This is a genomic window from Paenibacillus mangrovi (assembly GCF_022898935.1).
GTDB lineage: Bacteria > Bacillota > Bacilli > Paenibacillales > Paenibacillaceae > Paenibacillus_AQ > Paenibacillus_AQ mangrovi.
In genome coordinates, this window is record NZ_JALIRP010000007.1 from 288,358 (window position 1) to 346,028 (window position 57,671).

A 57,671-nucleotide genomic window follows, 5' to 3' on the forward strand; every position below is an offset into this window, starting at 1 on the left:
CCCCCGTTTTGTAATAGGCTTGCAGCCGGGGCATTCTGGTTTGCCGTTTCTCATCGCTGCTCAACAGCATTTCCGTAGCCACAATGTTGGCATTCATGCCGCTGTACACGCCCGTGTTGGTTTCAGTTACATTGGCATTTTTCCCTTGGCCGGAAATGACATAGCTTTCGCCTTGTTTGATCGGCTCGATCTCGGTTATCGCGCCCTGAGTACTCAAGGATAGGAACGCCTTTTTTTCATCCTTTTCAAGCGTATATAGATCAATCTTTAACTTACGGAATTCCTGAGTATAAGGAATATGAGCGAGCACGTTTATTCGGGTGCTTTCACCCGGTCTCAAGACGGCGGCCTCATGATCCACTAACACTTGTGTTGTTTCGGACAAATCTTGCAAATCTGCCTTTAGCGATCCTTTTAATTCCGGGAGGGACAGGTTGGTTGATTGCGTATTCGTAATCTTCAATTTGGCCGATACGATGTCTTCCTCTTTCCAAGGCAGGCGCTGCAGCGATTCCAGACTGTACGAAAACGATCCGAAAGAGTTGGTTGCAAGGTAAGGCATCCCCATTTGCGCGTCAGTGTACGGGATATACGGGATGACAAAATATGCAACGGGAAGTTTTATATTCACACCGGAATCCGTTATTCCTACAGATCCTTTAACGTCCGCGTCTTTATCTTTTTCCTTCTGTTCGGCAGCCTCGATCATTTCGAGCTTCAGCGTGTTCTGCTCGACTTCAAGCGGAATTTGTACGCTGAGAGGAATGACCTTCTCTTCCAGCGGTTTTAAGGTTATACCGCTTAATCCGTTCGATTCTACCGGAAAAGATTTGCCTTTGATTGATTTGACGGCAAGACTATATGCAGGGAATGTGACGGTCTTATTCCCGGTATTTTTCACCCGAAGCTGGAAGGACCACTTACCCTTGCCGTTCTCTCCCAAAACGCTGGCATTCTGGAGCGATGTCTCTATGCTGTTGTGGTTGATCATGATTTTTTGGACTTGACCATAGCCCACGACCTGATTCGGTACAACGGCTTTCGGAAGCTTGTATGCAGATGTGGCGTACTCCAGATTCAACGTTTCGTCTTTCTGCGTGAATTGGAGCTTCATATTCGCCGTATTTAAATTTGCGGGTAATTCGCATACATAATAAAGGGTCTTCTTCTCTCCTGGTTGTACTTGATATGCGGTCTGAGTGCTTAATGCCAGTTTGAATATGCTTCCTCCGCCGGATACCAGATACGCCATGTAACCCGGGTCTTCCAGAACCTTTTTGCCACGGTTGGTCAAGCTGAAACCAACTTTCGCATACACTTTCCCATTGAATGGATACAGTTCAAGTGATTCACTGCTGGCCGTAACCGGAATATTGTTTAGCGTTGTATTCAAGCTCTTGCCGTTTGCAGTTACGGTTGAATCGTTAGCTGGCAGTGTAAACGTACCCGCATGCTTCAAATAACCCTTGGCATTGGCGTCCCAAACGTACACGGGGATTTTCAAGCCCTTAAGCGAACTGACCTGTTTTAGATTGACATAATACGTCACACGAATGTTATCCTTGGGCTGCACGCTCTTCTTGAGGTCGTCCCCGGAAATGGGATGTCCCATGATAAGAGATCCTCCGGGAGTGGCTACCTTTGAAAAATAGTTCATCAGACTTGAACTGCTGCTTCCGGAGTTTGAGAAGTTCAGCGTGTATGTGAGAATATTGCCTGCGGCCTGCGGCCAAATGTTCACGTCCTCAAGGGAAACTTGAACTTTGGAGCTTAAGAGTATCGATCCTAGGCTATTTGTGACAGCATTGTCCGCTGCACCGGAAGTAGCATGAGTCATAGATAGCGGATATTGGCTGACGATACAAACGCTTAATAGAGCTACCCATACGTTTCTGATGTTTTTCATTTCCATTCAACTCCCCCAATTATTCATGGACACGTGTGCCGTCCGTGATCAGATCGTTGCTGTCCACGATGATCTCCTGATCTTCGAACAGCCCCACACTTACAGCCGTTGTCGTGTCGTTCGCATCGGTAATCTGCACATTCGTGCGAACAGCATAATATGCGTTTCCGAGCGGGCCTTGCGATTCGCGCAGAGCGAATACATAAGCACCTTCCTGATCCTTGTGAATGGCTTGATTCGGAACCAGGATCGCGTCGCCGCTGTTGGACTGCGCTATTTTGACATCTACCTGTTCCCCGCCATGAAGTGCACGGTCTTTAAGCGCGATCTCCACTTGATTCATTGAACCGGGCACTTTCTCATCCGAAGTGCTTAAAGGATTATCCGAAGAACCGGGTGACGCATCAATCTTGCTGATCGTGCCGGACAAAGGGATTGGATCCCCTTCTTTTCCTGGAAGGGATACATCCTTCAACGTATCCCCAACGCTCAACTTCGAAGCGATCGGCGACGGGATCAGCAGCGTAAACTTATATCCCTTGGCGGTATTGGAAATCGTGATATCCGGTTTACCGGTCGAACTATAACCTTCGATCGCGCCGACATCCATAACGATGCCCTGAAACGGCGCTTTGAGCTGCCTGTTGGCTGCAAGATTGCCATTCAGATTCTGAATATGCTGCTGCTGGATAGACACGTCCACTTTTGCCAATTCCAGCGCCGCGGTAGCGCTGATTTTTGCAGCCTCATCTTCTCCCTGCATCGCTAGGATCACATTGTAATTCAACTGCTCCATCGACAATTGGAGCTTCTTCAAGGCGGACTGCTCGTCAGCAATCTGCTGTTTGATATCGCTGCCGTCATATTCGATCAGCACTTGACCTTGCTGAACGACATCTCCTTTTTTAACGAGCACATTTGCGACTTTCCATCCGGCCGGATTGGTCAGTTCGCTCACCTCGCTTGGAGTGACGACCGCGCGGCTCTCGTAAGTATGAACGAGCGAACCCTTGCTGGTCTTCGCCGTCATTACCTTGGGTAATGTGAGGGTCTGCAGGTTATTCCCTGCAAACGTGAATAGGAGAAGAAGGGCTATAAACAGGCCTGCAATCAGCCGGACTTTGCGTTTTCTGGATTGGGAAATCTCGACTTCCAATGTCATTCACTCCTAAGCTAGCCTTTAATGCCCGATAATTGTATTCCCTCGATAAAGTAGGACTCCGCATACAGGAATAAAAAAACCATGGGAGCCATGTACAAGGCCGAAGCGGCAAAGCCGATGCCTCTTGCTTCTTTGTTGATCTGCGCAAGGTACAAGGACAGCGGCTGTTTATAGGAATCCTGCAAAAAAATGAGCGGCTGCTCGATCATGTTCCAATAATCGACGAATAACAGAACGATCAGCGCAGCCAGACCCGGTTTCGCCAGCGGAAGAATGATCCGCCAGAAGATTACCCATTGTCCCCCTCCGTCCATCATCACGGCTTCGGAATACGCACCGGGAATATGGGCCATAAATTGCCGCATCATAAAGACGCCAAATGCTCCAAAGATGCCCGGCAGAATGATCGCCGACGCATGATTCATCAGCCCAAGTTTGTCTATGACCATATAGTTTGGAACCAGCGTGACTTGGAACGGCATGAGCATCGTCATTAAATAAACCATGAACAGCTGATTTCTTCCTGGAAATCGGAGCTTGGCGAAGGCGTAAGCCGCTAAGGATGCGACGACGGCCTGCCCTGCCACGATAGGGATGACCATCATCGCTGAGTTCCAGAACATCTGCAGGAATTTGGTGGAAAACACCATCACCTCGGCATACTGCTCAAATGATATCCAATCCGGGATCAGCTTCAGATTGATGAACGAATCCTTGCCGCCTTTTGTAACGTCAATCATCTGTCCGATCAGGTCGTAGTTCCTCCCGATTTCCTGCTCGGTCATGACCGAGTTACTTATCGTCAGAAAGATAGGTGCAAGCATCACAATGGCTGCCATGCCTAGCAGCAGCGTCAGCACCAGCTTGGTAAAAGGTATCTTTCTCATGTAGTTCATGTAGTTCATGTAGTTCATGTAGTTCATAGTTGTTCCTCCCTCCCTGGTTACTCCAAATGTTCCCGGAATCTGCGCTCGATGCTTAGCAGCCCGGTGACCAGAATGACGATGCAGCCAACCATCAGTGTGGCGGCAGTCGTGAGCTTCTGAATATCCAGGGAAAAGAACATGTTGTTCATGTAATGCTGCATCATGTAGATACGGTCGTAGGGATATTCGCCTGCCAACAGGTAAGTCTCCCGAAACACTTTGAAAGAGTTGATGATCGAAATGAGAATGACAAAGAACATCGTCGGCGTCAAATAAATCAATGTAATGTGTAATAACTGACGCATTTTCCCCGCCCCTTCGATCTGTGCCGTTTCATAGTAATCTTTCGGAATGGACTGAAGTCCGGCTAAAAATAAAATGATGTTGTAGCCGAGATTTTTCCAAATGTACATGATTATCATGATGCCCATGGACCAATCCGATTGCATCCAGTCGATCCGCTCCTTGTGAAAATGATGCAGCCACGCATTGAGCGTCCCGTTCCAGTCAAAGAGAATTTGCCAAAACATCACGATGGACGCTACCGGCACGACGAGCGGCAGGATGAACGACGTTCGTAGCCAATTACGCATATAGAGGGATCGATTCAGCAGCATCGCCATGAGCAGGGATAGCACAATAAGCAGCGGAACGCTCATACCGGTAAACAACAACGTATTGACCGATGCCTTATGGAACGAGCCGCTCCTAAGAACCTCCCTGTAGTTATCGAAGCCGACGAACTTCCCGCCAAGCGAGCCATCCGTGAACGATTCATAGATACCCATGATGAACGGGATGATATAAAATATCGCAAAGCCGATCAAGCTTGGAGCCAGGAACCATAGAGCTTTGATCCCGTCTTTGCGTAACCATCCTCTTATCCGTCTTCTATTGTTCATTTAGATACGTCGTTACTTTATTCTGGATGAGCCTTGCGACGTCATCTGCGGATTTCTGTCCGGCAAAGAAAGCCTTGGACTCTTTAACGATCATCTCCTGCACCTTGGCGGATTTGTACTCGACTTGATGTATCGCTCCCTCCACCAAGCTCTCGAGCTGATCCAGCTTGGCCTGATCGACTTTGATCGCCATTCCGTGCAACGGCCCTTCCTCATAGGCTTTCACCGTACCTTCATCCTTTAATTGCTGAATTTTCTTGGCGAATGCCTTTTTATTGATTGGAAATCCGGCCTTGGTGGGAGGCGTCTCTATTTCCCCGGACATCATGAATTTTATGAAATCCCACGCTTCCGCCTTCACCTTGGAGTTTGAGTTCATGGAGATGCTTTTGTAAGGTCTGAAATAGCCGCCGGCTGTCGTATCCTGAGCATGGGGCTTCATGTAAAACTTCATGTTCTCGCCATATTCCTTTGAAGATACGAGATAGTCCCACGGAGAGTTGATATGGATTGTTCTGAAATAAGCCTTGTTCCTAAAATCCATGGTGACGATATGATCGTCATACATGGACTTTACCTGGTTCATCAGACCGGTGAAGGAGGCAGAATCGAAATTGGCTTTATGGCCCGCTGTATCCACAAATAAGGAATAGTTGTCCATTGCGATTTCTGCCAATAGATTTTCGGGTTCGCCAAACATCAGCGCTGAAGGGTACCCCCCCCTTGGAAGCCGCCAGTTGATTTGCGGTATTTATAAAATCGTTCCAGGACCAGGTTTTGTCGTTAACCTGAATCCCGGTTTTATCGATTGCATCCACATCTCCGACAAATCCCTCCAAAAAGAAAGCGAGCGGCAAGCTGTAAAGTCCCTTACCGATTCGAGAGTTATCCAGGATATTACCGAAATAATCTTCCTTTTGGAAAATCGAATCCTTGTCCATCCATTCACCGAGATCAACTAGCAAATGATGCTTTACGTAGTTGTCAGTAGGCAGAATATTCATATATTCTGCCGATTGGAGCAGATCGGGGCCTTTGCCTGCCAGCATGGCCGTATTCATATTCTTAACGTACTTTTCCTGATCCGCCTCGGCATGCGCATCGTCGGTGTAGGCCGTCTCCAGTTTGATTTCAATGTTTGGATGAAGCTTTTCGTACTTCATCTTAGCTTCCTGAAACAGTTGATCTGGGGAAAACATGGAGAAGACGATCGTCTTCTTGCCACCGGAGGTCGGTTCATTATTCTGGGGCGTGTCCTTCACGCCGTTTGTTTCTGTGGACGCCTCATTGCTGCCTTTCCCCACGGATGATGCTTCCCCTTTTGGGCTGCCACTGCCGCAAGCGGTTAAAGAGAAGGCTATAAAACAGCTAACCAATAATCCTAACCCGATATTCTTCATATGACGATTCTCCTCATCGTTTCATTCGTTGAGATATAGATTGATCTTGTTCCGAACTTGTTTCGCGAAATTGTCCGCTGATTTCTGTCCACTGAAGAAAGACTTTGATTCATTGGAAATGATCTCATCAATCTTGGACTGTTTCTCGGTGGAATGAACGGCTCCCGTAATATAGTCGTCCAGTTGATCCAGCGATGCATTGTCAACCTTGACCGCGGGAAGATCAGCCTCGCGAATCGTTCCTTCGTCTTTAAGCTGCTTCAGCTGTTTTTCGTAGGCAATTCTATTAATTGGAAAACCAGGGCTTTGATCATACACATCGGTATAAGACTGCGCCTCATCCTCTATGAGAAATTTGATAAAATCCCAGTCTTCTTGCTTATGAGGCGAGCTTGTGTTAATCCCGATCATTCCGAAGTTTTTAAAATAACCTCCAGCCCCCACATCTTGCGGATGCGGTTTGGTATACAGCTTGGTATGCTCGGCGAAATTGTTCAACAGATACCCTCGGAGAGAACTGATGGTTTCTTCGGTGAAATAAGCTTTCACATACCTGGCAGCTTCGCTGCCTCTGCCACCGCCATCCGTAACCATGTCGTAAATCAGACCATCATCGAACATCGTTTTGATCTGCTGCATTAACCCGGCAAAGCGCACCGAATCGAAATTGGCTTTCCCGATTCCTTCTGTGACGAGCTGGCGGTAGTTGTCAGCGACCATCTCGCTCAGCATATAATGCGGTTCGCTAATGAGCACATTCTTGTACTCGCCTTTCTCTGTCAATTGCTTGGCAATATCCGTAAAATCGCTCCATGTCCAACTGCTGTCATCGATCTTGACTCCGCTCTTTCCAAGGGCATCCTCATCGCCGATCAAACCGACAAGGGAGAAATAAAGCGGCATCCCGTAAAGTCCCCTATCAATCTTCGAGTTGTCCAAGATGTTGGTGAAATAATCTTTCGTCTGAAGCGATGAATCCTTCGCCATCATGTCGCTTAGATTGACAAGCAGATGACGGCTTACATATTTATCTGCCGGGAGCATATCAAGCTCAATCAGGTCGGGAACTTTGCCGGCCAAGATGGATGTGTTCGAGGAGGTAACGAATTTTTCAATATTTGCGGTTACCTCGTCGAGATCCTTACCTTCAGAGGGTGTAGCCTGCAGCTCAATTTCGATATTGGGATGCCGTTTCTCATACTTCTTCACAGCCGTCTGCATGTGATTGCTCAGATAAAAAGTCGAGAACACGAGCTTCACATGTCCTTTTGAATCCACACTTTCTTTCGTATTTCCGTCTTGCGCCGCTGTCGCTCCTTTCATTGCCATTTCGCCTTTGTTTCCCTGAGCTCCACTGCAGGCGGAGAGACAGAGAATTAGACAAATCCATATCCAGCCTATTTTCTTCATCATGATCCACCTTTCTTAACCGATATCTTCCATATTTTCAAGACGGTACTTTCCTAAAGAATTGAAACTATCATCCCTGACTTTTCCAAATATAAAGTAAAGATGTCTCCAAAATTTCAACTACATGTGAACAAATTGTCTCCAAAATAACCCCACAAAGTGGAGACTATGCTTAGGTGCTTATTCCAAATACTTTGCGGGGACCTCCAAAAACATATAAATATAAATATCTAAAAAAAAGACGGCAGACCGAACGATATTTCGTTCAGTCTGCCGCAAATGTGGGGTTAGGTTATCATTTCAAACTTAATGATAAACGGCTGATTATATGATACCGGGCCGGGCTCTCTACTCGCTTGCACTCTTGGCGTGGAATATATTTTCTGCCCATTGATCAATAGACTGTCATTGTCCAGGCTCCAAAACATCAGCCATTGAAAATGTTTATTCATTTAAATAAGTCACTACACGGTTCTGGATAAGCTTAACGATGGCTTCAGTAGTTTTGTGGCCACTGAAGAATGCTTTAGTTTCCTCGGTAATAATCTTTTGGACCGTCGATTCATACCCCATATTCCTGACGCTAGGTGCTGACAGCAACTCTCGGATAGATTCGAGATCTTCAGCTTTAATTTTAATGCTCCCGCTCTTTGGATCCTGCAAGACCTCTTTCGATTCTAGGTTTTCGATGTCTTTATCATTAATCGCTTTATTCATCGAGAAGCCCGTTTGACGAGGGTAGGATTGCATTTCCTCGGACAATAAAAATTTCATAAACTCCCACGCATCTCTTTGCACCTTAGAATTCGCGTTCATTGCGATTTGATTGGTTGGGACGAACGAAACACCGGATTTCTGATCGGAGGAATGCGGCTTTTGATAAACTTTACCGTTTGGATAATACAAACCAAGCCTCACAAGGTAATCGCTTGGCGATGTAATTAACGAATACGTAAAACTACTGTTTTTATTGTCTACATAATCCGATTTCAGTACGTTATCATCATACAAGGCTTTGACTTGTTTGAGCATATCCATGAATATCTGGGAGTCAAAAGATGCCTTTCCGCCCGCGCCATCGATCAGTCGGGAATAATTATCCGAAACAAGATTGTTGATCATCGTCTCAGGAGCGATGTTCCCCATCGCGTAGCGCCTGCTGCCCTTCCCTTTCATTTGCTTGCTGATATCGGCAAAGTCGCTCCATGTCCAAGACCTATCATCGATTGCGATACCAGCATTATTGAAGGCTTCCGCATCTCCGTAAAGCGCTTCCAGGTAAAATTCAATCGGTAGAATGTAAGAACCGCCATTCATTTTGGAGCCTTCGAGGATATTCATTTGATACTGTTTAGGATCGAACGAGGAATCTTTTTGAATCCATTCGTCCATGTTAACGAAGGCTTTCTTGTTAATGTATTGGTCGATAGGCAATTCGACTGTCGTAAACGCGAACAGATCCGCTCCCTTTCCTGATAATACTTCTGTCGTCGTTTGTTTGACGAATTTTTCCACCTCGGCTTTACTCATGACGCCATCGCTGCTGCTTTCAAACTCTTTGAGTTGAATCGTCGTATTCGGATGGAGTTTTTCGTATTTTTCTTTGGCGAGTTTATAAAAATCGTTCGCGGCAAGAACGGAAATAACGATTGTCTTCGGTTTATTATCCAGCGGCTCGAGCCCAGATTTGCCTGTGTTTTCGTTAGAGGTTGGTTTAGATGCCGCAGTAGTCTGAGATTGCCCTCGTTCGGGTTCGGAGCATGCGGCTAAACCTACAGCCATGATGCAAAGTATAATAATAACAATAAGCTTTTTCATATTCATTCCCACTTTCAAAAATTGTATGTTACATCCTTATAAAAAGAATCGAATCTATCAACGCTGACTTTCCCAAATATAATGTAAAGATATCTCCAAAACTTCATCTACTTGTAAACAAAATGTCTCCAAAATAACCCCGCAAAAACATATAAATTCTAATATCTAAAAAAAGACGGCAGACCGAACGATATTTCGTTCAGTCTGCCGCAAAGAAAGCATAAACTTCCGAGGCTTCATATCCTTTTCTCGCAAGAAAAGTATTTTTACCGATTTGTCATTGAAACTTAATGATAAACGGCTGATTATACGATACGGGACCGGGCTCTTTACTCGCTTGCACTCTTGGCGCAGAATATATTTTCTGCCCATTGATCAATAGACTGTCATTGTCCAGGCTCCAAAACATTTCAGAAGGCAAAAAGCCTTGATAGACCGATGTTTTGTATAGGACGTTGTTCCCTTGAAGCTTGCCCGCATATATCGAGATTGAATCGTTGTCTTGCTGGGAGTATGCAATATACTTCCGGTCTTGCGACAATTGAAAGCTAAGAACCTTCTCCAGCAGGACAGAAAGAGCCTTGTTTCGTCGATCGTACTCATACAACGTGCCTTCCGTTCCAAGGAAAACAAACTGATCTTTGTTAAGCCATGCCATCTGATCGCCGCCCGTCTGATGCTCGTATTCAATATTTACGCTGCTTCCATCTACTGTCCCCATGCAGATACTATTGGTCCGTTTATTCCTCACCACAATCAGTACGCTTTGTCCATCGTCAGACATTTTCGCCTCGGAGATGCTGCTAGAGTTTTGCAGGCACTTCAGGGGATACAGATTAACTTGTCCAGCGGTAGTGTCATACACTGCCATTTTGACTTCAGATCCTGCGTTGACGTCTGTAATGAGATAAGAGATGTATCTGCTGTTATCCGACCAAGTGAGCTTTGTCTTGAGCAGCCCTTCACTGGGTTTGAAGATGCCTATGGTGGTTTCCCGCCCATCGGAAAGTGAAATCAACTTCATGCCATCTTGTGTCTTGTTAAACCCAACGATATATTTACCGTTTGGCGACATCTCGATGTTCCGAGGATCAACATTCATGCTTTGCATTTTCTCTAGTTGTTCATAAGGTGGCTTGAGCCGCTGCAAACTTTGCGTCAAATGCCTGGTTGCCCCGGGGTCGTCCTGAAAAAGACCGACAACGGATTCGGGATCCGTCCAACCGAGCAATTGACTGTCATTGGTTTCTGATATTGGGAGACGATAGATTGTTTTCACTTGGAATGGCTTGCTGCCAGAATCGACAATATGCTCATCTTCCGTGCTTGGAATCACTATGGTTTCCGACTGCAGTCCCCTTGCACATCCGGACAAGAGGATAATCAGAACCGTAAACAACACAGGCAATGCCACAAACCGTTTGTTTACCATTATGCCCCCTCCTCCCCGATGTAAGGTAAATCCACGTAAACAATGGTCTTCCCGTTCTGGCTGAACAGTCGGATGGTCCCTCCATGGTCGTCGACGATCGATTTGGCGATGCTGAGGCCCAAACCGACACTGCCTTCTTCCTTGAACTTATGGCCCGCCGAATAGAACGGCTGAAATAGGCTCTCAAGCTGGTCTGGCGGGATCGGTTCGGCCGGATTGTCGAACATAAAGCGAACAAGTCCGTAGTCCAGCTCGGCCCTGGCTGAGATCTCCGATTGGGGAGAACTGTATTTGATCGCATTATCGAGCAGATTGATAAAGATCTGGCGCAGCCTGTCCGCTTGGCCATATACGAACATTTTCTCTTGCGTCTCGCAAACGATGCTTTTTTTGTAGCGCTTGGCCCGAAACGACATGGAGTCGCAGACGTCCCGCAGAATGATGCCGGTGTCTACGATTTCAAAATCATCGCCGGTGTCTCGATGCGAAACCTCCAGCAGCTTCACCACCATACCGTGCAGACGTCTGCTCTCTTCCACGATGTGATTCATTCCTTTATCGAAAAAATGCCGGTCGGCTTCCCCCTTCTCCCCGATCATTTCGGCATAACCAAGGATGGATGTCAGCGGCGTCTTCAGCTCATGGGTGACATTGTCGAAAAAACGTTTTTCCTGTTGATTGAGCTCCCGCAGGCGATCCCGATCCCTTTCGATGGTCGAAATCTGACTGCTGATCGTATCGATCATATCATTGAAATTAACGGCCAACCGCCCGATTTCATCCTTACGCCGAAACCGGATACGCACGTTCAGATTGCCGTTTTTTACCTCTGTTGAGGCCCGCGTCAATTTGACGAGCGGAATCGTGATATGCCGAGACAGGATGTATGAGAACAGGAACGCTGCCGCAAATATCGCAAGAGCGATGTAAAAAATGATGTCCGTAATCCTTCCGCTTTGTTCATACAGCAAGGTGAAATCCTTGGCAAAACGCAAGATGCCGACCTTCGTTCCGTCGATGATAACCGGGTATGAGAAAAGGATCTTCCCTTCGTTCCGTCCATAAGTGACATGATAAGCCGTCTTTCCCTTAATCGCTTGTTTGAGATCGTCATCGCTTCGCCCGGTGAATTCCGACTTGTCGGATGAAAACAGCAAAACGCCATCCACCGTATAGGCGCTGACGCTGCTTCCGGTGGCATGATTTAGATCATTCACCATTTCCTCGGCCATTTGGCCGAAATAGAGCTTGTTATTCGTAAAATGGTTGATCAGAAAAGCTTGGCGCACGTACACATTACTATTGTTTTTGAGACCAACTAAATCCGACGTAACAATCTTCTGATTGCTTGTCCGAATGATTTCCTTGACGGTCTGATTGAGCACAAGGAAAGATAGAGCGAATATCAGAAAGAAACCGACAATGAATTTGGCTCTGATCGTCCGGAACATCACTATTCCGCCTGCTTCTCGAATTTATAACCGATCCCGAACACGGTCGTAATGAGGTCCCCAGCATCCAGCTTTTTACGGAGCCTTTGAATATGCGTGTCCACCGTCCGGGTATCGCCGGCAAAATCATATCCCCAAACGAAGTCGAGCAGCTCTGTACGCGTGAAAATTTTACCTTTGTGGCCTATTAATTTCATGAGCAGGTCAAATTCCTTGGGTGTTAGGTCGACAAGCTGTCCGTTTTTTTTGACTAGCCTTTCCTCCGCTACAATCTCAATGTCTTTAAACCGGACCACCACAACTTCTTCCGCTGCCCGTTCTGCTACATTGGCTTGATCCACCCGACGGAGTATCGTGCGGATCCGGGCGACGACTTCGCGCAGATCAAAGGGCTTCGTAATATAGTCATCCGCACCGAATTCAAGCCCAAGCACTTTATCGGTAATGTCCGACTTAGCCGTGATCATCAAGATGGGGATGTTATAGTTCGCTGTCACCTTTTTGCAGATATCCAGTCCGCTTTGGTCCGGCAACATCCAGTCAAGCAGGAGAAGATCGGGCTTGAAGGATTCCAGCTCGCTCAACCCCGCGGCACCGCTTGCTGCAGTTCCCGTATGAAAACCATCCATCGTAAGTCCATATGAGAGCAAATCGGCAATCGGCTCTTCATCTTCAATGATGAGAATTTTGGTTTTATTCATGAAGATCTCCATTCCTTATTCTTTATCAAGCAATCAAATCGCTGCACTTATCAACGTACCAAGCACTTTACCTTTACGATATCGATTTTAGCACATATCTGTTATCATAAGCGGGAATCACCGTCTGAAAATCATTATCTACGGCGAGTCCGACAGATGCAGCAGCTGAGGCACCGTTACGAAGGAGTATCCTTCAGCAGTCAATTCGGGAATCATCTGCTGCAACGCCTCGATGGTATTGGCCAAATGGTTTTTCCCGTTGGCTGTATGCTGTAACACGATGCCTCCGGGCTTTAACTCATTGCGAACCAGCCTCATGATCTCTTTTGAAGATACGCCTGACCAGTCCATCGTGTCTACCGTCCAGTTAACGACCGCCAAATTCTTTTGGTGAATGGCATCCATTTTATCGGTTCCGAGTGCACCGTATGGCGGCCGAAACAGGATGGGGCGAGACCCTACCGCTTCTTCGAGTACATCCTGGGTATCATCCACTTCTTTCATCGCCTCAGCCATCGATATTTGTTCGAAATTCGGATGTGACCAAGAGTGGTTACCGATCGCATGTCCTTCCTGGACGATCCGGCGCACTATATCTGGATGGGCTTTAGCTCGGTTGCCCAGTATAAAAAACGTGGCTTTGATGTTGTTTTCCTTCAAAATATCTAGGATCTTGGGTGTAATGTTGCTGTCGGGTCCATCATCGAACGTTAACGCAACTTGTTTTCCATCCTTTGCCGATCCGTTGAAATACACTTTGTTTTGGAATGATTGCTCTTTCTGCGAATGACCCTGATGCTGATCCTCAATAATGGAAACAGGTGGCGGTACTTCTGTTAATTCATTGTCGATGGACTGCTTATGGGGAATATTTTGGCTAAAATATTGTTTCAATCCCTCAACAATGGCATGTGCAGCCAAGTCTTGACCTTTACTGCTGAGCAGAAAGGATTCCTCTTCCGGGTTGGTAAGATATCCGGTTTCAACAAGGACGGCTGGCATCTGCGATAAGGAGAGCACCTTGAGATGTTCTTCCTTAACTCCGCGATCGGGAAATCCCAACGCCTTTACGACCTGCTCTTGGATGGATTGAGCCAAAGGAATACTGTCGTCATGCCGGTACAGTGTCTCTGTTCCGGTAATCGTTTGGTCCTTGTAGGTGTTTCCGTGGATCGAAACCAAAGCATCCGCGTTCCAATCGTTTGCAATTGCCGCGCGGTCCTCCAATGCAACAAATTCATCATCCGTCCGCGTTAGACGGGGTTCAAACATCGGTTCCTGCTCCAAAAGCTGATATACACGCTGTGCCAAAGAAAGGTTAAAGCCCTTTTCGAATTGACCACTTGCCCCCGTTGCACCAGGGTCTTTGCCGCCATGTCCGGCATCGATTACGATTCGGTACTTTGCATTGCCCAGAGATATATTCGGTACGGACACCGAAGCCGTCGAATCTCCACGTGTCAGAGCGGGCATTAATTTCTCCACCATAGATCCGGTATGCCAGACTGTTTTGATTCCTAGTACTATAACGAAGAAAAATAGCAGAAAAAATATTGCTTTAATAGGCCGTTTACGCTTGCTGCGGTTAATCATAGTTCCTCCTCGTGAATGATAGTTTCGTATATTGATGTGTGGGAACTATGGCTTTATGCAGTTCCTTGATGAAAAATATAATCTATGAATGTGGCAGCCGTTTCATCGAGATGTCAACAAGATGTGTCCATGTCTCGTATTTTCAATTGAAAAAAGCCACCGATGAATACGATAAGAGAAATGACGATTGAGGATTACGATAAGAGAAATGACGATTGAGGATTACGATCAGATGTATGCTATAGCGGGGCATGACGGCGGAAGAGGATTTATCTATAGAAAAATGGCGGTACAGGAATAACTTCCTGCACCGCCATTTTTTCAATTTAGCATCATTTTTTTCTCAATGCGAGCTATGTTTCCAGCGAGCTTACCTCTTTTGGGACAGCCTCTTCATTTTCATCTGAAATGCGGTTAGTTCCGAATCAGTTTAACGGTACGATCACCTAAATTTCAATGATTATAGGTAAAATCATCGGTCTTCGTTTGGTCTGCTGGTAAATAAATTTGCCTACATGATCCTTTAAAGTCTGTTTGATCAGACTCCATTGAGTAGTCTGCGATTCCGATAACTCAGTCATGGTAGAATTTACAATATCTTGGATTTGCCCCATAAGCTCTTCGGAATCTTTTACAAAAACAAAACCTCTAGAAATGACTTCAGGTGAGGCAACCATGTGCCCTTCCGACTTGCTAAGCGTTGTCACGATAATTAGCATCCCGTCCGAAGAAAGATGCCGTCGATCCCGCAGCACGATATTGCCAATATCTCCGATCATCAATCCATCAACCAGGCTGTTGCCCGCAGGAATCTTTGATCCAATAGAAACTCCTCCGCTTTCAACTTGAACTGTATCGCCATTATTTATAATTAAGACATTTTCAGGTGGTATTCCGACCGACTCTGCCAGCTGCTTATGCTGATACAGCATTCGAGCTTCTCCATGAACTGGAATCAAATACTCGGGTTTCATCAAGGTCAGCATAAGCTTTAATTCCTCTTGGCTGCCATGGCCTGATACATGCATACCTGCAGCACTTCCGGATTTATAAATGACTCGCGCCCCCAGCACGCATAGGTTATTGATGACCTGCCCGAGATTTCTTTCATTACCCGGTATGGCTCCGGCGGCAATGATCACAGTATCACCAGGCAAAATTTCAATGTAAGGATGCTTGGAACTAGCCAACCTGGAAAGTGCAGCCATGGGTTCGCCTTGGCTTCCTGTACATAGCACCGCTATTTTTTCGGAAGGGTACCTCTCCGTTTCATCTGGCGAAATCAGCAAATCGTCGGGAAAATCCAAATAGCCAAGTTCCTTAGAAATGGTTACGACATTGACCATACTCCGGCCAAGCAGAACAAGCTTACGGCCTGTCTCCATCGCCGCATCGATGATTTGTTGAACTCGATTGACATTCGATGCAAATGTAGAAATAAAAACCTGCTTCTCAGCCTTGACAAACGCTTCAAGTATTTGCTCGCCTACATTACGCTCCGTAGGAGTAAATCCAGGCCGTTCGGCATTTGTGCTCTCAGATAAAAGGATTTTAACTCCCTTCATTCCGATTTCCGCCATCCGATGCAGATCTGGAAAAGGACCTTTAACGGGCGACATGTCGAATTTAAAGTCACCTGTATGTACCACATTTCCTTCCGGCGTCTGAAAGCACACACCCAAGCAGTCAGGAATGCTGTGAATGGTTGTAAAAAAGGTTGCCTGAATTGCCCCGGTGCTTACCGTGGAATTGACATCTATAATATGCAGCTGAGCATCGCGAAGAAGCCCATGCTCCTTCAACTTCATCTTTATTAGCTCGATGGTGAGCCGGGCTCCATAAACGGGAATATTTAATTGTTTTAAAAAATAAGGGATTCCTCCAATATGATCTTCATGACCATGCGTTACGATCAGAGCTTTTACATGTTCCTGATTTTCAAGCAGGTAGCTGATATCAGGTACAATCAAATCAATCCCGGGCAAGCTTTCATCCGGAAATTTGGAACCACAATCAATGACCACAATATCCTCGCCGTACTGAATCATATACATATTTTTACCGATTTCGTTCACGCCGCCTAAAGCCGCAATAAGTAATTTATTCTTTGCAGGATTCAACTGTATGTACCTCCTTCGAATTCATGACAGACATCGCTTTGGCAATTAGTATTTATTATCATGAGAAACTTATACACCAAAGCGTTCTGTACGATTCAATCTGCGGCTTGCGGCTATTAGGAATCCGGATATTATTAAAAAAACGGGTAATCCAGAATGGGTTACCCGTTTATCTTTTTACTTAGAAGCTGCAGACGTGGAAATCATGTCTCCCACCCGCTTCAGGATATCCTTCATGGATTCCGGATCATGGACGTCATATTCTTCAATATTTAAGCGCAGCACGGGGCAAGCGTCGAATTCGTTGATCCACTTGGAATACCGTTCATACATATGCTCCCAATAAGTAACATCCGTTTGGATCTCCATCTCACGTCCGCGTTCCTTGATTCGATTCAGGATGGACGGCAGGCTGCCTTCAATATAGATCAGAACATCCGGGTGCGGAAAATACGGTGTCATGACCATGGCATCAAACAGGCTGGTATATGTTTCATAATCTGTCTTGGACATCGTGCCTTGATCCGCATGCATTTTGGCAAAAATCCCCGTATCCTCATAAATGGAGCGGTCCTGCACAAAGCCTCCTCCCATTTCGAAGATCTTTTTCTGTTCCTTAAAACGCTCGGCAAGAAAGTAGATTTGCAAATGAAAGCTCCACCGCTCAAAGTCATGATAGAACTTCTCCAGATAAGGATTATGATCCACCTGTTCCAATGAAGTTTTAAAGCCCAACTGCTCGGCTAAAGCGGCGGTCAAGGTCGATTTACCCACTCCAACGGTGCCTGCGACTGTGATTATTGCATTTTCCGGAATAAGATATTGGTTCATTCCATAAACTCCTTTATTTGAGTGGCGATCTCTTCAAAATGCTCTTTATTCTCAACGAAATCAACCACATCTCCATTAATGGTTATGATATGGGTAGAAGGTTCATGTGCAGCCAGCGCGGTCATCGCAGCATCATAGTCTTCGATTAACTGCTGCAGATAGTTGTGATCGATGCCTTCCTCAAAAGTCCGCCCACGTTTAGCAATTCTTTTCAAAAGGGTATGAAGCTCTGCTCTAATGTAAATAATGATATTCGGTTTGGGCAAATCATCCGTAAGGACATGGTATATCTGCCGGTATTTTTCTCTCTCATTCCCTTTCAAGGTCCGATCGCTGAAAATGAGATTTTTGTAAATATGATAATCCGAAATGACAGGTTTCCCTTTATCGATATACTCGCTGACGATGTCCTTCAGCTGCTTGTAACGATTGCAGAGGAAAAACATCTCAAGTTGAAAGCTCCAATCATCCATGTTCTGATAAAATTTATCGATGAACGGATTCTCTTCAACAATTTCCTTCATAATCGGAAGCTGTAATTCTTCCGCAAGCATCGAAGCCAGCGTGGTTTTGCCCGCTCCGATGGGCCCTTCTACTGCAATAAATGGCGCTAGTTTCATTGATGCTGATTTCCTCCTCTAAGCTATAAGAAAAACGTCTATCGACGTACTTTCACTGATGACAGACCGCGTTTTAGATGTAGTTTTTCTTGCGATATCAGGATGCCTCTCTTGAAGTTTATACTTTCTGATATCTTAAGAAAAACGTCTATCGACGTACTTTCACTGATGACAGACCGCGTTTTAGATGTAGTTTTTCTTGCGATATCAGGATGCCTCTCTTGAAGTTTATACTTTCTGATATCTTAAGAAAAACGTCTATCGACGTACTTTCACTGATGACAGACCGCGTTTTAGATGTAGTTTTTCTTGCGATATCAGGATGCCTCTCTTGAAGTTTATACTTTCTGATATCTTAAGAAAAACGTCTATCGACGTACTTTCACTGATGACAGACCGCGTTTTAGATGTAGTTTTTCTTGCGATATCAGGATGCCTCTCTTGAAGTTTATACTTTCTGATATCTTAAGAAAAACGTCTATCGACGTACTTTCACTGATGACAGACCGCGTTTTAGATGTAGTTTTTCTTGCGATATCAGGATGCTTCTCTTGAAGTTTATACTTTCTGATATCTTAAGAAAAACGTCTATCGACGTACTTTCACTGATGACAGACCGCGTTTTAGATGTAGTTTTTCTTGCGATATCAGGATGCTTCTCTTGAAGTTTATACTTTCTGATATCTTAAGAAAAACGTCTATCGACGTACTTTCACTGATGACAGACCGCGTTTTAGATGTAGTTTTTCTTGCGATATCAGGATGCTTCTCTTGAAGTTTATACTTTCTGATATCTTAAGAAAAACGTCTATCGACGTACTTTCACTGATGACAGACCGCGTTTTAGATGTAGTTTTTCTTGCGATATCAGGATGCTTCTCTTGAAGTTTATACTTTCTGATATCTTAAGAAAAACGTCTATCGACGTACTTTCACATAATCTAAAAAACAGACTTACCTATTGTATCACTAGAGTTTATTTTCTCATAGTCACTTTACGCACCAATATATCGCGAATTCCTCTTCTGCCCAATCCCTGTTCTGAGGTCATTTCTGAATCAAAAAAAGGACCCTCAGGGGCCCCTTCTACATCATTTCTCTTTTCATGAATACGCCTTTTTTATAAACGGATTTGATGACAAAGTGACGGCCCAGCTTCTTGTTCGTGCGGTAAATCAGTGAATTCACTTCATCGATTCCGACAAGCTCGGTGTTCTCCATGCAACGCTCCGGCCATACATGCTGCATGATTTCTTCTTTGGTCACGAAGTGATCCAAACGGCTGTGAAGGAGCTTAAACAGCTGGTATTCCTTTTTGGATAACGTAATATTGTCTGTTCCCACCAGCACACTTTGCAAATGGTCGTTCAACCTCACTTCGTGCTCAAGCAGTTCGGAAATCAGGTATTCCCGCGTCTCTTCCATGTCACTGCTAATCTCCAGCTGCAGCTCTACAAGACCGTTAACCAGCGTCAAGGAGTCTTCGTAAGTCCAAAGGGTCCTCTGATGGGGAATCAGGCGCTGACCGTTCAGCTCGGTGCCGTTTTTGCTGCCCAGATCCTCAACATATATTTCATTATATACACGGTAAATGCGGCAGTGCTGTTTGGATACCAGCTGGTTAAAAATAGCCAGAACTGCATGATTCATACCGGTATGTCTGCCGATGGTAATGCTCTTCCCTTGTTCCAGATAATGAAATGAACCATGACCTTTTTGGCCGGCTGTATCTACCACGATTTTGATGATATCCGGCATTCGAATCTCTCGCTTTCTTTTTCAATGATAATTCTGATGAATCTTTTCAGAAAATGATAATTTCATCAGATTCATACCATTGTTTGCCGTGTTGGCAAAATTTATAGTATACATAGAGCAAGTTTCAGCTACTCCATCATATTATCAGTTCGTGAAATATTTTTCAAAAGCGAGGTTATAAACTTGAAGTCAAAACAGCTCTTAATGTACGCGATGCTCTCTATTATGGCGGCCAGCGTCCTGGCTCTGTATGTGTATTTTTTTGGGAAGCTGGATGAGCAGTCACCGAATGAGACCGTACATTCATATATAATCAGTTTGCAGGATCAGGATTTCAACCAGTTATATGACTTGATGACTAAGGAATCTCTAGAGAAATCCGGTCTAACGCGCGAACAGTTCGTACAGAAATACCAATCGGTATACAGCGGTATGAAAGTATCAAACATCGAGATCAGTGCAGGAACCCCAATTAAATCAGAGGAAAACTCCAACTATACGGTGGACTATTCCGCCCAGATCACAACCTTTATGGGTGAAATTCAGGAAAATTACAAACTAATCCTCGTTCAGGACAAAAGCGATAGATCCAATACCTGGAAAATACAGTGGCAGCCTACCCTCATACTCCCAGACAAGGTGGATGGGAATAAAGTAAAGATACAGATATCAAAGCCGGAGCTGGGAGACAAAATGGATCGTGTGGTATTTACTAACTGATTGGGGCATCATTACAATGAAAGTCTCCAAAAAAAACAACCAGTTCGTCGATTTTCTGGTATAATCAACTCGGTTTGTTACATATTTCATTGCAGGAAAAGAGGAATTGAACCGTGACCAAGATTATTAAAGCTCTTACCATTGCCGGCAGCGACTCCAGTGGAGGCGCAGGCATTCAGGCCGATCTCAAAACCTTTGAGGAGTACGGAACATACGGCTTCAGCGCACTGACAACCATTGTGACGATGGATCCGGATAACGGATGGCATCATAATGTTTACCCTATTGACGCCGCTTTAGTTGCGGAACAGCTCAAGACGATTTTCGCAGGCGGGCCCGTTGATGCGATGAAAACAGGGATGCTCGGCAGCGTTGATATCGTCCGTGTCGCTGAAAAAGCGATTAAGGATAACAAACAGAGCAATGTAGTTATAGATCCTGTGATGGTCTGCAAAGGCGAGGATGAGGTTTTGAATCCGGAGAGCGCCGATGCTATTCGGGATCTGCTCCTTCCGCTCGCAACCGTAGTGACACCTAACTTGTTTGAAGCCGGCGTATTGTCCGGTCTCGGAAAGCTTTCCACCATTGAAGATATGAAAGAAGCTGCACGCAAGATTCATAAGATCGGAGCTCAAAACGTCGTCGTTAAAGGCGGAAAAGCCCTTGATGGCGAAAAAGCGATTGACGTGTTCTTCGACGGTACCGAGTTTACCGTTCTGGAATCTGACAAAATCGAGCCGGCATACAACCACGGTGCAGGCTGCACATTCGCCGCCGCGATCGCAGGTGGATTAGCAAACGGTTTATCTGTGAAGGATGCCGTATCCAAAGCAAAAGATTTTGTATCCGCAGCAATCCGCAGCGGCTATCAGTTTAATGAATACGTCGGCCCTGTCTTCCATGGCGGATACCGTCTGGAGCGTTAATCCCCAGGCTATTAGGCCAGACGATTAGGTTTGAAAATGCAAAAGCCTCCTTCTACACACGAAGGAGGCTTTTCTATGTATACATCACAAGCTATAAGAATTTTCGATCCTTCAGTTTTCAAACGATCTCGCTCCCGGCAGCGAACGTCTGTAACGCTCGGACAGGAATGCAAGGTATTTCTTCAAACCCACCCAGCTGAAGTAGGCGATTCCGCCAACAATTGCGCTCACGACCGCAGCAAATACCATGCTGTATTCCGATGGAATTTCCACACCGGGCGCAATGGTCATATTGACCCAAGACGCGCCGAAAGTGCGCAGAATGCCTGCAATGAAAATCATTACGGCACAAAACCCGAAACCATAGGCTACCGTTGCCAGCACCGGAATTACCATAACGCTCAGGAGGCCGGTAGTACAGTAGAATCCGACCATCGTCAGCACATCCTTAATCGATCTTACACTCATATGCCCAGCCATATGTTCACTCCGGTAAGCTCTCGCCAGCTTGCGTGGATCGCCTAGACGTGAGAGGATTACGGCTTCAGGCTGTCCATTCGCAATTCCCTCTGCAATATGGCTTTCGATTTCCATAACTGCATCCATTCTTTCTGCATCAGGCAGCTTCTCCAGATAGTGGTTCAATTTCTCTAAATACGACCTTCCATACGCACTAATCATGATTCTCTCCTCCGAATAATTGAATATGTCCGACAGCACTGCTGATTTTGTTCCATTCCACCGACATCTTTTCCATCAAGCGGCGTCCGGAGTCCGTAAGACTGTAGTACTTCCGGGGCGGTCCGGATTCGGATTCCTTCCAGAAGGATTCAATGTATTTATCTTTAAGCAGCCTGCGCAGCAGCGGATACAGTGTTCCTTCCGTTATGGCAAGAGGCTCCCATTGATCAAGCAGCGTTACAAGCTCATATCCGTACCTGGGCTCTCTGCTGATCAGCTGCAAAATGCAATACTCTAGGATTCCTCTTCGAACCTGAGATGTCCATTCTGACATTTCCATACAACTGTCCGCTCCTTTCGTTACTATAATATCACCCAGTACTGTGCTTTGCAAGGTACTAGGTTGAGTACACTAACATATTTTTTTTAGCACATGGTCAGTGAGAATAAAGTATTAGACTGATCACAGAAATTGAAACAGCGACAGCCATGGACTAGAAAATAAAGTCCTAGACTATCGCTGTTTCATTGAACTAACGTGTTGCTAAGCGCCAATTAAGACCATACTAAAGTTCCTGATTGGCTTTCGTTTGCCCAGCTTGCTGCTTAGTGTGATCAGACCACCGGTCGCTAAACACCGCGCGCCGCAGTGAGGGCACCGCTCCGCAAAGCCTCAGGAAACCCTTGCCCGTAATCCGTGAAATGCGGCCGGCCAAAGCCTGCTTTGTGTTGCGCATCGAATCCTTAACGGCAGCGAAGCCATACTCCAACATCAATGCTTCATAACTGTGTATAGCCGGAATAAGGGATTGCTTTCCTAGCTTGACGTCTATCAGCATGCTGCAGAGCAGACTTGCGTCTCTCAGCGCGGTATTGGCACCAATCCCCCCCGCTGGAGTCATGCTGTGAATTGCGTCTCCAAGCAGAGTAACATTCGTACTCTCCCATGGTCTAATCGGAACGGAAGTTCTAAACTCGAATGCCTGGATCGTATCGGCGCTCGTCTCAACAATCATCCGGTGTAGGTCCGGGTGCCAGCCTTCGATCATCTGGCTGACTAGCTTTTGTAAGGCTTCACCCTGCCCGTCGGTGGCTTTAATGGTACGGTCATCGCGGCGAGTGATGAACGCCCAAAGAATGTAGTCTTTGTTTTCAAGGCTGTGGAAGAGCTGATCAGGGTTCAAACCTGCGGCTCTAACCTTGTCGCCGAGCAACTTCAGCGCTTCATCGGGAGTGCGTCTCCGGTTAAAGATGGCGGTGAACAGGAAGTGCTGCGGGCCCAGGATTACATTCATCCCGTTTGTAACCCGGTTCGGTAGCCAGACCCGAGTACCCTTGGTCAGCTCGAGCTTGCCGCCTATGCCGACCGCACCCGTGTCGACCCGCTCGGCCTTTGGCAGATACTGGCGGCGTACCCGGGAGTTGGCGCCGTCAACACCGACAAGCAGATCGCCGGTCGCCGTGGTACCGTCAGTGAAGACGGCGGTGACACGTCCGTTGGGTAAATGCTCATAACGAACAAACTCCTTATCGAAGTGTACATCATCGTCCAGTCCAGCGAGAAGAATTTGACGGAGGGTAAGCCGACTAACCGCGTGGTGGCCCTTTGACGGATCAGTCACCCCTCCGGTGACGATATCGTCTTCGACAAGCACCAGCGTCCGCAGCTTCTCGTCGAGGAATCCGAAGCCTGCGCCGGGGTCACCAGCAGTGGCGACGAACGCATCCCATAGAACGGTGGGAAGACAGCTGTTTAGAGCCCGGCTGCCGGTCGGGTCAATATGAATGCGATAGCCCTGTTCGCGGGCGGTGGGAGTACGGTCCCTCTCGTACACCGCAATGCTGATGCCAGCCTGCTTCAACCCATGGGCCAGGCAGAGTCCGCCGATCCCGCCGCCGATGATGAGGACATGAAGCGGTACGGCTGAGTCGAAATTTTCTTTGTTGGTTGTGGAGTTTAACTTAGGTTGTCCTTGTGAGCTGAAGGTGGTCACATTTGACATACTCCATTTCTCCTTACTGATTTCGCATATTTTGAACATATTCAAGATCGGATTTCCACAAGTTAATATTACGGTTCATCACAGAAATTACCGAGTGCAGCTGACCTTCACTTTCCTGAAGTCTTTGTTGCAGATCTTCTAGCTCACTTTGAATATAGAAAACATGAGTTTGACAGTAGTTGATATAGTGGTCCAACAAATAATCACGCTGACCTTGCGTCAGCAAATCCAAAAAAATCATTTTGTACCAGAATATTTTTTGGTATTCACCCAGACTGGAAGTAGTATCCATGATCAAATTATAAAAGTGATTCTGACCGGAATCTGTAATTTGATACACTCGCTGACGGTTTTCATTTGGTGTGCCGGCATCCGTAATGAGAGCTTGCTTTTCTAGCTTTACAAGCAATGGATAAAGTCGGCCGCTGCTGAACTTGGCATAAGGTCCGACAATATCGTTAACAATCTTTGATATCCGGTAACCATGCATGGGGTAACGCATAAAGAAGCCCAGAACGATCATTTCGTACATAGATGTCTTGATTCCCTCCATTTCCTCTCGACTCACTCATGTTATGTCATCATGATATATCATGGTAATATATTATTATCACCTCAGAAAAGAGTCAAGGGATTGCCGTACCGAACTAAAAAAATATTTTGCGAACCTGTATCATCATATCACTCCAACTTAAGCAAATCTGCCCGTTAGCTCAACGCCGCCGCGTGAGTCTTTATTTTCGACAACACAACTCTTCACAAAAAAAAGCCCAATCTGCCCGAAGCAGACTGAGCTTATATATGTTTGAGGCTTACTTCCACCACTCATCAAAAGGTGTTACTGGCATCTCGCGTTTATGCTGCGAGTTATTGTAGCGTTTTTCGATCTTCTCTTGCTCTTCCGGATCCACTTTATTCCCAACCAGATATTCATCGATGACGTTATATTTCATTCCCAGCTCCGTTTCATCGGCCTGTTGAGGTTTGTTATCCAGGAGATCCGCAGTCGGCGTTTTCAGGTACAACCGTTCTGCCGCTTGCAGCTCCTTCAAGAGCTCACGCCCTTGTCCTTTGGTAAGTCCTGTCAACGGAAGGATATCCACTCCTCCATCTCCGAATTTGGTGTAGAAGCCCGTAATCGCTTCTGCCGCATGGTCAGTTCCAACGACTAAGCATTGACGTTCTCCGGCAATCGCATATTGCGCGATCATGCGCATTCTCGCCTTCACGTTCCCTTTATGGTAATCAGGAAGTGCGCTGCCGGTGGTTTCGACATATGTTTCAGCCAAAGCATTCACAGCATTTGCGATATTGAAGTCAAAGGACTGATCCGGCTTGATAAATGCCAGCGCTTCCTGGGCATCGTCTTCATCCTTTTGAATGCCAAAAGGCAATCGGACGGCAAAAAAAGTTGCCTCATAACCTTCCGCACGAAGTTCTTCAGCAGCAAGTTGGGACAACCGGCCGGCAAGCGTGGAATCCTGCCCCCCGCTAATGCCCAGTACAAATCCTTTTGCTCCTGCCTTTTTGCAATAGGCTTTAAGAAAATCGATCCGGCTGCGGATTTCTTCTTTCGCGTCAATGACCGGCTTTACGTTCAGGGTTTTCGTAATTTGTTCTTGAGTGCTCATGTGTGGTCTCTCCCTTTTATCGATATAATTGATGGGCTTTAATGTAGTCGTAGCATTTGTCGGGTACTAAGTACCGGGGTTCTCCACCCTTGTTGAACTCGTCGCGGATATAACTCGAACTGATCTCCATCGCGAGGCCTTTATCGATCAGATGAAACGTTTGCCCGTCATCCGCATTTCGAAGAATCGGTGATTTGCTAATTGCGGACAACATGTTAATGCCATCCCTGGCCATGACGATAAATTTATTTTCCTGGATTAATTCTTCGGATTTCTTCCATTTCCCTTCACCGATATCGAGCAGCAAGTCGGCTCCCATAATAAAATAAATTTCGTCATCCGGAAATTGTTCTTTAAAATGCTTAAGCGTGAGATAAGTGGCAATCTCCCACCCAACCTTCTTCATTTCATAATCGTCCGCTACGAATTTATCATTGCCTTTAATAGCCATCTCAATCATGTTCCATCGGTGCTCGTCGCTGATATGCAGCTTTTTGTCGGGTCTTTTGCTGGAGCATGGCAGAAATATCACCCGGTCCAGTTTGCAGCGGTGGGCAACCGTGCTTGCGGTCCAGAGATGAACGTTGGTAATGGGATCAAAGGATGATCCGTATATTCCTATTTTAGCCATGGCAGCCTCCTATGCTTGCATCCGCTGTTTCACTTTTAGCTGTACTTCTTCGATCAGCTTCATTTTGTTATCCCAGCATTGCTGGCTTAAGTTCACCGGATATTCAGCCGGATTCAGAGTCCGTTTGTATTCTTCCCAGAGGACTTCCAGATTCTCTTTTACAAAAGCCTGAATGTCCTGCAGCGCAGGCAGCTGATATACCAATTCGCCCTTCTCAAAAATCATATGGTGAAGCTCCCGGGCTTCAAAGCTCGTCACGAATTTCGCGATATACGTATGAACCGGATGGAACATCTTGAGACAATCCTGGCTTTGCGGCTCCTCATGTTCCAGCGCAATGTAATCCCCTTCCGATTTGCGGCTCACTTTATTGATGATACGGAACACTCTTTTTCGTCCGGGAGTTGAAATCTTTTCGGGATTGGAGCTGATTTTGATCGTGTCCGCCATATGTCCGTTCTCGTCTTCGATCGATATCAGCTTGTAAACAGCCCCCAAGGCAGGTTGATCGTAAGCGGTGATCAGCTTCGTACCCACACCCCATACATCGATTCGGGCCCCTTGCGTTTTCAGATTCATGATCGTCTGCTCGTCAAGGTCATTCGATGCGTAAATCTTCGCATGTTCGAAACCTGCGCTGTCCAGCATTTTTCGTGCTTCTTTAGATAAATAAGCCAAATCGCCGCTATCCAAACGAATCCCTTTAAAGTCTATCCGATCGCCAAATTCTTTGGCAACCTGAATTGCCGTCGGAACGCCCGAACGGAGTGTATCGTACGTATCGACAAGAAAAACGCAGTCTTTATGACTCTCCGCGTATTTGCGGAAGGCGGTGTATTCATCGCGATAAGCCTGCACCAGGGAATGTGCATGAGTCCCGACGGTCGGGATGCCGAAAATCTTTCCAGCCCGCATATTCGATGTCGCATCAAAACCTGCCAGATATGCCGCTCTGGTTCCCCAGATGGCCGCATCCAATTCCTGCGCTCTTCGGGTACCAAACTCCATCGTAGTCTCCTGACCCACGACCTGCTTGATCCGCGAGGCTTTAGTAGCAATTAGCGTCTGATAATTAACAATATTAAGAATAGCCGTTTCGATGAGCTGCGCTTCCGCAAGTGTTGCCTCAACCCGCATGATCGGTTCATTGGCAAAGACCAATTCCCCTTCTTTCATCGAGAGAACCGTCCCAGTGAACCGAAGCGAAGCCAAATATTCAAGATAATCTTCAGCATAACCATCTTCCCGCAAGAATGCCAAATCACTGTCGCTGAAACGAAACGCATGCAGGTAGCGGATAACTCTCTCTAATCCCGCAAAAATTGCATATCCGTTCTGGAAAGGAATTTTCCGGAAGTAAACTTCGAATACGGCTTTTCGTTCGTGAATCCCATCTCGCCAGTAGGCTTCGACCATATTGATCTGGTATTTATCTGTATGAAGGGTAAGACTGTCGTCCGGGAAAGGAGTCTCTGGAATCTTAATCATTTGCTTAGTCATGGTCAGCCCTCCTTGATTTCCGCACCCAGCGAACCTTTGAAATGACGCAGAGCCCATGTATGTCCTTCCGGATCGAAGCTCGCTACGGCATCCTGGTGAATGACGATATCGAATCCTTTGTTATAGGCATCAACAGCTGTATGCAAAACACAAATATCTGTACAAACGCCCACAAGATGAAGTTCGGAAATGCCTCTTGCCCGAAGCTGCAGTTCGAGATCCGTTCCTGCAAACGCGCTGTATCTCGTTTTGTCCATCCAATAGACGTTATCCGAGGCTTTGTTATCTTGATAAACGGCTTCGAGTGCTCCATACAGCTGGCGACCTGGCGTATCTTTGATGTTGTGCGGCGGGAACAGCTTGGTTTCAGGATGCAGCGTATCTCCCTCATGGTGCAGGTCTATGGCAAAGACGACGAAATCATGATTTGTAATAAACTCTTTTGTGAGCTGAGCGATTCGCTGCTCGATCGCCTGGCCCGGCTTCCCACAGGTTAATGCCCCATCAGCCGCCACAAAATCATTCGTATAATCAATATTGATCAGCGCTTTTCTTTTATCCGCATTCATTAAAGATCCCTCCTGAAATGGAAAATCATTTTTTCGCGTGATAGATCGAGTTATTCACTTCAACATCTATGAAACGGTATAACTGCGTCGGCTTTTTGGAAGTACGTGTGGTCTTTTTCCCGGGTACCTCCTGAATAAAAGGCAACGATTTAATTTTTCTTGCGAAAGCCGCATCAAGCACGATGGCCGAGTCGTTTGTAACGGTCTTCAGGACCGCCTGGAGCTCGGAGTACGTAAATTCTTCAGGTAAAAACTCTTTGGCCACCGTTGTTTCCAGCAGCTTTTGCCGGATTACGGCAATTGCATCTTGTATGATGCGTGCGTGATCAAAGGCCAGATCCAGATCCAGTACTTTCTCTACCGAAAAGAGTTCAACCTCACTGGCATCGTCGTTAGCCCGGCGTTCGGATAATAGATGTTCTGGCACGATCGCATAATGGGCGTTGGAGATGATCCAGCCTCTAGGGTCACGCCCCGGTGTATCATAAACTCCAAAATGCTCGAGATGAATATGATCCACGCCAGTCTCTTCTCTGAGTTCCCTTTGCGCCGATTGAAAAGCGGATTCTTCCGGATCCACAAAGCCGCCTGGCAAAGCCCATTTGCCCGCTTCCATATTGGGACGTCCTTCACTATCCAGCATACTCCGTTTGATGAGCATAATTTGAAGATCCATGAAGGGCGGTTTGAAGGTTTCCGCTTTCGCTGAAAGGATGGTAAATACGGCAATGTCTGATGTGTAACCATCCGGTGTTCTGTATTTTTTGACATCATACTGCTGCAGCGCTTGTTCGTTGGACATGTACCCGCCTCGCTTTTGATTCGTTTTTTCATTTAACATTTAACGTTTTGTTAATTGTATTATAGTTATAACGTATGCTTGTGTCAACCATTATGTTCCATATTCCATTTTTAAGCGTTATTTTACTCAAGCCCAAATAAACAAAAAGACGATCCAGAAAAAGCAAAGAACCTTGAACGGTATTGGGACTGACCCCAAACCGCCCGCTTTTTATACAGCAAAAAAAGCCTGAGCAATCAGGCTTTTGTACGAAAATACGCTCTTTCGTAATCGTTTAAGCTTTTAATTGATCTCGGTCATACGTTGTTCCGCGCCAGGTCATGCCTCCGCTCCGCGAAGCCTTGTAAGCACCACGCAAGCCGCCGATAATCAGAAAAGCAGCGACAATCGGGTGCGTTATTCCATACCATGGACCGCTGCCTGAATGTTTCGCGTAAACGTAATAAAGCCAAAGCACGGATAGAACACTCACTCCACACAGAAATCTTGCGGACACGGGACCGATGAATAAACCTACCCAAGGATAAATCATGGTGAGAAGACAGGACACGGTCGTTACAATTGCATTGGGGTATTGAAATACGGATTTCTCCACGCTCCCGATGAGCTGCTTGACACTCTCGTACCAATTCCAGACGGCAATCATCCGGGTTCCATAAACGGCATCCTGATGAAACCCCGCCTGCTTCACTTTTTTTCCCAAAGCGGCGTCATCCGTCGTTACATAAGAGAATGCAGCATGGGTTCCGATGTATTCGTACACCTCACGCTTCAGAAGGTTGAACGCTCCAACCCCCAAAGATTGCTGTGCTTTCGCGTTCTTGACCTTCCACAGCTGTCCGAACGATGATGAGCTCATGAAAATAAATGCGGCATACCATTTGGAGAAGATGTGATTCCCGGCGAAATCCGGTATCAAGGTCAGGTGATCCAAACCATGCTGGTGGACGTACGTAACCGCTTTAGCAATACATCTGGGCTCAAAGAGGATATCCGCATCCGTGAAGAGAATCCATTCCCCATTGGATTGCCTTGTTCCTTGATACAGTGCGTGGCTTTTGCCCATCCACTTCGCAGGGAGACCTGTCACTTCGATACCCTTGACTCGGGGATATTTTTTGACCAGTTTGTTGATGATTGATCCCGTAGAATCACTGGAGCGATCATTAACCACAATAACTTCCACATTCGAATAGGTCTGATTCATTAACGACTCAACACATCGCTCCAAAGCCTTTTCTTCGTTTCGTGCTGCAATGATGACAGAGATTTTCGGCTCGTCTTCTCCCCTCTTCTCTTCCGTGTATCGCAATGCTCCGATTTTTCTAACATTACATGTAAAAAGGATTGCGATCGACCCCCACATCAGAAGATTGATTCCTCCAAGAATCCAATACACGAAGTTCAAGCTGTTCCACCACTTTCGAATAATTTGAACGTCCGTTCTAATCTTTAGAAAGAGAAAGAGCCGTTGCAAAAAGGGCCCTCGATATCAATAGAACGATCGTACTAATATTAGTTTAATCACGTTTCCTGAATTTGACAACATTTTTCGATTCTACTTTGTGTCTAAGTTATGAACCTTTATCATGCACACCATAAAGTCTGCGGTAAGCAGTGGGAGTCATCCCTTCATGCTCCATAAATCGCTTGTTAAAATAACTGACGCTTGGATACCCTGCATCTTCAGCAATCTGTCCTACCGTTGTTTCCTTGCGCTCCAAAAGCCACTGTTTGGCCGCCTGCAGACGGCATCGTGTAATGAACTCCATCGGCGTCATTTCCATGACACTACGGAACAGCTTACAGAAATAGTAGCTGCTGACGCCCAATCGTTCGGACCACTCTTCCAAGCTAAAAGGCTTCACCGCTTCTTGCTGCATTTCAGGGAGAAGCTCAAGAATTCGCCGATTCGATGTATTCGTCTTGCTGCCCGTGAGTGCGGAGGCCTGCTCTACAAAAGCACTGATCAGCGCGTAAGTCAGCGTGGACAAATGCACCGGATGCAGCATCCGATGATCCTCGGCTTCCCGCAGCAGCTCTTCATGCGCTTTTTCAAAGAGATCCGTCCGGCGGATCGACCACAGTAGACTCTTGTGAAGTCCTCTCTCAACCAAATAAGAGGAAAGTCCGTTTCCGTAAAAATGAACCCAGCGTACATCCCACGGATCGTCCTTACTACTGTAATATCGCTGCTCCTGCATCGGAAAATAAAGCACGGCCTCCCCGGCTCGCAGCTCATGCACGACACTATCGATTTCTACATAGCCTTTACCTGCAGCAACATAATGAATGTTGAAATTATTCAATACTCCAGCTTTACGGATTACGCTGTGGTCTGGATCTTTTTGATATATACCTACGGATTCTGGAAAACAGAAAAAGGGCATTTCCGGCAGCGTGAGCAGGTGGATTTGTCTTTTCATGACTCCTCCTCGCAATGACAATATTGTTATAACCAAATGCAATATAATATTATATAAATTTTAATTTAGATCTTTTATAATCGCAATATAATCATAAAAGAAGTAAAGGAGCTGAACTTTTCTTATGAGTCGTAAACTGAAATGGGGTATTCTCGGCTGCGCCGGTATTGCCAAGAGAGCGGTTATTCCAGGTGTACATATGTCTGAAATGAATGAAGTTGTGGCGATCGCGAGCAGAGATGAAAATAAGGCCAAGCAAACGGCTGAAGAACTCCATATTCCTGTCGCCTATGGCAGTTACGAAGCGATTCTCGAGGATCCATCCATCGATGTCGTCTACATTCCCCTTCCGAATCATCTCCACAAGGAATGGACGATCCGGGCGGCGGAGGCCGGCAAGCATATTCTGTGCGAAAAACCTCTCGCTTTAACTGCAGCAGAAGCCGAGGAAATGGCTGACGCCGCAGAGCAGGCCGGTGTTTATTTAACTGAAGCTTTTATGTATCGCTATCATCCGCGGTACGATGCCATAAAGGAATTGATCCAGTCAGGTGCGATTGGAGAAATCAGGGGCATACGGAGCGCATTTACGTTTAACAATGCAGGAGATTCGGGGAATGTCCGCTACCGGAAAGATTGGGGCGGAGGGTCCATCTATGATGTCGGCTGCTACCCGATTAGTGTAGCCAGGCTGCTTCTCGGTAAAGAGCCGGATGCGGTAACAGTAAATGCCTTCTTTTCCCCTGAACATGACGATGTGGACATGATGGCTTCGGGTTTGGTTGATTTCGGTGATGTTTCCCTTACGTTTGACTGCAGCATGTGGGCAGCTTCACGTAATCCTCTGGAGATTCTCGGAACGGAAGGCATCATTGAGGTCCCTTCAGCATTCGTGGGAAGCGGCAACTTCTACATCATTAGCCGTGGAGAACGGAAGGAAATTCAAGTACCGAATGTGAATGCTTATACAGCTCAAGCCGATCATCTTGCTTCTGCCATTCTTGGCGAGTCTTCCCTGCTCTATGATCCGAAAGACGCCATTGCCAATATGAAAGTCATTGATGCATGTCTGCTGTCTGCACGTGAGCATATCCGGGTAGTACTATAACCTACCAATCAAGGAGGGAATGTAAATGGAATACATTAAAGTTGAAGGATTAGATAAACCGATTTCTCGGTTAATGAAAGGTTCGGATTATTTTTATCATGATTCCTATGAAAAAGCCGCTGCGAATCTGGATGCCTTCTTGGCCATCGGCGGCAACTCCATTGATTCGGCCCATATTTACTGCGGTGGACAAAGTGAGGAAGTCATAGGCCGCTACATGCAGGAAAGAGGCAACCGGGATCAGCTCGTTATTTTAACGAAGGGTGCCCATCATGACCAGAACGGTCCGCGCGTCTCTGAAAAGGATATCCGCCATGACCTGACGAAAAGTCTGGAGCGGCTGCAAACCGATTTCATTGATTTGTATGCGCTTCACCGTGATGATCCTAACGTGCCTGCGGGAGAAGTTATCGAGATCCTGAATGAATACGTAACGTCCGGTGTTGTTGGTGCCATCGGCGTGTCCAACTGGACCTGGAAACGCATACAAGAAGCGAATGAATATGCTGCAGCTCATCAACTAAGAGGATTCACCTTTAGCAGCCCGAACCTGAGTTTGGCTAAAGCCAATGAACCGTTCTGGACCGGCTGTGTATCGGCAGATGAGGAGACATGTGCTTGGCATGAGAAGGAACAATTCCCACTGTTCTCTTGGTCTTCCCAGGCAAGAGGATTCTTCACCGGACGTTTCTCGCCTGAGGTTCGTGACAATGCCGATCTGGTTCGTGTCTTTTATAGTGACGAGAATTGGGAGCGATTGGACCGGGCCAAGCAGTTGGCCGATTCCAAAAATGTTACCGCCATTCAAATTGCGCTTGCATACGTCCTGAATCAACCCTTCCCTACCTGTGCACTTATCGGAGCTCAATCAGCCGAAGAACTGCGCTCCTGTGACGAAGGTTCACTAATTCATCTCACGAAGGATGAGCTTGATTGGCTTGATCTGACGACCGAAAAGCTAACAAAGATCTAATATATAATCAGCAGGCATGCTCCTTTCTTGGTGAAAGGGCATGCTTGTTTTTTTAATTAAATAAACACTTAATGCAGCAAATGTTGTAGAATTTAATAAGAATTGATTTAAAGGAGATTTCACCCTAAGATGTCTACGAATCAGGACCATTTACAATATCCATTAGACAGCAGCGATTTGCATGCAAACTGTGAGCAATGCTTTGGGCTGTGCTGTGTCGCTCTTCCCTATTCCGCCTCATCTGACTTCGCCATTGACAAAGAAGCCGGAAAGCCCTGTGGGAACCTGCAGGCGGATTTTCGCTGCAGCGTACATACAACGCTCAGAAAGCGCGGAATGCGCGGCTGTACGGTGTATGATTGCTTCGGTGCAGGCCAGAAGGTTTCCCAGGTAACCTACAAGGGAATCGACTGGAGACAAGCTCCGGAGACCGCGAAGCAAATGTACGAAGTTTTTCCTATCATGTGGCAGCTTCATGAGCTGTTATGGTATTTGACAGAAGCGCTGACATTAAAAGCTGCACAGGAGATCCATGATGACCTGCGTCTGGCTGTTCAGGAAACCACTCGTCTAACGCTCTTAGGCGCAGAAGAGTTGCTGCGAGTGGATGTCGCAGCGCACCGTGTTGAGGTCAACGTTTTGCTCCTTCGGACAAGTGAGCTTGTCCGTGAGGATGCCCGCAGTATGCATAAGGGTCAACGGAAAAGCCCTAAAATACAAGGACGGGGAGCTGATCTTATCGGAGCCAAGCTGAAAGGCGCCGATCTCAGATACCAAAGCCTAAGAGGTGCTTACCTTATAGCTGCCGATCTCAGAGGTGCGGACCTCCGGGTAACGGATCTGATCGGAGCGGATTTCCGGGACGCTGACATCAGAGGAGCCAACCTGGCCGGTAGCCTCTTTCTGACGCAGGCGCAGGTGAATGCGGCTAAAGGTGATACTGCCACCAAGATACCGCCCACGCTCGCACGTCCATCTCACTGGGACACTTCTGGAAAGTAATCTTGTTGACGATGGAGATTCAGCCACCAAAAGAACAAGCTTTTTGGGACAGGTCGCTCAATCTGGACTCTGTCCCTATGCCAATTGTTGCGCAATCTCCCAGGCATGTCCTGCAGGATCGATGAATGAAGCCGTGCGCACTCCCCACGGCCGGTCGATCGGACCGTTAAGAAGAGTAACCCCGAGGTTTTTCAATTTAGCACAGACCGTATCCACATCATCGACCCGAATGGTGAGCAGGAAACGGGATCCAGATTCACGCGTTGCGATCGCTCCCGGATTCATTAATTCATATGACTCAGAAATATCAAGGAGGTTCACGCTCATATTCCCAAAATTAAATACCGACGAGACCTCGTCTTCATATACGGCTTGAAATCCGAATACTTCCTGATAGAACGCCTTCACCTTCTGAAAATCCTCAACAAATAGCGTAACGACATCCACATTCATAGATCCTAAACTCTTCATATGTACACCCTCTTCCCTGACATTTATCCCTATTCATGCATATTATACCAAATTGCACCATCCGCCGATAGACCAACGTCTCCTGCTGTGACATCCTTTCGAACAGTGAGTCCTCTCGCGACGCTCTACCGATGGTATGTGATCTCAGTTTTCCTTGACGCCTTATATCAATGATTGTTGTCCTTCTCACCAATCACAATAAACAAATGGAACAATTAAAAAATACCGGTTAAGCCCGAATCATATAATTCTCCGCCTCATGCCAATCAACTCCAAATGCCTTCCCTTTGGAGCAAAAAATAGAACTTGACGTATACTCAGGATCTGCATTTTTATCGTAGTTTTTGGAGGCGATGATATTCTCATAAGACCGGCATGGCTTATAACCGTTCAGTCTTAAAGTAAGGGCTCCCTTCCCTTTCGTAAAAGATGCCAGTTCTGATGCATAATTCATAAACAAGGACACTGGTGCTTCTCCTGTAAATATTGCCTTATCCCCTAACATTTCAGGTGGTTCAAAGCTTCCTTGTGCTTGCTGTATATCCGACATGACCCTTCCGATATGTTCCACGTCGACCTTTAGCTTAAATGCATAATACGGTTCCAATATTCTGTTATCCGCTTTCTCAAGTCCCTGACGCAGTGCACGAAGAGTTGCCTCGCGGAAATCTCCTCCGGTCGTGTGCTTGTTATGGGCTCGTCCCGTCAGGAGCGTTACGATGATATCCGTTAATGGGGATCCAGTTAACAACCCACGATGATCCTTCTCCGTCACATGCTGTCCAACCAGATTCTGAAATCCAACGCTAAGATCATCGGGATGGCATTGATTCACGAAGGTTACTCCGCTGCCGGTAGGCCCAGCTTCAATCAGCAAATGAACCTCAGCATAATGGCCGAGCGGCTCAAAGTGTCCATATCCAAGCGTTTTTCCCACAATCGTTTCTTTATACAATATCTCCGGCTTACCGAATGAGACTGCAAATCCGAAACGATCCTGTACAACCTGAGCAAGGACTTCCAATTGTATGGTTCCCATGACATGGATGTGAAGCTCCTGCAATGCCTCATCCCACACAACACCCAAGGATGGATCTTCCGCATCGAGTATATGAAAACAGCGGAGAACTTCGCGTATAGGAATAGTCCGATCGTATATTACCTTCGATTTCAATGCTGGTACAAGCTCATATGCTGTACGTTCGTGTGATGCCCCGAGGCTTTGTCCTGTGGAGACCATGGTTAAACCCGTCACTGCAATCAGCTGACCGGCAGCAGCCTCGTCTATGGATGCATATTTTTCACCATTATATAAGCGGATCGAAGTGATTTTTTCCCGCTGCTCCTCTCCTGTCGAATCGATGTATGTCAACTCATCTCTAACGCTTAGCTTTCCTTGGAGCATTCTCAGGAATGTTAACCGTACTCCCTGCTGATCATGACGTATTTTATAGACGCTTGCTGCAAAGGGGCTCGCCGTATCGTACGCCGTCTTCGTAAGCAGTTCCAGGTTATTTAAAAATTCTGCAATTCCCTGATCCTGCAGCGCTGAACCACACATGACCGGAAAAGCCAACCGGCGCTTAAGTAGCGAACTGATCGCAGAAATAACCATGGATGTTTCGGCATGCCCCTCTAGGTATGCATTCAGCAGCAGCTCATCTCGTTCAGCAGTGAATTCGATAACGTCTTCTGTCATTTCTTCCGTTAATGAACCGGAAATCAGGAATGCATCCGGTGTCAGCTGGAGCCGGATTTGTTCCAGCACCGCATCCACATTTGCCCCTGCCCGGTCTATCTTGTTGACAAAAAACAAAACAGGAATTCCAATCTTCTGCAAAAGCTGCCATACGGTCTCCGTATGTCCTTCGACTCCTTCGACGGCGCTGATAATGATTATGGCATAGTCCATCACCTGAATTGCCCGCTCCATTTCGGCCGAGAAATCGACGTGTCCTGGTGTATCGATTAAGTAATAAGTCGAGCTGCCGCAAGTCATAACGGCTTGATCCGCAAAAATGGTAATTCCACGGGCGCGTTCCAGCTCATGGCTGTCTAAAAAAGCATCCTTGTGGTCGACTCTCCCACGGTTTCGAATGCTGTTCGTATGATAAAGAAGCTGCTCCGCAAATGTCGTTTTACCCGCATCCACATGAGCGAGCAATCCAATCGTCTTGTACATGTTTTTCATTACGCTATCACGTCCGTCTGCTCTCTTTTCATCAATGCTTTCTGCAAATTTCACAATATTGAGTATATCAGAAATCAGATGGTTAATATCAAAAAACCAACTCCAAATAGGGGAGCTGGTTTATAAGCATTGCCGATATTAAATGTTACATTCACCCTGTTAAACCAAAGAATTCTGCTTTTTCGCCCGGCCTTTCTTCATCACGGCAAACAATCCGATCACGCCATACATTGGAATAACATAGTAAAATGCAACCGTCAGATAGAACAGCCCCATTGGGTTACTGTTGAATCCAAATGCAGTCACTAGCCCGATAAACAACATCCCATTCATGATATTGGCGATCAAGATTTCATGTTTTTTACCAAAAATCAATATTCCGATTAAAGCTGCGGTGAATAATACAAGAATCAACGTGGTCATGGTTAACTCCTCCTAATACACTGATGCTTTATCATACGCTCTAATATTGCACCAATTCACAATTTAGACACATTTAAGTTATTTCCAAGATACCACAATTAATTATCAATGAAAAGGCTTTCATTAAAAAATAGTTTTCTATTAGCGCAGATGATCCATCGAACACACCATAGTCTATGATTTACCTTTCCATTTTCGCCGGCATGCCCACGTTATCCATAAGATGCAAGGAATAACAACCGCATTCGTAAGATCCCAGTCCATCCAATAAGGAACAATGTGCTTCAAATAGTAAAGAACGTCCGGAGCTGCCAGATCGGCCATGCCAAACAGCATGATTGCCGCTGGAAAGTATAGAATTTTTTGATTGCTAAGACCCGTCAATTGCGCGACTCCCATCGTAAAGGCATAATAACAGATCACTGCTTTGGAGAACGTTGAAATCAACCAAGCGACAGCCATCGTCGATTCAATACGCTGGAGAAAGTTACCGATGTTGATTTTTTGAGCCAGGAAATATGTTGGATACGTGTTGTTTATCGTCATATCCACTCCCAATACAAGCAATGATACAAGTATGATTAGACTCAATAACAATCCCGCTCCCAATGCGACGATAATGATATCCTTTTTGATTTTCTGCTCCCGCTTAACATACGGAATGACCATAAGCAAGACAATCAGCTCACCAAAAGGATAAATGGAAGCGAAATATGCACCATACAGTACGGGAATCGCACCATTTTCCAGAAACGGTTTTAAGTTCTCTGGTTTGCTTTGCGGGAGCAAGCAGAAGATGAAGATCATCGCGACCAACAAGAAAATGGGCAAGAGGATTTCGCTGCTTCGACCAATAGATTCGAGTCCGGCATGTAAAGCATAAACCATGAGCAAAATAAACAGGAGATAAATGATCTTAAGAGGCGTATTCAAAAAAATTTGCGTAGTCAAAAAATCCCCGACTTCCCGGACAAGATAAGAACATAACATAAAAAAATAAAACAAATACCATAGATTCACAATCGATCCCAGCCATTTCCCGAATATAAGCTGGATTGCTTCGACCAATGTCTTATCAGGGTGCAATTGGCTCACATGTAGCATCAGCCATAAGACGAGCAGCCCTCCCAGAAGACCAAGCAAAGAGGATATCCAAGCATCCTGCCTGGACATGCTCGAAATCGCAGATGGATAGATCAGAATCATATCCCCAATGCAAGACAGAAATATCAATACGGTGAATTGTCTGGTGCTTAAACGGCCCTTTTCCAGCATCCGCTTACTCCTCCTTTCATTAAGATTCATCTGCTAAGAAAACCACTGACCAAATAACCGATTCACCGGTTCATAGATAACCTCGATCAGCACCAAGGGTGTCTGAATCTTATAGAGAATGATGGAAAGTATGCTAAAACTGGCGCCTGCAAGCAGCATCAATACGATAACCATCACTTCCTTCCACTGACGCTGCCTGAATACATTCGGCAATTCAATCCATGCTACAACGGCAACCATACCGAGAACCAGCAACACAGCGAGCATTCAAGTCACTCCTTCATTTTCTGCTGGAATGTATCCAGCAGCATACCAACTTTACGTAGCTTGACTTGGGTTAAATAATAGACTTTGACCTCTGGAAATGTCTGGTCCCAATTGGGCTTAAGTTTCTTCCATGCTTTAGGATCCGATTCATGGATAAGTTCCCCAAATCCAAATATATCCGCTTTATACGTATGCTGTGCCGAATGAACGGCCATCTGCATGAGCTCCGTCACATGCTTGTTGTCCTGCTGTTCGAGCCAATGGAGGCTTTGCGTACTGTCCAATGCTTGCGATTTCCCATGAATCTCTTCGATGGCGCCTCTACTTTTTACATGGATCCGAATCACCGGGTTCCCCCGGACAACCGATCCTTTTACATCTGTTTTGCTATCGAATGTACGAATCCCTATCCGCACGCCTTTGTCAGTGTCTACGTGTTCCATGCTCTCTTTGATCTGATTTTGGATATAATTGTATCCTTTGCTTTCATTTTCATTCAGCCACCCGATTAAACGATCTTTTTTGAATACTCCTAATCCGTTGAACTTAAGGTCCATAACCGGAATCGTAGATGCGATGTTGTCCTTGCTATTCCCTTTGTCACTATCGGATTTATTTTCAACAGCTTGTATCCCTGGTAAAACCGGACATCCAGAATTCATCAAGGTTTTCATCAATTCATCGACCGTCACCTTGGTGGTCGGTGCCCAAGCTTCGGAAGAAACCGTCAGGGATGCGTACATTTTATTGGCGGGAATCGGCTCCAAAGGCGTTGTGACTTGCAGTATGTCAGAGGCGGCTCCCTCTTTCGCAACGGCAACGTAAAAGTCGGCCCGAACAGTCGGTTCCCTGACCAACGTTTCGACAACACTGGCGATGCCTTTGCGGGCAAGCGCTTCTCCAATGACAAACATGCGAATATGTCCCAAATAGACTTTGCGCGGACTGATTTCCGTCATTTTCTGTATGGCTTCCATCATGGTTGGAGCAACCTCTTCGTACACAGTCACACTGGTGCCACCTTTTGAGGATTGTCCTGCTGCGACCTCAGAGGGAACAACAACCTGCGCGGTTACTTTAAACTGGTTCTTGGGGGCCGTATCCACCCCGATTGCGACGGCAATGCCAAGCTCGTTAAGCTCCTTGCGATCCCAGCAACCTCCAAGCGTAAACATCAGGAGAATGGATATGGCTGTCAAAAATATTTTAGAGGTCATGTCCTTCTCCTTCCTGAGTTGTTAGCTTCTACGCTGTCTTCTTGCGTTACGATGCTCAAGCTGTTCTTCTGTCGCATGATATGCAGGTCTTGTCGTCATTTTTGTCCAAGGAAAACGGAAGATGCTATCCTTAATGTCCGGAGCGATGTAGGGTCCAAAAGGACTCATATAGGGAACGCCAAATGATTTGAGCGTAGTTAAATGAATCAGGATAGCCATTAATCCAAGCCATATGCCCAAGAGGCCGAAGGATGCTGCCAGGAACATAAGTAAAAAGCGAAGAATTCTGACAGCGATGGACATACCGTTTTCGGGAATGACATAACTTGAAATCGCGGTAATGGAGACGACAATGACCATAGCGGCAGATACTGCGCCAGCTTGAACCGCAGCTTGTCCTATGACGAGCGTACCGACGATGGAAACCGCCTGCCCGATCGTTTTCGGAATACGGATGCTGGCTTCACGTAAAATTTCATATGTCAGCTCCATCAGTAAAGCTTCGATAAAGGCAGGAAAAGGAACGGCTTCTCGCTGCGCAGCGATACTGATAATGAGGCTCGTTGGAAGCAGCTCTTGATGGAATGTCGTGAACGCTATGTACAGTGACGGTGCTAACAAGGCTAAAAAAAAGGCCATGTAACGAAGCAAACGAACTAGCGTACCAATGAGAGATCGTTCGAAATAGTCATCAGGGGATTGGAAAAATTGCACAAATAAAGCCGGGATTAACAGTACAAACGGGGTCCCGTTTACGATAATTGCGATTCTTCCTTCTAATAACCCGGCCGCAATGGTATCGGGCCTCTCTGAGTTGTAGACCGTTGGAAAAGGGGTCTTGATTGCATCCTGAATTTCCTCTTCGATATAGCCACCCTCAAGCACACTATCCATATTGATCCGGTCCAGACGGGTCCTCAGCTCTTCAACTACCCCTTCATCAGCGAGTCCTTTGATGTACATAAAGGACACTGTGGTATGCGTTACCGTACCAATCTCTTTGGATTCAATCCACAGCCGGGGATCACGAATACGTCTTCGAATCATAGCAGTATTGGTCCTGATATTTTCCGTGAAGCCCTCCATCGGCCCACGGACTACAGAATGGGATTGCGGCTCGGTAACGCTGCGCTGCTCCCATCCGGCCGCATCAATCCAAAGTCCTTTACTTTCGTTCTCAATGAGAAGGATGGCGTTTCCGGCGAACAGACGACTGAAGAGATCTTTTATAGTTGTGAAAGTGCCGGTATGCGCCGCGACAAGTATATTTTGTTGTAAGTACTCCGTGAGATCTTGATGCGGTGAAGAATCGGCCGGCTCCTTGACCAAGAGAGATTCCAGAATGGAATTATGGAGCAATTGAGAGTCCACCAAGCCATCGATAAAGATAAGGGCAGCAGAACATGTCTGGAGGCACCGGAATTTTTTAATGATCAGATCGTCGCTGTTTCCAAGCTCCTGCACGATTTTTGCGATGTTATCGATGATCGATCCGGTGAGGTTATCGTTTGACTGTTTCATTCGCTCATCTTCGCCCTTGATCGGCATGCTCATACCTCCAATTCAATTGATGTCATTTAGTATGGTTCGAAATTTAGATAAATATGCCAAAAAAAAGAAAACATCCAGCAGAAACGGCCTATCCGTTTCATTCCGATGTTCTCATTCGGGCGTAGCCATCATTTGCATGCTCGTTATTTGAAGAATCCTCCCATTAATGGCATGATCGCTCGCATCACATTCATACCGATTCGGATATTGGGTATTATTTTTCCAAAAAAACCGAACATCCCAGGTCCTCCGCTTCCACCTCTAGCGGCTCCCGGTCCCGCTGCACGGCCTGATCCTCCGAACAGCATGCTCAGTATGCCGGACACTTGAGCTTTTTCCCCCTGTCTCATCATTGGCGCCGGCATCCGGTCTGAACGAACTCCCGATAAAGTAACCCCATCCCGATCAATGCTGCTCATCGTTCCTATATAGTAACTGCCGTCTTTCAGCACCACTAGTACCGGTTTTCCCAGCATTTTAGCAGACGATTTCCTTTTATTTGTTTTCTTTTTCGCAGGCATAATGAATCACCTCAACCTTCACTATGATTTATAGTAATATATTCTGCTTATGGGGATATGCTTGTGTCTTTTGTCCTCATTTTCTGCACATCCGGGTATAAAATCGTTTGGAAAACGATGGTTAATAGACTTCGAATCAATTATAAGGTAGAGTTAAACTACCTCAAGATATATAAGATGAAACTGCTTGGCATCGCAACATCTTGAATTGTGAGGATTCGTTCGTCCCTATTGACATCAAAAAGGAGTATCTGCCTTATGCCGATCAAGATTATCACCGACAGTGGCTCAGATTTGCCACCAGAGTACATTGAAAAATTCAATATTTCCATCGTTAAACTCGCGGTACATTTTCATAATGAAAAGATGCCAGAAGATATGGATGCATGTACCTTCTACTCCAAATTACGAGAATCCAAAGAGCTGCCAACAACGGCAAGCCCCAGTCCGCTTCTGTTTCTGAATCAGTTCAAAGAAGCTGAAGACGGCACAGATATCCTTGTCATCTGTATGTCATCGAACATCAGCAGTACGTATCAAGCGGCATTAATCGCAAAAGAGATGTATGAGGATGAAGGACATCAGGGTCGCATAGAGATTATTGACTCAAAGACCTTCTCGGGAGGACTTTCCCTGATCGTCGCTTTAGCCGCAAAATGGTCGCAAACGACCTCCTGTATCTATGAATTAAAAGAGAGGGTTCATCAGCAAATCAAAGAAATGAACGCGTTCTTTACTCTAGATACACTTGAAAATGTGATTAAAGGCGGAAGGCTCGGCCGACTATCCGGCGCGGTGGCTTCTGTACTTAATATAAAGCTGCTGCTCAAAATAAGTTCGGAAGGAACCGTTGAAGTCGTTGACAAATTCCGCGGAACCCAGAAGGTTTTGTCCAGCCTGATGGCTCGGCTTGAAGATAAGCAGCATGATTATGACAAAGGTATCATCTCGATCGTTCACAGCAACTGTGAGGAACGCGCACTCGAATTTAAAGAGCAATTACTCGAAAAGCATCCTTTTAAAGAGGTCCTCTTCTCCAACATGGGCCCGATTATGGGCACATACGCCGGTGAAGGTGGCATTGGAGTCGCTTTTTCATAAAATAAGATCGCCTTACAATAGACAAAGGGGTATCCCAGGTCAATGGACCTTTGGGACACCCCTTTTTGTGGCAGGAGCTGCAAGCTCAGGTAGGAATAGATTAGTCCAATACGCCAAACGGCAGATTGTGCGGCATTGGCTGCGGGCGTTCGCATGTGCTTTTCATAAAGTAGTACTGATCCTGCTCGGAAGAATCGTGGAAAGCATGCATAGCTTCGAGCACATGATACGCCAGCTCGCCATTGGCTCGGTTGATCCGGTTGTTCTTCACCGCATAAACCATGTCAAGCACACCAACTCCCCGTGAGTTCGCCGCATATCCATGAGAGAGAGGAATTTCCTTCCAATCAGAACTGTCGTGACGTCTCAGCAGCACCGGTCCTCCAAAACCATTCGGGTCAGGCACACTGAGCGTTCCCTGGCTTCCGTAAATCTCAATCAGTGGAAGCTGACTCCCACCGAAAACCTCAAAGGAAGTGACCATCGTGCCGACAACGCCGGAATGAAAATCCAGAACTCCGGATACATGGGTCGGTGTCTCTACTTGAATCATCTGACCGTACTTTTTGCTGCTGGTAATCATCCGTTCCGGGAACGAAATCTTCGCCATACCCGCTACACGCTTGATGGGACCTAGCATGGCAACCAGAGCCGTGAGGTAATACGGACCCATATCAAACATCGGGCCACCGCCTTTGGCGTAATAAAACTCTGGATCCGGATGCCAGTTCTCATGACCTCTGGACATCATAAAAGCTGTTGCAGCTACGGGCGTGCCAATCCATCCGTCTTCAATCAGCTTGATGCATGTCTGAATTCCACCGCCGAGAAACGTGTCCGGGGCGCTGCCAACAAGAAGACCTTTCTCCTTGGATTTCGAAAGGATCGCTTGCCCCTCTTCCCTGGTGACGGCAAGCGGCTTCTCTACATACACATGTTTACCAGCCTCCAATGCTTGCAGGCAAACTTGGCTATGTGCTGCAGGGATCGTGAGATTCACGATAAGCTCTAATTTCGGATCTGCGAGCAGTTCATCCACTGTGCAGCCTTTCGGGATGCCGTATTCTTCCGCTCTGGATTTGGCACGCTCAAGATCCAGGTCCGCACAGGCAGCAACATGGACGGCATCAAATTCCTTTAAATTTTTAAAATAAATACCACTTATGTTACCACATCCGATAATGCCGACATTTACTTTATTCATGATCAAAGGCTCTCCCATCTTTGTGGTCTATTAGACTTGACTATCCTGCATTCCTGTATAAGCACCTTCCAGCTTGCTGCCCTCTAACTTGGATTTACCCTCAGCTACCCACATAAAACCTCTACGCATGATTTCCTTCACAGGAGGAAGCTCGATAATGTTCGCCTGATGCCCAAGCGAGCAGTAGAACACCCGGCCTACGCCCCAGCGTTTCGTCCATACTACCGGCATATCGACTGCTTTGTTCAGAGTATGAGGGCCGTCCGCCACTGGGAAACGAGTCGTCGCCAGCACTTCGACAGCAGGATCGACATGGAGATAATATTGTTCGGTAGATACATCAAAATCCTGGATGCCTTCCATTAGCGTGCTGGACGTATTGACGATGTTAATCCGGTGCGGTGTACCGTCATTTCCGGGATGAGCTACCCAATTTCCGCCTGTCATAAACTGCCAATCGACATTGTTCCGGAATGCATCGCACATACCGCCATGACAACCTGCTAAACCAACGCCGCTCTGCACCGCAGCCGACACATTGTTCACCCGCTCCTGGCTAATCTCATCCATCGTCCAGATCGGAATGATCAAATCAAGAGATTTCAGCTTCGGCGCATCATCAAAAGCTGCAAGCGTATTCGATACTTCGACTTCAAAGCCTTCTTGCTCCAAAACTCCCTTGAAAATAGCTGCTACTTCTTCAGGTTGATGACCAAGCCAGCCTCCCCAAACAATCAATGCCTTCTTCACGTGCTGCACATCTCCTTCAATTTTGGAATGATGTTCTTTAGAGCTCCTCTGTCCGTACCCAGCGTCTTTCGGCTATAGACAACTCTACAGCTTCGAGTATCTGCTGGCATTTCACGCCGTCAGTGAAATTCGGTACCGGCTGCCGATCCTCCTCAATGGCTTGCAGCAGCTCGACCGTCTCGTGGATAAATGTATGCTCGTAGCCGATCGTATGGCCTGGAGGCCACCAGGCTTCCGCATAAGCATGTGCGGGATCGGTCGCCAGAATGCGGCGGAATCCCTGAACATCCTCAGCATCTTCTGTAAAGTAAACCTGCAGCTCATTCATCCGCTCGAAATCAAATTTTACGCTGCCCTTGCTGCCGTTAATTTCAAATGAATTCGTACAGCGGTGGCCTGCGGCGAAGCGGGTAGCCTCGAAGCTGCCTAAGGCTCCATTCGCAAATCTAGCCAGGAATAGCGTCGCATCATCCACGGTAACGGCACCCTTCTCGTTGCTTGCGCTTCCTTTGGCACTAAGCCCGCTCATGGAACCCGGCAGCGGACGTTCTTTAATAAAAGTCTCACTCATGCCGATGACTTCCTGGATATCACCGAGCAGATAATGAGCCAAATCGATCGTATGCGCACCCAAGTCGCCATGGGAACCCGAACCGGCTATATTCTTTTGCAACCGCCATACAAGCGGGAATTCCGGATCAATGATCCAATCCTGCAGGAACAAACCGCGGAAATGATAAATCTTCCCAAGCCGGCCTTCCTGTATCAGTTTGCGGGCAAGCTGTACAGCGGGAGCGAATCGGTAATTAAAACCGACCATATGCTTAATACCTGCTGCTTCTGCAGCTGCAAGCATTTCACGGGAATCCTTCAAAGACAATGCGAGCGGCTTCTCGCAAAACAAATGCTTTCCAGCTTTCGCAGCAGCGAGCGCAATTTCTTTGTGCATATCGCTGGGAGCATTAATATCAATCAGGTCGATGTCGTCTCGCTGTACCAGCTCATTCCAGTCTGTCACATACCCGTTCCAGCCGAACTGCTTTGCAGCGAGGGATACGCCTTCGGCATCGCGCCCGCATATGGTCTGCATCACAGGCTGCATGATATTCGGGAAGAACATCGGGACATCCCGATACGCATGACTATGCGCTTTTCCCATAAACTTGTAACCTATCATTCCCACGCGAATCTGCTTCATTGAATTCTGTCCTCCTTATCATATTTACTCAATGATCATACTTATGCAGGGTTCCCCCTGCTCGATGAACGTACGACCAGTTTGGTACTCATCTGAATCTGATGTCCTGTGCCGCCATCCTGCTTGGGATGATCCTCTGACACTGAATCCGTTAACAGCAGCTTGGCTGCCATCATGCCCATCTGGTAAAAAGGTACGGAAACACTCGTCAGCGGAGGATCTGTAATTCTCGCGCCGTCTGAATCATCGCAGCCCACAATCGCAATGTCTTTGCCCGGATGCATGCCCAAATCCCGAAACCCCTGCATCAGCCCGATGGCCATTCGGTCATTGGCAGCGAACACAGCATCAATATGATCTTTATTTCTAAAGAATCGCTTGGCCGCCTCATATCCGCTTGTTCTGCTGTAATTTCCTGAATCCAGCCACTCTGGAGGGATTGCTTCGGTCAAACTTGCAGCCGGATTAATAATTCCTGCTTCGGACATCGCACGTACATATCCCTTCAAGCGGTCCAAACTGTTCGAATATTCCGGCGGACCATTCAAAAAAGCGATCTTCCGGTAGCCCTCTTCCAGTAAATGTTTCACCGCTTCATAGGCCCCCTGCTCATGATCCGCATCCACTTCAAGGAATCGCTCCCCTTCAAAATGCTGATTCACTAAGCAAAAAGGATGTCCCGCTTCTTCCAGCGCTTTCAATGCTTTCCGTTCGGCAGGAGTATCTGTCGTTCCAAGCAAAATGCAAGCATCCACCTTATGAGACCGGAACAAATCCATGTAACCGTTCTCAACTCCTGGCTTACGAAAGATGAGCAGCATGTCGTACCCGAGTCCTCTTACCTGTTCGCCAATTCCGTTCAAAATCTCCGAGAAGTAATACGTCGAAAAGATATGCACTTTCGGTACGTACGGAAGAATAACTCCTAAATTCCCGCTCCGCCTGCGGGCAAAGCTTTGTGCTAGCGCATTGGGATAGTAGCCGAGGATCTCCGCTGCTTCAAGGACCTTTCGCTTCGTGTCCTCCCTGATCGGTCCGACATTGTTCAGTACGCGGGATACCGTAGCTTCTGAGACTCCGGCCATCTTGGCAACTTCTTTTCTAGTGACGATATGGAGCCACACCCTTCCCAAATGCTGTATTCATGTTGAAATAACCTAATTTTTAAAATTTATGTACGCGCGTTCATTATCGCTCGGATCTTGCCTTTATGTCAAGGGGATAGAGTAAAAAAAAAAAGCGGTGTATTGCATATGCTATACGCTCGCTTCTTCTTTGTTTTTTAGATTTATCGTCAACTCCGCTGTTTCTCCTGTTGCTCCATATAATTACGCATTTTATGCATATAGTCTGGGGCATCCATCGGGTCGCTAACCATCATCTCAATGATGCATAACCTGCGGCTGCACTCGTTCTCCGCTTGGCTGATCGCCTCATCCAGCTCCGTATTGGTGCGTACGGTTACCGTGAACGCTTCGCCTCCGAAAGCCTCCGCGAGTTTCGTATAAGACCAGTTCGGGACATTATTGTAGGTCTGGTTTTCGGTTTTTACATTCAAATATTTCTCGATCGTATATCCATTGTTATTGAGCACGAAAATGATCGGCTTACAGGAATAATACAGCATCGAGCTGATTTCCTGGGCCGTAAGCTGCAACGATCCGTCTCCCGTAAAGAGAAGCACCCTTCTTGCCGGTGCAGCAATACACGCCCCATAAGCGGCTGGCGTTGCATAACCAATGGACTGCCATCCACCATCGGCAATATACGTTATGTCATGCGGCAGTTGTACCTGAGACATTCCGTAATAGAAGGTACCTGTTTCCGGTATCACAATATCTCCATCTTTCAGCATACGCTGAAACCGGGGATAGTAGGATGAAGCCGCGATCGGTTCATTGGGATCGCCTATCATCATATCGTATGGGCTCTTTATTTTTGTAACTGTGTCCTGCTGCTTGTATCCGATTTTTTGTAAGGCTAATAACATTTCCTCAGCCAATACATTCGGATATTCCGCTTCTCCGACCTTGACTTGCTCCGGTTGAATCTCAATCACCTGGAGTGGATTTAACTTAGCAGTGAAATTCGCTGTATTCGTATCCGCCCATACTAAGCCGATAGCGATCACGCAATCCGCTTTTTCTACGGCATCGCGCACTTCCGGGCTGCCGAAAGCCCCACCGTACATACCAATGAACAACGGATGGCTTTCATCCAAAGAGCCTTTTCCGAACATCGTTGATGCCACCGGAACGTTCATCGCTTCAACAAGCTTGCGCACGTACTCCTCCCAATGGAACCGCTGCGTTTTGACATCTGCCAAAATGACCGTATGCTCGGCCTGATTCAGCATCTGCTTGATATGCTCCACAGCCGCTTGAAGAGTTTTCGGATTCGTTGAAGTTTTGGGAATTACTGCTGCATGATGAGCCATGATCGGCTTCATGACCAGATCATCGGCCACAACCAGATATACTGGTTTTTTCTTCTGCTTGGCGATGTGAATTGCGTTTGGAATTTCAATAGCTGCGTTCTCGGGAGTAAGCACAGTGGTATACGCCGTGATCGGCTCATACACCTTCCGGAACACATCGAAATTACCATCCATCAGCGTATGATGCATCAATTTGTGCGCTTTCTGATCCTTATCCGGCGGCGAGCCGACAATATGAATGATCGGAACGTGTTCGCTGTTCGCGCCCGCAATCGCATTGCATGCGCTCATTTCGCCGACGCCAAACGTGGTAATAAGCGCAGAAATCCCTCTTAATCTCGCATAGGCGTCGGCAGCGTATCCGGAGTTCAACTCATTCCTACCGTTCACAAAACGTATTCCTGCATATCGTTCAAGCGTATCAAGCAATGTGAAATTATAATCACCTGGCACACCAAAAATATCAGTGATTCCCTCCTGCCTCAAACAATCAAACAGATACTCTCCTAGCGGCTTTGGGCTCATCGGTATTTGCCCGGCATTGGAGTTGTCTGTGTTCTCCATTCATAAACCTCCCAGATTCGGATTCACAAGTCATGTTCTGTATAACATTACCCTTTTCTGGAAAGGTTATTCGGCTCGGACTTATGCTCAGCAGCTCACGGAAACCGAACAGTCATCAAGCTCCTTCTTCACACGATCCCATCAACACCTGCTCATGGGTCACTTTTTTCTTCTCACGGCCACCAAGCTTGAATACGATAATGCCTCCAATAATAACAAGTACGCCGACCAGCTGCTTAAACGTGAAATCGACCTTTTCAAGCCCTAGCCAGCCCATCGAATCAAACAATAACGCAAACCCGAGCTGTGCGCACATGCTGATCGAAACGCCGAAAGTCGGACCCAGCCGGTTAATTCCCTGCACCATACAAGTCACTACGCCCACACCGAGTAATCCGCTGAACCAATACCACAGCTTCATATGTTCCAGGTTAAACATTTCCGTCCCTTCAAACACCAGCCCGAGCGTAAAAGATGCCGCAAATCCCAAGCCAAGCACCAAGGTTGTCGTCGTCCAAGAACCCACATGCACATTGACTTTATTGTTAAAAATATTTTGCAAACTGACCAGCGATCCTGCCAGCAGCGCAAGTAACAATCCCACAATCATGTTTATGACTCTCCTATCCCATCCGTTATTCGTATATACTGTGACCCGCGATTGTCTTTAACCGCTCACGATCCTTCACATGAATGAAGCCTTTGCCCCGCTCCAGAATCCCTTCACTGCACAGCTGTAAAATCACCCGGTTCAAATGCCTATAGCTCGTTCCGATCAGGTTTGCTGCATCCCGTAGCTCGGATGTGCTGAGCTGCCCTCTGTACAACACGTCGGTCGGATCATATGTAACCGATAAGATATAGCTGGCGAGCCTTACCTCCACCGGATACATGAGGTTGAAGCTGAGCGCATTGGATTTCATATAGAACTTTCCCGTAATGATTTTCAGTAAAAATTGTAGGAGCGGCATGTGCTCTTTACCGTACTTTTTCAGCCATTGATGATGAATCCCAATCATCCATACTGGCGATACCGCTTCTACCGTGTTGATAAAATCCGCTTCCTGAATATATTCAATATCGCCAATAACCTCGAGGGCGTTCTTAAATGAAATGATAAGTGTCTTGCCTTCCGTCGAAGTGTTGTACACCTTAATTTTTCCTTTCACGAGAACGTACAAAACATGTGACGGCTGTCCCTGAGAACAGATCTGCTCCCCTTTTTCATAACTAAGCAGACACATATGTGAAACCAGTTGTTCATTAAAAATGGCGTCCAGTTGATGAAGCTTTATATATTCAGCGAGCTGTGTTTGATCTTTAATCTTTTTCATGCATGGCATCCCCCAGGCTTTAAATGTGCTGCATATGATCCCGGTTGATTATACCTTTAAAATTTCAGGATCACCACACCTGCAATCATCAAGCTGAGACCAATAAATTGAGGAAGTCTCATTTTCTTCTTCTCCATGCCAAACCATCCGAAATGGTCGATCAGGAAAGTCAGCGCCAGTTGTGCGATGATAACCAGTGCCACGGTGAGCGTCACCCCAATATGCTGTATCGCTGTCACGTTGCTGAAAATAACAACTGCCGCGTAAGCTCCCGCACTCAAATATAAAGGTTTGACCTGTTTGAAGCCGTGCCATTTAAAATCTCGCATGATCAGAAGGACTAAAAGTGCCGCTATAAAGCCTGTGAACTGAGTCACCGCGGCTGCCTGCCACGTTCCGATCCCTTGGCTTATTCTGGCGTTGGCGACGCCTTGAAGCGTAATGAACGCACCGCCTAAAAATGCAAAAATAATTCCTTTCATCTAACGTATCTCCTCAGCAAGTGTTATTTGATAATCATTAAATAATAAATACCTGCTTCTAAGAAAGGACATATGTCCTGAATTGCAATTCATATCAGAAACGACTCAATTCAGTGACACAGGCTACAGCAATATTTTCCTTTACTACAGCTGATCCCATTCGATAAGATATAAAATGAAAGATTAATGTATTTACGGAAAGTGGCACATTTGTTTGCAAACTAAAACACCATAACTCCGCAGGAGGCATGCTATGAGCCATCAACCTAGCAAAATCAGAGCTTTACTTGAAGTGTTGGCCGTTTCAACAAAACTGGGATTGACCTCGTTCGGGGGACCGATCGCCCATCTCGGGTATTTTCACAATGAATATATACGGAAACGAAGGTGGATGGACGAACACAGTTACGCGGATCTTGTGGCGCTTTGTCAGATGCTTCCCGGGCCAGCTAGCAGTCAAGTCGGAATCGGTATCGGCGTATTTCGCGCAGGTCTGCTTGGCGGTCTGACCGCATGGATCGGTTTCACGCTTCCTTCTGTCATTGCGATGATCCTGTTTGCTTTTTTACTGCAAGGGTATGATATAGGAAGCCAAGGCTGGATCCACGGCTTGAAAATTGTTGCTGTAGCCATAGTGGCTCAAGCTGTTCTGGGGATGGGACAAAAGCTCACGCCTGATAAAGGCCGAGTGACCATTGCGATCATTGTCGCCACGATCACTCTACTATGGCAAAATCCGTGGAGCCAGGTTCTGCTTATTGCGGCGGCGGGTTGCGCAGGGACGTGGCTGTATCGAAAAAAAGACCTCCCGAGTTCCCCAAGTTTATCTGTGCCTATCAGCCGCACTTTTGCCGCTGGTTGTCTGGTCCTATTTTTCGGACTTTTATTTGCCTTGCCGCTGCTCACACGCTATTCGTCCGATGGATGGCTCTCATTTTTCGATAGTTTCTATCGTTCAGGCTCCCTCGTATTTGGCGGAGGGCATGTTGTATTGCCGCTACTGGAACAAGAAGTCGTTTCGGCAGGCTGGGTGAATAAAGAAGATTTCCTGGCCGGTTACGGTGCGGTTCAAGCCGTTCCAGGACCGCTCTTTACCTTTGCCGCTTATTTGGGTACCATGGCAAAAGGGATACCTGGAGCGTTGGTCGCAACGGCAGCCATCTTTTTGCCTGCATTTTTGCTCGTGATCGGTGCGCTGCCTTTCTGGAGCTCTCTGCGTCAGAACCGCCATTTCCAAGGGGCTTTGACGGGGATCAATGCTGCAGTGGTTGGAATCTTGTTTGCCGCTCTGTACAATCCGCTGTGGACGACCGCTATACTGAGTCCTTGGGATTTTGCTCTGGCATCTATCTTGTTTGTCATGCTCGTTTTTTGGAAGCTGCCGCCTTGGGTTATTGTCTTAACCGGTGCTTCAGGCGGGATGTTAGCGGGGCTCTAATCATGCGCAAATTAGAATAGGGTGTGAGGATCACATCCTTTTTTCTACTTGCTGCTTGTTTTATCAATTGCTTCTTTGACCGTTCTGGCCAGGGTTTCCGCATCTCCCAGCGCTTGAAAATGCAGATAGAGAATTCGGGGTTGCTCTCCGATGAGATGATTATGCAGAGCCGATATTTCTATATTACCTTTGCGGAGCGTATCGATGACGGGATTCACTTCGCTGCCTAATAGCGCAAATTCTCCAATGACCGCTGTCTGTTTCCCCACCCTTTCAAAGTTTGCTCCGAAAGAAAGCTCCACCGCTTCTGGTGACAAGGCGACACCCAAGTTCGAAACGTGAATATTTTTACGAACAATTTCCATTTTACACACGTCATTTTCCTGCTCTACACTTGTGTTAAATACCTTTTCAAATATCCTGCATTGGTTGCTTTCTTTCCCCATTATGGGGGCAGCGGGGATCAGCAGCATGCACGCAGCAATAATGAATAACATGATCTTTTTCATATAATCCACTCCTCCAATTCATTCGAATTGGCTCTATTGTTACTCAAAACAGGCAAAAAAATCCTCATTGCTGTGTGAAATGGAATCATCTTTAGCAATGAGGATTTAGTTCATTTATTGTTTCGCTTCAATTTCGTTCAGAATTCGTTTAGTGATTTCATCGATTTTGCTTGAACCTTGATCTCCTTCACCCCGTTTCCTTACAGAAACGCTGGCAGAGTTCTTCTCATTCTCTCCAAGCACCAGCATGTAAGGAACCTTCTCAAGCTGAGCTTCGCGGATTCTGTAACCGAGCTTTTCATTACGAATATCGATTTCAACCCGGATTCCTGCTTCTTCAAGCGATTTTTTTACCTCAAAAGCATAATCGACGTAGTTCTCTGAAACAGGCAGCAGCTTTGCTTGAACCGGGGAAAGCCAAAGTGGAAAAGCTCCAGCATAATGCTCTGTCAGCATGCCCATGAAACGGTCGATAGAACCATATACTGCACGGTGGATGACAACAGGTCGATGCTTTTGGCTGTCCTCACCGACATATGTGAGATCGAATTTCTCGGGCATTTGGAAATCCAGTTGAATCGTACCACACTGCCAGCTCCGTTTAAGGGCATCCAGAATGTGAAAATCAATCTTCGGTCCATAGAATGCGCCATCGCCTTCATTAACCCGATATTCAATAGCGCGGTTATCCAACACGCTTTGCAGCGATTTCTCCGCTTGCTCCCAAAGCTCGTCTGATCCCATAGAATCCTCTGGCCGTGTCGACAGCTCGATTTTGTAATCAAATCCGAACACCTGGTACATATGATCGATCAGCTCGATAATCCGTCCGATTTCCTCCTCAATCTGCTCAGGCAGAACGAAGAGATGGGCGTCATCCTGACAGAACGTCCGCACCCGCAGCATGCCGTTCAGCGCTCCGGAGAACTCATGCCGGTGTACTTGACCAAACTCCGATATGCGGAGCGGAAGATCCCGGTAGGAACGCAGCTTATTTTTGAATATAAGCATATGTCCAGGACAGTTCATCGGCTTTAGTGCATACTTCGTTTCATCCACGTTCGTGAAGTACATATTGTCCTTGTAATGATCCCAATGTCCGGATTGCTCCCAGACCTGGCTGTTCATCATCAATGGAGTCCGCACTTCATCGTAGTCCCTTTGTCTTTGCTGCTCGCGTGCGAAATTCTCAAGCTCTGTACGAATCGTCATTCCTTTGGGCAGATAAAAAGGCATTCCGGGCGCTTCTTCCGAGAACATGAACAGCTCCAGCTGCTTGCCAAGCTTGCGGTGGTCGCGCTTTTTGGCTTCCTCAAGTAAATGAAGATGCTCGTCGAGCTGGGCCTTTTTAGGAAAAGCCGTTCCGTAAATACGCTGCAGCATTTTGTTGTTCGAGTCTCCACGCCAATAGGCGCCTGACACGTTCAACAGCTTGAAAGCTTTGATCCGGCCCGTAGAAGGAAGATGTGGCCCGCGGCATAAGTCGAAAAACTCTCCTTGATCGTAAATGGATATGACTGCGTCTTCAGACAAATCACGGATGAGCTCCATTTTCAGCGGATCTTCAAGCTCTTCAAAAATTCGAATGGCTTCTTCACGGCTAACGACCCTGCGCACAATCGGCAGATTTTCCTGTGCGATGCTCGCCATTACTTTTTCGATGGCTTCGAGATCTTCGGTGGATAACGGCTTTTCGATATCGATATCATAATAAAATCCGTCTTCAATCACCGGTCCGATTCCCAGCTTCACAGCCTGATTTCCGTAGATCCTTTTGATCGCTTGAGCCATTAGATGAGCTGTACTGTGTCTGTAGATTTCCAGCCCATCCTCACTTTCCAGCGTTACGATTTCAACTTGACAGTCGGCTTCGATGGGCTGATTCAGATCGACAGCCTTGCCGTTGATTTTGCCTGCGACCGTATTTTTCTTCAGCGATGGGCTGATGGATTCCGCAATTTGTTCAACTGTGGTGCCTTTCATATACCTCCTCATAGAACCATCTGGCAGCGAAACTTGAATCTCCATCATGTTTACCTCCATTTCCTTGATATTTGTTTGATTTATGAACGCAAAAAAACGCATCTCTCCCTCAAGGGACGAGTGCGTTCAGCTCGTGGTTCCACCCTAAATTCAACCTGCAGTCATCCAGCCTCGGCCGCTGGCCAAAGTTGCAGATGCAGGTTCTCATTGGTATCCTGTAACGGGGATAAACCGGTGCCGCTTACTGCCGCTCCATACCAAGGTGCGGGTTCAACGCCACGGCTACAAAGGGGTAATTTCAAACCGTTTTCCGGAGAAGCTTTCAGCCGGGACTTCTCTCTCTGGGCCGCTCGTGTAAGAAATCATGTCTTTGATCAATGCCAAATGTTGAATTAACGTTATTATAATACACGGCCTTATGATTAAGTCAAGCAAAAAAAATGCTACCCTGGTCAGAAAGGTAGCTCTGTATCGATAGAATGTGAGGGTCTGAGTGACATGCACATCGCCCCCTTACCTTACTTCCCTATCAAATTAATTGATGATAGTCATCTGCTGATCCGGTTGATTCCCGCGTTTTCTTTTTATTCGATTAGCGCCCCAAATGATAAAGGACATGACAATTCCGGTTCCGGTCATAAGAAACATCCCTATTCCGCTGATCAATCCGATAATTCCTTCATGTAGGCTGCGTACATTCATACTGAAAGAATTGCCGCCTTCACGACCCGGAAATGCCCCCGCTCCGTTTAAACCGTTCATACCAAATCTCCCACTGCCACCGTTACCGTAACCTCTCTTCGAGGATTGACCGCTTGCATCGTCTTGTCCATTCTGAGAGGGCGATGGTAAGTTAGAGTAAGCCGGAACATTGTCATTCGCACGGAAGTTTCTTTCCATTCCCACCCTTCGATCCCCTTGGTCCAGATACAAGACAATACCGGTCGTTGATTCAATCAACAAAAATACGGTTGCAATGATCCCAATCCACATATGTATTTTTCTGATTTTCTTCATCTTAAGCCCTCCCTTAACCCTGAATAGTTTGGCCTTCAAGCGCTAATTATGGAGGCGGACCCTTAATTTACCATTAGAAATGGATTAATTTTAGATTTAATTTATGATTTTTTTGTCCCTTTTGTCTTGTAATCCGGGTTCAGCGCTTTTGATACCTGCTTGGACCAATATATTAATTCTTCATCTCCGCCATAGCTACCGATGCACTGGAAGCCTAACGGCATATCGTTCACTGTCATCGAAGGAATGCTGATAGTTGGCAGACCCGCATAGGACCAGATCGCTGTCATGCCTGCCCATCCCGTTTGCTCCCCCCACAATGGCGCTGTTCCACCCTGAGCCGGGGATATCCATAGATCGATTGCCTCCCTCTCTTGAATGTCGCTGAGATCATTCCTCAAGGAAATTTGACCTTTTCGATAGCGTTCCAGCTCCATATCATCGATTCCAAAACCCGCTGTAATTGCATTATGTACTCCCAATCCATAAATGTCCTTATATTCCTCAAACAATGCTTGATGTACAATGGCCATTTCACCTTGGACAAACCTTAACATGTCATCCCCATAGATAAACTCATCGCTCCACGGCATATCCACTCTTTTGATCTTGTACCCACTCTCCTCCTGCTTCTTCACCTGCTCCTGAAAAGCTGTCCGAACATCATCAAACATCAAATTCATATAAATTCCATTGGGAATACCCAAAACCGGTTTGCGATCCGACTGAAACTCTT

General features: G+C 46.5%; 54 protein-coding genes (2 of these 54 only partly in view). 7 read left to right on the forward strand and 47 right to left on the reverse strand.

Annotation, left to right across the window (positions count from 1 at the left end; genetic code table 11):
• The 16 genes from MUG84_RS18375 to MUG84_RS18450 form a co-directional block, all read right to left on the reverse strand.
• Positions 1 to 1,906: the 5' portion of a hypothetical protein gene (locus MUG84_RS18375; RefSeq protein WP_244727417.1), read on the reverse strand. The gene continues 635 nt to the left of window position 1, outside the view; only the first 1,906 of its 2,541 coding nucleotides appear in the window; its start codon is at positions 1,904 to 1,906; its stop codon lies off the left edge, out of view.
• Positions 1,907 to 1,925: 19 nt separating this feature from the next.
• Positions 1,926 to 3,062, reverse strand: coding sequence for an efflux RND transporter periplasmic adaptor subunit (locus MUG84_RS18380; protein WP_244727418.1), 1,137 nt, complete (start codon positions 3,060 to 3,062; stop codon positions 1,926 to 1,928).
• A gap of 17 nt (positions 3,063 to 3,079) precedes the next feature.
• Positions 3,080 to 3,991: a carbohydrate ABC transporter permease gene (locus MUG84_RS18385; RefSeq protein ID WP_425313235.1), complete on the reverse strand. Its 912-nt coding sequence runs from the start codon at positions 3,989 to 3,991 to the stop codon at positions 3,080 to 3,082.
• Positions 3,992 to 4,011: 20 nt separating this feature from the next.
• The gene (locus MUG84_RS18390) at positions 4,012 to 4,896 is read right to left on the reverse strand and encodes a carbohydrate ABC transporter permease (protein WP_244727420.1); all 885 of its coding nucleotides are present in this window, start codon (positions 4,894 to 4,896) and stop codon (positions 4,012 to 4,014) included.
• Positions 4,886 to 5,557: a hypothetical protein gene (locus MUG84_RS18395; protein WP_244727422.1), complete on the reverse strand. Its 672-nt coding sequence runs from the start codon at positions 5,555 to 5,557 to the stop codon at positions 4,886 to 4,888. Before MUG84_RS18395 ends, MUG84_RS18390 begins: the two co-directional genes overlap by 11 nt.
• Positions 5,517 to 6,296 (reverse strand): ABC transporter substrate-binding protein, encoded by a 780-nt coding sequence (locus tag MUG84_RS18400; RefSeq protein WP_244727424.1) that lies wholly within the window; start codon positions 6,294 to 6,296, stop codon positions 5,517 to 5,519. The genes MUG84_RS18395 and MUG84_RS18400 overlap by 41 nt, the downstream gene beginning before the upstream one ends.
• 21 nt (positions 6,297 to 6,317) lie before the next feature.
• Entirely contained in the window at positions 6,318 to 7,709 is a 1,392-nt protein-coding gene (locus tag MUG84_RS18405) for an ABC transporter substrate-binding protein (protein WP_244727426.1), read from the reverse strand.
• Positions 7,710 to 8,150: 441 nt separating this feature from the next.
• The gene (locus MUG84_RS18410; protein WP_244727428.1) at positions 8,151 to 9,524 is read right to left on the reverse strand and encodes an ABC transporter substrate-binding protein; all 1,374 of its coding nucleotides are present in this window, start codon (positions 9,522 to 9,524) and stop codon (positions 8,151 to 8,153) included.
• Between the two features lie 277 nt (positions 9,525 to 9,801).
• On the reverse strand, positions 9,802 to 10,956 hold the full coding sequence (locus MUG84_RS18415) for a WD40 repeat domain-containing protein (RefSeq protein WP_244727430.1): 1,155 nt from the start codon (positions 10,954 to 10,956) through the stop codon (positions 9,802 to 9,804).
• The gene (locus tag MUG84_RS18420; protein WP_244727432.1) at positions 10,956 to 12,407 is read right to left on the reverse strand and encodes a HAMP domain-containing sensor histidine kinase; all 1,452 of its coding nucleotides are present in this window, start codon (positions 12,405 to 12,407) and stop codon (positions 10,956 to 10,958) included. The genes MUG84_RS18415 and MUG84_RS18420 overlap by 1 nt, the downstream gene beginning before the upstream one ends.
• A gap of 2 nt (positions 12,408 to 12,409) precedes the next feature.
• Entirely contained in the window at positions 12,410 to 13,108 is a 699-nt protein-coding gene (locus MUG84_RS18425) for a response regulator transcription factor (RefSeq protein WP_244727434.1), read from the reverse strand.
• A 138-nt stretch (positions 13,109 to 13,246) separates the two neighbouring features.
• A complete protein-coding gene (locus MUG84_RS18430) occupies positions 13,247 to 14,701 on the reverse strand; it encodes an N-acetylmuramoyl-L-alanine amidase (protein WP_244727436.1) in 1,455 nt (484 codons plus the stop codon).
• Positions 14,702 to 15,147: 446 nt separating this feature from the next.
• A complete protein-coding gene (locus MUG84_RS18435; protein WP_244727438.1) occupies positions 15,148 to 16,821 on the reverse strand; it encodes a ribonuclease J in 1,674 nt (557 codons plus the stop codon).
• A 177-nt stretch (positions 16,822 to 16,998) separates the two neighbouring features.
• A complete protein-coding gene (locus MUG84_RS18440) occupies positions 16,999 to 17,652 on the reverse strand; it encodes a deoxynucleoside kinase (protein ID WP_244727440.1) in 654 nt (217 codons plus the stop codon).
• Positions 17,649 to 18,272, reverse strand: coding sequence for a deoxynucleoside kinase (locus MUG84_RS18445; RefSeq protein WP_244727443.1), 624 nt, complete (start codon positions 18,270 to 18,272; stop codon positions 17,649 to 17,651). The genes MUG84_RS18440 and MUG84_RS18445 overlap by 4 nt, the downstream gene beginning before the upstream one ends.
• A 1,086-nt stretch (positions 18,273 to 19,358) precedes the next feature.
• Positions 19,359 to 20,030: an FHA domain-containing protein gene (locus MUG84_RS18450; protein ID WP_244727445.1), complete on the reverse strand. Its 672-nt coding sequence runs from the start codon at positions 20,028 to 20,030 to the stop codon at positions 19,359 to 19,361.
• Positions 20,031 to 20,213: 183 nt separating this feature from the next.
• On the opposite strand from MUG84_RS18450, the gene MUG84_RS18455 reads away from it, so the two are divergent.
• Positions 20,214 to 20,750: an NTF2-like N-terminal transpeptidase domain-containing protein gene (locus tag MUG84_RS18455; RefSeq protein WP_244727447.1), complete on the forward strand. Its 537-nt coding sequence runs from the start codon at positions 20,214 to 20,216 to the stop codon at positions 20,748 to 20,750.
• Between the two features lie 113 nt (positions 20,751 to 20,863).
• Positions 20,864 to 21,676 (forward strand): pyridoxine/pyridoxal/pyridoxamine kinase, encoded by an 813-nt coding sequence (gene pdxK, locus MUG84_RS18460; RefSeq protein ID WP_244727449.1) that lies wholly within the window; start codon positions 20,864 to 20,866, stop codon positions 21,674 to 21,676.
• Between the two features lie 111 nt (positions 21,677 to 21,787).
• Here pdxK and MUG84_RS18465 read toward each other — a convergent pair whose 3' ends face one another.
• The 11 genes from MUG84_RS18465 to MUG84_RS18515 form a co-directional block, all read right to left on the reverse strand.
• Complete coding sequence (locus MUG84_RS18465) at positions 21,788 to 22,357, reverse strand: DUF1700 domain-containing protein (RefSeq protein ID WP_244727452.1); 570 nt, start codon at positions 22,355 to 22,357, stop codon at positions 21,788 to 21,790.
• Entirely contained in the window at positions 22,350 to 22,697 is a 348-nt protein-coding gene (locus tag MUG84_RS18470) for a PadR family transcriptional regulator (RefSeq protein WP_244727454.1), read from the reverse strand. The genes MUG84_RS18465 and MUG84_RS18470 overlap by 8 nt, the downstream gene beginning before the upstream one ends.
• A gap of 226 nt (positions 22,698 to 22,923) precedes the next feature.
• Positions 22,924 to 24,360 carry an FAD-dependent oxidoreductase gene (locus MUG84_RS18475; protein ID WP_244727457.1) on the reverse strand — a complete coding sequence of 479 codons (1,437 nt, stop codon included), beginning with the start codon at positions 24,358 to 24,360 and terminating at the stop codon, positions 22,924 to 22,926.
• Positions 24,361 to 24,373: 13 nt separating this feature from the next.
• Positions 24,374 to 24,892, reverse strand: a complete 519-nt coding sequence (locus MUG84_RS18480; protein WP_244727459.1) for a PadR family transcriptional regulator — start codon at positions 24,890 to 24,892, stop codon at positions 24,374 to 24,376.
• A gap of 280 nt (positions 24,893 to 25,172) precedes the next feature.
• A complete protein-coding gene (nadE, locus tag MUG84_RS18485; protein ID WP_244727461.1) occupies positions 25,173 to 25,991 on the reverse strand; it encodes an ammonia-dependent NAD(+) synthetase in 819 nt (272 codons plus the stop codon).
• A gap of 16 nt (positions 25,992 to 26,007) precedes the next feature.
• The gene (nadD, locus tag MUG84_RS18490) at positions 26,008 to 26,622 is read right to left on the reverse strand and encodes a nicotinate (nicotinamide) nucleotide adenylyltransferase (RefSeq protein WP_244727463.1); all 615 of its coding nucleotides are present in this window, start codon (positions 26,620 to 26,622) and stop codon (positions 26,008 to 26,010) included.
• A gap of 9 nt (positions 26,623 to 26,631) precedes the next feature.
• A complete protein-coding gene (locus MUG84_RS18495; protein ID WP_244727465.1) occupies positions 26,632 to 28,122 on the reverse strand; it encodes a nicotinate phosphoribosyltransferase in 1,491 nt (496 codons plus the stop codon).
• Between the two features lie 2 nt (positions 28,123 to 28,124).
• The gene (locus MUG84_RS18500; RefSeq protein ID WP_244727468.1) at positions 28,125 to 28,691 is read right to left on the reverse strand and encodes a cysteine hydrolase family protein; all 567 of its coding nucleotides are present in this window, start codon (positions 28,689 to 28,691) and stop codon (positions 28,125 to 28,127) included.
• Between the two features lie 25 nt (positions 28,692 to 28,716).
• Positions 28,717 to 29,493, reverse strand: a complete 777-nt coding sequence (locus tag MUG84_RS18505) for an NUDIX hydrolase (RefSeq protein ID WP_244727470.1) — start codon at positions 29,491 to 29,493, stop codon at positions 28,717 to 28,719.
• A gap of 274 nt (positions 29,494 to 29,767) precedes the next feature.
• A complete protein-coding gene (locus MUG84_RS18510; protein WP_244727610.1) occupies positions 29,768 to 30,892 on the reverse strand; it encodes a glycosyltransferase family 2 protein in 1,125 nt (374 codons plus the stop codon).
• 175 nt (positions 30,893 to 31,067) lie between these two features.
• Positions 31,068 to 31,919, reverse strand: a complete 852-nt coding sequence (locus MUG84_RS18515; RefSeq protein ID WP_244727473.1) for an AraC family transcriptional regulator — start codon at positions 31,917 to 31,919, stop codon at positions 31,068 to 31,070.
• A gap of 124 nt (positions 31,920 to 32,043) precedes the next feature.
• Here MUG84_RS18515 and MUG84_RS18520 point away from each other — a divergent pair, with 124 nt between their 5' ends.
• From MUG84_RS18520 to MUG84_RS18530, 3 genes are all read left to right on the forward strand, one after another.
• Complete coding sequence (locus MUG84_RS18520) at positions 32,044 to 33,027, forward strand: Gfo/Idh/MocA family protein (RefSeq protein WP_244727475.1); 984 nt, start codon at positions 32,044 to 32,046, stop codon at positions 33,025 to 33,027.
• Between the two features lie 25 nt (positions 33,028 to 33,052).
• Entirely contained in the window at positions 33,053 to 34,000 is a 948-nt protein-coding gene (locus MUG84_RS18525; protein WP_244727477.1) for an aldo/keto reductase, read from the forward strand.
• A 129-nt stretch (positions 34,001 to 34,129) separates the two neighbouring features.
• Positions 34,130 to 35,002, forward strand: coding sequence for a pentapeptide repeat-containing protein (locus MUG84_RS18530; RefSeq protein ID WP_244727479.1), 873 nt, complete (start codon positions 34,130 to 34,132; stop codon positions 35,000 to 35,002).
• 75 nt (positions 35,003 to 35,077) lie between these two features.
• On the opposite strand, the gene MUG84_RS18535 is transcribed toward MUG84_RS18530, so the two are convergent.
• From MUG84_RS18535 to MUG84_RS18570, 8 genes are all read right to left on the reverse strand, one after another.
• A complete protein-coding gene (locus MUG84_RS18535; protein ID WP_244727481.1) occupies positions 35,078 to 35,473 on the reverse strand; it encodes a VOC family protein in 396 nt (131 codons plus the stop codon).
• 229 nt (positions 35,474 to 35,702) lie between these two features.
• Complete coding sequence (locus tag MUG84_RS18540) at positions 35,703 to 37,664, reverse strand: elongation factor G (protein WP_244727484.1); 1,962 nt, start codon at positions 37,662 to 37,664, stop codon at positions 35,703 to 35,705.
• A 159-nt stretch (positions 37,665 to 37,823) separates the two neighbouring features.
• On the reverse strand, positions 37,824 to 38,087 hold the full coding sequence (locus tag MUG84_RS18545; RefSeq protein ID WP_244727486.1) for a hypothetical protein: 264 nt from the start codon (positions 38,085 to 38,087) through the stop codon (positions 37,824 to 37,826).
• A gap of 174 nt (positions 38,088 to 38,261) precedes the next feature.
• Positions 38,262 to 39,362 carry a GerAB/ArcD/ProY family transporter gene (locus tag MUG84_RS18550; protein WP_244727488.1) on the reverse strand — a complete coding sequence of 367 codons (1,101 nt, stop codon included), beginning with the start codon at positions 39,360 to 39,362 and terminating at the stop codon, positions 38,262 to 38,264.
• Between the two features lie 33 nt (positions 39,363 to 39,395).
• Positions 39,396 to 39,629 carry a hypothetical protein gene (locus MUG84_RS18555; protein ID WP_244727490.1) on the reverse strand — a complete coding sequence of 78 codons (234 nt, stop codon included), beginning with the start codon at positions 39,627 to 39,629 and terminating at the stop codon, positions 39,396 to 39,398.
• A 5-nt stretch (positions 39,630 to 39,634) separates the two neighbouring features.
• Entirely contained in the window at positions 39,635 to 40,846 is a 1,212-nt protein-coding gene (locus MUG84_RS18560) for a Ger(x)C family spore germination protein (RefSeq protein ID WP_244727492.1), read from the reverse strand.
• A gap of 21 nt (positions 40,847 to 40,867) precedes the next feature.
• Entirely contained in the window at positions 40,868 to 42,394 is a 1,527-nt protein-coding gene (locus MUG84_RS18565) for a spore germination protein (RefSeq protein WP_244727494.1), read from the reverse strand.
• A 146-nt stretch (positions 42,395 to 42,540) separates the two neighbouring features.
• Positions 42,541 to 42,918 carry an LSm family protein gene (locus MUG84_RS18570; protein ID WP_244727496.1) on the reverse strand — a complete coding sequence of 126 codons (378 nt, stop codon included), beginning with the start codon at positions 42,916 to 42,918 and terminating at the stop codon, positions 42,541 to 42,543.
• A 258-nt stretch (positions 42,919 to 43,176) separates the two neighbouring features.
• Between MUG84_RS18570 and MUG84_RS18575 the strand changes: the two genes are divergently transcribed.
• Positions 43,177 to 44,019, forward strand: a complete 843-nt coding sequence (locus MUG84_RS18575) for a DegV family protein (RefSeq protein ID WP_244727498.1) — start codon at positions 43,177 to 43,179, stop codon at positions 44,017 to 44,019.
• Between the two features lie 100 nt (positions 44,020 to 44,119).
• Here the strand turns inward: MUG84_RS18575 and MUG84_RS18580 are convergent, their stop codons facing one another.
• From MUG84_RS18580 to MUG84_RS18615, 8 genes are all read right to left on the reverse strand, one after another.
• Positions 44,120 to 45,223, reverse strand: a complete 1,104-nt coding sequence (locus MUG84_RS18580) for a Gfo/Idh/MocA family protein (protein ID WP_244727500.1) — start codon at positions 45,221 to 45,223, stop codon at positions 44,120 to 44,122.
• A gap of 30 nt (positions 45,224 to 45,253) precedes the next feature.
• Complete coding sequence (locus tag MUG84_RS18585) at positions 45,254 to 45,973, reverse strand: ThuA domain-containing protein (RefSeq protein WP_244727503.1); 720 nt, start codon at positions 45,971 to 45,973, stop codon at positions 45,254 to 45,256.
• A gap of 37 nt (positions 45,974 to 46,010) precedes the next feature.
• Positions 46,011 to 47,171, reverse strand: coding sequence for a Gfo/Idh/MocA family protein (locus tag MUG84_RS18590; protein ID WP_244727505.1), 1,161 nt, complete (start codon positions 47,169 to 47,171; stop codon positions 46,011 to 46,013).
• 41 nt (positions 47,172 to 47,212) lie between these two features.
• Complete coding sequence (locus tag MUG84_RS18595) at positions 47,213 to 48,256, reverse strand: LacI family DNA-binding transcriptional regulator (protein ID WP_244727507.1); 1,044 nt, start codon at positions 48,254 to 48,256, stop codon at positions 47,213 to 47,215.
• Between the two features lie 209 nt (positions 48,257 to 48,465).
• Positions 48,466 to 50,172: an alpha-keto acid decarboxylase family protein gene (locus tag MUG84_RS18600; RefSeq protein WP_244727510.1), complete on the reverse strand. Its 1,707-nt coding sequence runs from the start codon at positions 50,170 to 50,172 to the stop codon at positions 48,466 to 48,468.
• Positions 50,173 to 50,287: 115 nt separating this feature from the next.
• Positions 50,288 to 50,782: a DMT family transporter gene (locus MUG84_RS18605; protein WP_244727512.1), complete on the reverse strand. Its 495-nt coding sequence runs from the start codon at positions 50,780 to 50,782 to the stop codon at positions 50,288 to 50,290.
• 25 nt (positions 50,783 to 50,807) lie between these two features.
• On the reverse strand, positions 50,808 to 51,506 hold the full coding sequence (locus MUG84_RS18610; protein WP_244727514.1) for a Crp/Fnr family transcriptional regulator: 699 nt from the start codon (positions 51,504 to 51,506) through the stop codon (positions 50,808 to 50,810).
• Positions 51,507 to 51,562: 56 nt separating this feature from the next.
• Positions 51,563 to 51,988 (reverse strand): DMT family transporter, encoded by a 426-nt coding sequence (locus MUG84_RS18615; RefSeq protein ID WP_244727516.1) that lies wholly within the window; start codon positions 51,986 to 51,988, stop codon positions 51,563 to 51,565.
• 253 nt (positions 51,989 to 52,241) lie between these two features.
• Between MUG84_RS18615 and MUG84_RS18620 the strand changes: the two genes are divergently transcribed.
• Positions 52,242 to 53,426, forward strand: a complete 1,185-nt coding sequence (locus tag MUG84_RS18620; protein ID WP_244727518.1) for a chromate transporter — start codon at positions 52,242 to 52,244, stop codon at positions 53,424 to 53,426.
• Between the two features lie 44 nt (positions 53,427 to 53,470).
• Here the strand turns inward: MUG84_RS18620 and MUG84_RS18625 are convergent, their stop codons facing one another.
• From MUG84_RS18625 to MUG84_RS18640, 4 genes are all read right to left on the reverse strand, one after another.
• On the reverse strand, positions 53,471 to 53,935 hold the full coding sequence (locus MUG84_RS18625) for a DUF1259 domain-containing protein (protein WP_244727520.1): 465 nt from the start codon (positions 53,933 to 53,935) through the stop codon (positions 53,471 to 53,473).
• A 114-nt stretch (positions 53,936 to 54,049) separates the two neighbouring features.
• Entirely contained in the window at positions 54,050 to 55,963 is a 1,914-nt protein-coding gene (gene thrS, locus MUG84_RS18630) for a threonine--tRNA ligase (protein ID WP_244727613.1), read from the reverse strand.
• Positions 55,964 to 56,452: 489 nt separating this feature from the next.
• The gene (locus MUG84_RS18635; RefSeq protein ID WP_244727522.1) at positions 56,453 to 56,935 is read right to left on the reverse strand and encodes a PepSY domain-containing protein; all 483 of its coding nucleotides are present in this window, start codon (positions 56,933 to 56,935) and stop codon (positions 56,453 to 56,455) included.
• 101 nt (positions 56,936 to 57,036) lie between these two features.
• On the reverse strand, positions 57,037 to 57,671 hold the end of the coding sequence (locus MUG84_RS18640; protein WP_244727524.1) for an amidase. It continues 688 nt past the right edge of the window; 635 of the gene's 1,323 nt are visible here — the last part of the coding sequence; its start codon lies beyond the right edge, outside the window; the stop codon is at positions 57,037 to 57,039.

Excerpts from the sequence above, each read along its gene's own strand:
- thrS (WP_244727613.1), bottom strand. The coding sequence starts at position 55,963 with ATGGAGATTCAAGTTTCGCTGCCAGATGGTTCTATGAGGAGGTATATG.
- MUG84_RS18515 (WP_244727473.1), bottom strand. The coding sequence starts at position 31,919 with ATGAAAAGACAAATCCACCTGCTCACGCTGCCGGAAATGCCCTTTTTC.
- nadD (WP_244727463.1), bottom strand. The coding sequence starts at position 26,622 with ATGGCTAAAATAGGAATATACGGATCATCCTTTGATCCCATTACCAAC.
- MUG84_RS18480 (WP_244727459.1), bottom strand. The coding sequence starts at position 24,892 with ATGTACGAAATGATCGTTCTGGGCTTCTTTATGCGTTACCCCATGCAT.
- MUG84_RS18570 (WP_244727496.1), bottom strand. The coding sequence starts at position 42,918 with ATGCCTGCGAAAAAGAAAACAAATAAAAGGAAATCGTCTGCTAAAATG.
- MUG84_RS18475 (WP_244727457.1), bottom strand. The coding sequence starts at position 24,360 with ATGTCAAATGTGACCACCTTCAGCTCACAAGGACAACCTAAGTTAAAC.
- MUG84_RS18500 (WP_244727468.1), bottom strand. The coding sequence starts at position 28,691 with ATGAATGCGGATAAAAGAAAAGCGCTGATCAATATTGATTATACGAAT.
- MUG84_RS18405 (WP_244727426.1), bottom strand. The coding sequence starts at position 7,709 with ATGATGAAGAAAATAGGCTGGATATGGATTTGTCTAATTCTCTGTCTC.
- MUG84_RS18590 (WP_244727505.1), bottom strand. The coding sequence starts at position 47,171 with ATGAAGCAGATTCGCGTGGGAATGATAGGTTACAAGTTTATGGGAAAA.
- MUG84_RS18615 (WP_244727516.1), bottom strand. The coding sequence starts at position 51,988 with ATGAAAGGAATTATTTTTGCATTTTTAGGCGGTGCGTTCATTACGCTT.
- MUG84_RS18550 (WP_244727488.1), bottom strand. The coding sequence starts at position 39,362 with ATGCTGGAAAAGGGCCGTTTAAGCACCAGACAATTCACCGTATTGATA.
- MUG84_RS18560 (WP_244727492.1), bottom strand. The coding sequence starts at position 40,846 with ATGACCTCTAAAATATTTTTGACAGCCATATCCATTCTCCTGATGTTT.
- nadE (WP_244727461.1), bottom strand. The coding sequence starts at position 25,991 with ATGAGCACTCAAGAACAAATTACGAAAACCCTGAACGTAAAGCCGGTC.
- MUG84_RS18605 (WP_244727512.1), bottom strand. The coding sequence starts at position 50,782 with ATGATTGTGGGATTGTTACTTGCGCTGCTGGCAGGATCGCTGGTCAGT.
- MUG84_RS18635 (WP_244727522.1), bottom strand. The coding sequence starts at position 56,935 with ATGAAGAAAATCAGAAAAATACATATGTGGATTGGGATCATTGCAACC.
- MUG84_RS18400 (WP_244727424.1), bottom strand. The coding sequence starts at position 6,296 with ATGAAGAATATCGGGTTAGGATTATTGGTTAGCTGTTTTATAGCCTTC.
- MUG84_RS18625 (WP_244727520.1), bottom strand. The coding sequence starts at position 53,935 with ATGAAAAAGATCATGTTATTCATTATTGCTGCGTGCATGCTGCTGATC.
- MUG84_RS18535 (WP_244727481.1), bottom strand. The coding sequence starts at position 35,473 with ATGAAGAGTTTAGGATCTATGAATGTGGATGTCGTTACGCTATTTGTT.
- MUG84_RS18545 (WP_244727486.1), bottom strand. The coding sequence starts at position 38,087 with ATGACCACGTTGATTCTTGTATTATTCACCGCAGCTTTAATCGGAATA.
- MUG84_RS18390 (WP_244727420.1), bottom strand. The coding sequence starts at position 4,896 with ATGAACAATAGAAGACGGATAAGAGGATGGTTACGCAAAGACGGGATC.
- MUG84_RS18555 (WP_244727490.1), bottom strand. The coding sequence starts at position 39,629 with ATGCTCGCTGTGTTGCTGGTTCTCGGTATGGTTGCCGTTGTAGCATGG.
- MUG84_RS18540 (WP_244727484.1), bottom strand. The coding sequence starts at position 37,664 with ATGAAAAACATGTACAAGACGATTGGATTGCTCGCTCATGTGGATGCG.
- MUG84_RS18520 (WP_244727475.1), top strand. The coding sequence starts at position 32,044 with ATGAGTCGTAAACTGAAATGGGGTATTCTCGGCTGCGCCGGTATTGCC.
- MUG84_RS18465 (WP_244727452.1), bottom strand. The coding sequence starts at position 22,357 with ATGATTAGTGCGTATGGAAGGTCGTATTTAGAGAAATTGAACCACTAT.
- MUG84_RS18495 (WP_244727465.1), bottom strand. The coding sequence starts at position 28,122 with ATGACTAAGCAAATGATTAAGATTCCAGAGACTCCTTTCCCGGACGAC.
- MUG84_RS18575 (WP_244727498.1), top strand. The coding sequence starts at position 43,177 with ATGCCGATCAAGATTATCACCGACAGTGGCTCAGATTTGCCACCAGAG.
- MUG84_RS18415 (WP_244727430.1), bottom strand. The coding sequence starts at position 10,956 with ATGGTAAACAAACGGTTTGTGGCATTGCCTGTGTTGTTTACGGTTCTG.
- MUG84_RS18530 (WP_244727479.1), top strand. The coding sequence starts at position 34,130 with ATGTCTACGAATCAGGACCATTTACAATATCCATTAGACAGCAGCGAT.
- MUG84_RS18450 (WP_244727445.1), bottom strand. The coding sequence starts at position 20,030 with ATGCCGGATATCATCAAAATCGTGGTAGATACAGCCGGCCAAAAAGGT.
- MUG84_RS18395 (WP_244727422.1), bottom strand. The coding sequence starts at position 5,557 with ATGGACAACTATTCCTTATTTGTGGATACAGCGGGCCATAAAGCCAAT.
- MUG84_RS18580 (WP_244727500.1), bottom strand. The coding sequence starts at position 45,223 with ATGAATAAAGTAAATGTCGGCATTATCGGATGTGGTAACATAAGTGGT.
- MUG84_RS18445 (WP_244727443.1), bottom strand. The coding sequence starts at position 18,272 with ATGAAACTAGCGCCATTTATTGCAGTAGAAGGGCCCATCGGAGCGGGC.
- MUG84_RS18565 (WP_244727494.1), bottom strand. The coding sequence starts at position 42,394 with ATGCCGATCAAGGGCGAAGATGAGCGAATGAAACAGTCAAACGATAAC.
- MUG84_RS18595 (WP_244727507.1), bottom strand. The coding sequence starts at position 48,256 with ATGGCCGGAGTCTCAGAAGCTACGGTATCCCGCGTACTGAACAATGTC.
- MUG84_RS18430 (WP_244727436.1), bottom strand. The coding sequence starts at position 14,701 with ATGATTAACCGCAGCAAGCGTAAACGGCCTATTAAAGCAATATTTTTT.
- MUG84_RS18525 (WP_244727477.1), top strand. The coding sequence starts at position 33,053 with ATGGAATACATTAAAGTTGAAGGATTAGATAAACCGATTTCTCGGTTA.
- MUG84_RS18420 (WP_244727432.1), bottom strand. The coding sequence starts at position 12,407 with ATGTTCCGGACGATCAGAGCCAAATTCATTGTCGGTTTCTTTCTGATA.
- MUG84_RS18620 (WP_244727518.1), top strand. The coding sequence starts at position 52,242 with ATGAGCCATCAACCTAGCAAAATCAGAGCTTTACTTGAAGTGTTGGCC.
- MUG84_RS18610 (WP_244727514.1), bottom strand. The coding sequence starts at position 51,506 with ATGAAAAAGATTAAAGATCAAACACAGCTCGCTGAATATATAAAGCTT.
- MUG84_RS18470 (WP_244727454.1), bottom strand. The coding sequence starts at position 22,697 with ATGGAAATGTCAGAATGGACATCTCAGGTTCGAAGAGGAATCCTAGAG.
- MUG84_RS18440 (WP_244727440.1), bottom strand. The coding sequence starts at position 17,652 with ATGAACCAATATCTTATTCCGGAAAATGCAATAATCACAGTCGCAGGC.
- MUG84_RS18410 (WP_244727428.1), bottom strand. The coding sequence starts at position 9,524 with ATGAAAAAGCTTATTGTTATTATTATACTTTGCATCATGGCTGTAGGT.
- MUG84_RS18425 (WP_244727434.1), bottom strand. The coding sequence starts at position 13,108 with ATGAATAAAACCAAAATTCTCATCATTGAAGATGAAGAGCCGATTGCC.
- MUG84_RS18385 (WP_425313235.1), bottom strand. The coding sequence starts at position 3,991 with ATGAACTACATGAACTACATGAACTACATGAACTACATGAGAAAGATA.
- MUG84_RS18505 (WP_244727470.1), bottom strand. The coding sequence starts at position 29,493 with ATGTCCAACGAACAAGCGCTGCAGCAGTATGATGTCAAAAAATACAGA.
- MUG84_RS18600 (WP_244727510.1), bottom strand. The coding sequence starts at position 50,172 with ATGGAGAACACAGACAACTCCAATGCCGGGCAAATACCGATGAGCCCA.